Source organism: Desulfovibrio legallii, assembly GCF_004309735.1.
In the GTDB taxonomy this organism is placed as follows: Bacteria; Desulfobacterota; Desulfovibrionia; order Desulfovibrionales; family Desulfovibrionaceae; genus Desulfovibrio; species Desulfovibrio legallii.
In genome coordinates, this window is sequence record NZ_SIXC01000008.1 from 1 (window position 1) to 57,671 (window position 57,671).

41 protein-coding genes (1 of these 41 running past the window's edge) are annotated in these 57,671 nt (G+C 65.5%); 22 read left to right on the forward strand and 19 right to left on the reverse strand.

The window, feature by feature from the left end:
- Nucleotides 1-218, forward strand: a 218-nt coding sequence (locus tag EB812_RS07405) for a flagellin (RefSeq protein ID WP_278184286.1), incomplete at its 5' end; no start/stop codon positions are given.
- A gap of 102 nt (nucleotides 219-320) precedes the next feature.
- Here EB812_RS07405 and rimO read toward each other — a convergent pair.
- On the reverse strand, nucleotides 321-1,649 hold the full coding sequence (gene rimO / locus EB812_RS07410; RefSeq protein ID WP_118229697.1) for a 30S ribosomal protein S12 methylthiotransferase RimO: 1,329 nt from the start codon (nucleotides 1,647-1,649) through the stop codon (nucleotides 321-323).
- 389 nt (nucleotides 1,650-2,038) lie between these two features.
- Here rimO and EB812_RS07415 point away from each other — a divergent pair, with 389 nt between their 5' ends.
- Nucleotides 2,039-4,234: a putative bifunctional diguanylate cyclase/phosphodiesterase gene (locus tag EB812_RS07415; RefSeq protein ID WP_130957996.1), complete on the forward strand. Its 2,196-nt coding sequence runs from the start codon at nucleotides 2,039-2,041 to the stop codon at nucleotides 4,232-4,234.
- A gap of 275 nt (nucleotides 4,235-4,509) precedes the next feature.
- Here the strand turns inward: EB812_RS07415 and EB812_RS07420 are convergent, their stop codons facing one another.
- From EB812_RS07420 to EB812_RS07430, 3 genes are all read right to left on the reverse strand, one after another.
- The gene (locus EB812_RS07420) at nucleotides 4,510-6,096 is read right to left on the reverse strand and encodes an NFACT RNA binding domain-containing protein (RefSeq protein WP_118229698.1); all 1,587 of its coding nucleotides are present in this window, start codon (nucleotides 6,094-6,096) and stop codon (nucleotides 4,510-4,512) included.
- A 143-nt stretch (nucleotides 6,097-6,239) separates the two neighbouring features.
- The gene (dksA, locus tag EB812_RS07425) at nucleotides 6,240-6,602 is read right to left on the reverse strand and encodes an RNA polymerase-binding protein DksA (protein ID WP_118229699.1); all 363 of its coding nucleotides are present in this window, start codon (nucleotides 6,600-6,602) and stop codon (nucleotides 6,240-6,242) included.
- A gap of 196 nt (nucleotides 6,603-6,798) precedes the next feature.
- Nucleotides 6,799-7,866: an adenine nucleotide alpha hydrolase family protein gene (locus tag EB812_RS07430; protein ID WP_118229700.1), complete on the reverse strand. Its 1,068-nt coding sequence runs from the start codon at nucleotides 7,864-7,866 to the stop codon at nucleotides 6,799-6,801.
- Nucleotides 7,867-8,035: 169 nt separating this feature from the next.
- On the opposite strand from EB812_RS07430, the gene EB812_RS07435 reads away from it, so the two are divergent.
- The gene (locus tag EB812_RS07435; protein WP_118229701.1) at nucleotides 8,036-9,508 is read left to right on the forward strand and encodes a sigma-54-dependent transcriptional regulator; all 1,473 of its coding nucleotides are present in this window, start codon (nucleotides 8,036-8,038) and stop codon (nucleotides 9,506-9,508) included.
- A gap of 465 nt (nucleotides 9,509-9,973) precedes the next feature.
- On the opposite strand, the gene EB812_RS07440 is transcribed toward EB812_RS07435, so the two are convergent.
- The 7 genes from EB812_RS07440 to rpsB form a co-directional block, all read right to left on the reverse strand.
- Nucleotides 9,974-12,412: a penicillin-binding protein 1A gene (locus tag EB812_RS07440; RefSeq protein WP_118229703.1), complete on the reverse strand. Its 2,439-nt coding sequence runs from the start codon at nucleotides 12,410-12,412 to the stop codon at nucleotides 9,974-9,976.
- Nucleotides 12,413-12,509: 97 nt separating this feature from the next.
- A complete protein-coding gene (locus EB812_RS07445; RefSeq protein ID WP_118229704.1) occupies nucleotides 12,510-15,881 on the reverse strand; it encodes a UvrD-helicase domain-containing protein in 3,372 nt (1,123 codons plus the stop codon).
- Between the two features lie 9 nt (nucleotides 15,882-15,890).
- Nucleotides 15,891-16,967, reverse strand: coding sequence for a hypothetical protein (locus tag EB812_RS07450; protein WP_130957997.1), 1,077 nt, complete (start codon nucleotides 16,965-16,967; stop codon nucleotides 15,891-15,893).
- A 231-nt stretch (nucleotides 16,968-17,198) separates the two neighbouring features.
- The gene (locus tag EB812_RS07455) at nucleotides 17,199-18,548 is read right to left on the reverse strand and encodes a sugar transferase (RefSeq protein WP_118229706.1); all 1,350 of its coding nucleotides are present in this window, start codon (nucleotides 18,546-18,548) and stop codon (nucleotides 17,199-17,201) included.
- Nucleotides 18,545-19,708, reverse strand: a complete 1,164-nt coding sequence (locus EB812_RS07460; protein ID WP_118229707.1) for a glycosyltransferase family 4 protein — start codon at nucleotides 19,706-19,708, stop codon at nucleotides 18,545-18,547. Before EB812_RS07460 ends, EB812_RS07455 begins: the two co-directional genes overlap by 4 nt.
- Before the next feature lie 373 nt (nucleotides 19,709-20,081).
- Nucleotides 20,082-20,939: a translation elongation factor Ts gene (gene tsf / locus EB812_RS07465; RefSeq protein ID WP_118229708.1), complete on the reverse strand. Its 858-nt coding sequence runs from the start codon at nucleotides 20,937-20,939 to the stop codon at nucleotides 20,082-20,084.
- 229 nt (nucleotides 20,940-21,168) lie between these two features.
- Entirely contained in the window at nucleotides 21,169-21,963 is a 795-nt protein-coding gene (gene rpsB, locus EB812_RS07470) for a 30S ribosomal protein S2 (RefSeq protein ID WP_118229754.1), read from the reverse strand.
- A gap of 542 nt (nucleotides 21,964-22,505) precedes the next feature.
- Between rpsB and EB812_RS07475 the strand changes: the two genes are divergently transcribed.
- The 10 genes from EB812_RS07475 (at nucleotide 22,506) to tsaB (ending at nucleotide 31,297) form a co-directional block, all read left to right on the forward strand.
- Complete coding sequence (locus EB812_RS07475; protein WP_118229755.1) at nucleotides 22,506-23,255, forward strand: AzlC family ABC transporter permease; 750 nt, start codon at nucleotides 22,506-22,508, stop codon at nucleotides 23,253-23,255.
- Nucleotides 23,252-23,596: an AzlD domain-containing protein gene (locus tag EB812_RS07480; protein ID WP_118229709.1), complete on the forward strand. Its 345-nt coding sequence runs from the start codon at nucleotides 23,252-23,254 to the stop codon at nucleotides 23,594-23,596. Before EB812_RS07475 ends, EB812_RS07480 begins: the two co-directional genes overlap by 4 nt.
- Before the next feature lie 15 nt (nucleotides 23,597-23,611).
- Nucleotides 23,612-24,016, forward strand: coding sequence for a DUF4911 domain-containing protein (locus EB812_RS07485; RefSeq protein ID WP_242621234.1), 405 nt, complete (start codon nucleotides 23,612-23,614; stop codon nucleotides 24,014-24,016).
- A 98-nt stretch (nucleotides 24,017-24,114) separates the two neighbouring features.
- The gene (pyrH, locus tag EB812_RS07490) at nucleotides 24,115-24,828 is read left to right on the forward strand and encodes a UMP kinase (RefSeq protein ID WP_118229710.1); all 714 of its coding nucleotides are present in this window, start codon (nucleotides 24,115-24,117) and stop codon (nucleotides 24,826-24,828) included.
- A gap of 30 nt (nucleotides 24,829-24,858) precedes the next feature.
- A complete protein-coding gene (frr, locus tag EB812_RS07495) occupies nucleotides 24,859-25,419 on the forward strand; it encodes a ribosome recycling factor (RefSeq protein WP_118229711.1) in 561 nt (186 codons plus the stop codon).
- A 464-nt stretch (nucleotides 25,420-25,883) separates the two neighbouring features.
- The gene (locus tag EB812_RS07500) at nucleotides 25,884-26,606 is read left to right on the forward strand and encodes an isoprenyl transferase (protein WP_130957998.1); all 723 of its coding nucleotides are present in this window, start codon (nucleotides 25,884-25,886) and stop codon (nucleotides 26,604-26,606) included.
- The gene (locus EB812_RS07505) at nucleotides 26,596-27,417 is read left to right on the forward strand and encodes a phosphatidate cytidylyltransferase (protein ID WP_118229713.1); all 822 of its coding nucleotides are present in this window, start codon (nucleotides 26,596-26,598) and stop codon (nucleotides 27,415-27,417) included. Before EB812_RS07500 ends, EB812_RS07505 begins: the two co-directional genes overlap by 11 nt.
- A gap of 543 nt (nucleotides 27,418-27,960) precedes the next feature.
- Nucleotides 27,961-29,292, forward strand: coding sequence for a 1-deoxy-D-xylulose-5-phosphate reductoisomerase (gene dxr, locus EB812_RS07510; protein ID WP_118229714.1), 1,332 nt, complete (start codon nucleotides 27,961-27,963; stop codon nucleotides 29,290-29,292).
- Nucleotides 29,286-30,455 carry a M50 family metallopeptidase gene (locus tag EB812_RS07515; protein WP_118229715.1) on the forward strand — a complete coding sequence of 390 codons (1,170 nt, stop codon included), beginning with the start codon at nucleotides 29,286-29,288 and terminating at the stop codon, nucleotides 30,453-30,455. The genes dxr and EB812_RS07515 overlap by 7 nt, the downstream gene beginning before the upstream one ends.
- Nucleotides 30,452-31,297, forward strand: a complete 846-nt coding sequence (tsaB, locus tag EB812_RS07520; RefSeq protein ID WP_130957999.1) for a tRNA (adenosine(37)-N6)-threonylcarbamoyltransferase complex dimerization subunit type 1 TsaB — start codon at nucleotides 30,452-30,454, stop codon at nucleotides 31,295-31,297. The genes EB812_RS07515 and tsaB overlap by 4 nt, the downstream gene beginning before the upstream one ends.
- A 290-nt stretch (nucleotides 31,298-31,587) precedes the next feature.
- On the opposite strand, the gene EB812_RS07525 is transcribed toward tsaB, so the two are convergent.
- The 3 genes from EB812_RS07525 to EB812_RS07535 form a co-directional block, all read right to left on the reverse strand.
- Nucleotides 31,588-34,599: a DEAD/DEAH box helicase gene (locus tag EB812_RS07525; protein ID WP_130958055.1), complete on the reverse strand. Its 3,012-nt coding sequence runs from the start codon at nucleotides 34,597-34,599 to the stop codon at nucleotides 31,588-31,590.
- 20 nt (nucleotides 34,600-34,619) lie between these two features.
- A complete protein-coding gene (locus EB812_RS07530; RefSeq protein ID WP_118229717.1) occupies nucleotides 34,620-35,315 on the reverse strand; it encodes an acyltransferase in 696 nt (231 codons plus the stop codon).
- A 168-nt stretch (nucleotides 35,316-35,483) separates the two neighbouring features.
- Nucleotides 35,484-36,770, reverse strand: coding sequence for a phenylacetate--CoA ligase family protein (locus tag EB812_RS07535; RefSeq protein WP_118229718.1), 1,287 nt, complete (start codon nucleotides 36,768-36,770; stop codon nucleotides 35,484-35,486).
- Between the two features lie 192 nt (nucleotides 36,771-36,962).
- Here EB812_RS07535 and EB812_RS07540 point away from each other — a divergent pair, with 192 nt between their 5' ends.
- From EB812_RS07540 to EB812_RS07550, 3 genes are all read left to right on the forward strand, one after another.
- Nucleotides 36,963-38,627 (forward strand): FmdE family protein, encoded by a 1,665-nt coding sequence (locus EB812_RS07540; protein WP_130958000.1) that lies wholly within the window; start codon nucleotides 36,963-36,965, stop codon nucleotides 38,625-38,627.
- A 534-nt stretch (nucleotides 38,628-39,161) separates the two neighbouring features.
- Complete coding sequence (locus EB812_RS07545; RefSeq protein WP_130958001.1) at nucleotides 39,162-46,151, forward strand: VCBS domain-containing protein; 6,990 nt, start codon at nucleotides 39,162-39,164, stop codon at nucleotides 46,149-46,151.
- Nucleotides 46,152-46,242: 91 nt separating this feature from the next.
- Complete coding sequence (locus tag EB812_RS07550) at nucleotides 46,243-47,418, forward strand: glycosyltransferase (protein ID WP_130958002.1); 1,176 nt, start codon at nucleotides 46,243-46,245, stop codon at nucleotides 47,416-47,418.
- A gap of 160 nt (nucleotides 47,419-47,578) precedes the next feature.
- On the opposite strand, the gene EB812_RS07555 is transcribed toward EB812_RS07550, so the two are convergent.
- A complete protein-coding gene (locus EB812_RS07555; protein WP_118229722.1) occupies nucleotides 47,579-49,738 on the reverse strand; it encodes a peptidase U32 family protein in 2,160 nt (719 codons plus the stop codon).
- Nucleotides 49,735-50,751, reverse strand: a complete 1,017-nt coding sequence (locus EB812_RS07560) for an NAD-dependent epimerase (protein ID WP_118229723.1) — start codon at nucleotides 50,749-50,751, stop codon at nucleotides 49,735-49,737. The genes EB812_RS07555 and EB812_RS07560 overlap by 4 nt, the downstream gene beginning before the upstream one ends.
- A gap of 266 nt (nucleotides 50,752-51,017) precedes the next feature.
- On the opposite strand from EB812_RS07560, the gene EB812_RS07565 reads away from it, so the two are divergent.
- On the forward strand, nucleotides 51,018-51,947 hold the full coding sequence (locus EB812_RS07565) for a hypothetical protein (protein ID WP_207287340.1): 930 nt from the start codon (nucleotides 51,018-51,020) through the stop codon (nucleotides 51,945-51,947).
- Between the two features lie 218 nt (nucleotides 51,948-52,165).
- Here EB812_RS07565 and EB812_RS07570 read toward each other — a convergent pair whose 3' ends face one another.
- The 3 genes from EB812_RS07570 to EB812_RS07580 all read right to left on the reverse strand — a co-directional run bounded on the left by EB812_RS07570 (nucleotide 52,166) and on the right by EB812_RS07580 (nucleotide 53,995).
- The gene (locus EB812_RS07570; RefSeq protein WP_118229724.1) at nucleotides 52,166-52,366 is read right to left on the reverse strand and encodes a twin-arginine translocase TatA/TatE family subunit; all 201 of its coding nucleotides are present in this window, start codon (nucleotides 52,364-52,366) and stop codon (nucleotides 52,166-52,168) included.
- Between the two features lie 305 nt (nucleotides 52,367-52,671).
- A complete protein-coding gene (gene mbfA, locus EB812_RS07575) occupies nucleotides 52,672-53,628 on the reverse strand; it encodes an iron exporter MbfA (protein ID WP_118229725.1) in 957 nt (318 codons plus the stop codon).
- Between the two features lie 97 nt (nucleotides 53,629-53,725).
- Nucleotides 53,726-53,995 (reverse strand): hypothetical protein, encoded by a 270-nt coding sequence (locus tag EB812_RS07580; protein ID WP_242621235.1) that lies wholly within the window; start codon nucleotides 53,993-53,995, stop codon nucleotides 53,726-53,728.
- Between the two features lie 119 nt (nucleotides 53,996-54,114).
- Here EB812_RS07580 and EB812_RS07585 point away from each other — a divergent pair, with 119 nt between their 5' ends.
- The 5 genes from EB812_RS07585 to EB812_RS07605 form a co-directional block, all read left to right on the forward strand.
- A complete protein-coding gene (locus EB812_RS07585; protein ID WP_165450917.1) occupies nucleotides 54,115-54,528 on the forward strand; it encodes a NirD/YgiW/YdeI family stress tolerance protein in 414 nt (137 codons plus the stop codon).
- Between the two features lie 274 nt (nucleotides 54,529-54,802).
- The gene (locus EB812_RS07590) at nucleotides 54,803-55,252 is read left to right on the forward strand and encodes a YgiW/YdeI family stress tolerance OB fold protein (protein WP_130958003.1); all 450 of its coding nucleotides are present in this window, start codon (nucleotides 54,803-54,805) and stop codon (nucleotides 55,250-55,252) included.
- The gene (locus EB812_RS07595) at nucleotides 55,227-55,955 is read left to right on the forward strand and encodes a response regulator transcription factor (RefSeq protein ID WP_130958004.1); all 729 of its coding nucleotides are present in this window, start codon (nucleotides 55,227-55,229) and stop codon (nucleotides 55,953-55,955) included. Before EB812_RS07590 ends, EB812_RS07595 begins: the two co-directional genes overlap by 26 nt.
- Nucleotides 55,955-57,451, forward strand: a complete 1,497-nt coding sequence (locus EB812_RS07600) for a sensor histidine kinase (RefSeq protein WP_130958005.1) — start codon at nucleotides 55,955-55,957, stop codon at nucleotides 57,449-57,451. The genes EB812_RS07595 and EB812_RS07600 overlap by 1 nt, the downstream gene beginning before the upstream one ends.
- Nucleotides 57,448-57,671, forward strand: partial view of an MdtA/MuxA family multidrug efflux RND transporter periplasmic adaptor subunit gene (locus tag EB812_RS07605; RefSeq protein ID WP_118229731.1) — the 5' end (the start) only. It continues 1,084 nt past the right edge of the window; 224 of the gene's 1,308 nt are visible here — the first part of the coding sequence; the start codon lies at nucleotides 57,448-57,450; the stop codon falls past the right edge of the window. The genes EB812_RS07600 and EB812_RS07605 overlap by 4 nt, the downstream gene beginning before the upstream one ends.

The following is a 57,671-nucleotide window of genomic DNA, read 5'->3' on the forward strand; positions in this document are numbered from 1 at the left end:
ATTTGGGCGCTTTGCAGAACCGGCTGGAAAACACCATCAGCAACCTGACTACCCAGGCAGAAAACCTGCAGGCGGCGGAATCGCGCATTTCCGATGTGGACGTGGCCACGGAAATGACGAACTTCGTGCGTAATCAGATCCTCACCCAGTCCGCTGTGGCCATGCTTTCGCAGGCCAACAGCATGCCGCAGATGGCTATGCAGCTTATCGGCGGCTAGGGGCGTTTTTCCACGCCCCAGCTCCTGGCGGGCTGAGGACGCACGCCGCTCGCGACCTCACATATCCCCGAAGGCTTCCGCCCTTCGGGGATATGCCGGGGGTCAGGCCAGGGCCGTCAGGTCGTAGGCCGCACTTTCCACAATATCGCAAGGCAGCAACGCGCCCGGCCGCACGCCGGGGCCGCTCACATAGGTAATGCCGTCCGCCTCCGGAGCCTGAAACCAGACCCGGCCCCGGTGCAGGCCCGGCCATTCCGGATGGGGGGCGTCCACCAGCACGGGCAGGCGCGCGCCCACATGGGCGGCCAAAAGCTCCGCGCTGATGTCGGCCTGAATTTCCATAAGCGCCGCACGACGCTCCTCGCGCAGGGGCATGGGCACCTGCTCCGACAGTTGGGCGGCCGGGGTGCCCTCTTCTGCCTGATAGGCAAAAACCCCCACATGCTGCAGACGATTTTTTTCCACAAAACGGCACAGGGCTTCAAACTGCGCCGCGCTCTCGCCGGGGTAGCCTACGATAAAGGTCGTGCGCAGCACAGCTTCGGGCAGCTCTTCCCGCACCAGATCCAACACACGCTGCGGATCCTGGGCAAAAGGGCGGCCCATGCGCGCCAGCACCTGGGGGTGGGCGTGCTGCAGAGGAATATCCAGATAGGGCAGCAGGGGCGCGCCCCATTGCCGCAGCAGGCGCAGAAGCTCGCGGGTCACCCCGGTGGGATAGAGGTAGAGCAGCCGCAGCCAGGCCAGGCCGTCCAGCCCGGCCAGACGCTCCAGCAGCCGGGGAAGGCCGTCCTTGATACCCAGATCCAGCCCCCAAGAGGTCAGATCCTGAGCCACCAGGTCCAGCTCCCGCACGCCCTGCCCCAGCAAAACACGGGCCTCGGCCTCAATGCGTTCCGCCGGCAGGGATTTGAGCCCGCCGCGGATGGACGGAATGGTGCAGAAGGCGCAACGGTGGCGGCAGCCTTCTCCCACCTTGAGCCAGGCGTAAGAAGGCCCGGTGGAAAGCAGCCGCCCCCCGCCGGGCGGATCCGCCGGGGGCGGCGGCAGATGCAAGGCCTGCGCCAGCAGGGCGGGCCAGCGGGGCAGATCTGCCGTGGGCAGCCAAAGGTCCACCTCCGGCAGTTCCCTGGCCAGCTCGGCCGCGCCGTAGCGGCCCACCATACAGCCGCCCACGGCCAGCAGGGGCTTGCGCTTGCAGCGGCCCAAACATTGGGCGGCGTCCAGCACCGCCCGCACGGATTCGCGCACGGCCGGGGCGATAAAGCCGCAAGTGTTAATAAAAACCAGGCGCGCGCGCCCCATATGGGCGGCATGGGCAATGGGCACGCCCAGAGAACCCAGCAAGCGTTCGCTGTCCACCCTGTTTTTGGGACAGCCCAGGCTCAGGGACCAGACCTGCAACGGACGTGAAGGACGAAGAATAGTCATGGGGGCACTGTACAGAGCCCGCGCGCCCTTGTCACCCTGCCGGGACGCACTCCGGCGCGCTGCTCGCTCTTAATGAAAAAGCGCAAAGGGCAGCCCCCGTGCTCTGGTGGCGTCCGTCCGCGTTGGCGGCCGCCGGCGCACGCTTCGGACCGGGGCTCTGAACCGCAAGAGTTTGCCAAGCGGCGGGCTTGGTGATAGTAGAGTACTTTGATTCCCATAGCGGCATGTCGGAACCTCCTGCGCACCGTCGCTCCTGTGGGGCGAATACCTGCCCCCACGCCGCGCTGTTCGCCGTTTTTCGGTTCCGACGTCACAGCGCAAAAAGGTAAACCCGCAGCATGAAAACCCAGGCTGACGAATCCCTCCCTTGCGGCAGCAAGGCGCCAACCATGCCTTGTCTTACCGCCCAAAACATGACCTCGCACTGCTACGCTGGCGTGTTGCGCAGCGTATACGACGAAATCTTCGTGCTGGACTTTGCGCGCGACCAATGCCGCGAGCTCTACCGAAGCACCAATGTTTTTGAAACCCCTGCCATAAACAAAGGCCTTACCGCCCTGTTGGACGACGTCAGCGCCAACTACGTCCACCCTGACGACCGCGCCGCCTTTATCGCCCTGTTCAACCCTGAGACCTTGGACAGAATAGATGAAAAACGCGGCTTTGTGAGCGCCGATGTGCGCAAAAAATGCACAACAKGCGGCTACCGCTGGGCCCAGGTGATGCTTTTTCGCCTGCAGCCGCCCAATGAAGCGCAGCCGCTCTTTCTGGTGGGGGTGGAGGATGTGGAGGAACGCAAACGGGCCGCCGTACTGCAGCGCGAGAACGAAACTCTCCAGCAGCAAAAGCTGGACAGCCTGCGCTACAAGGCTGTAGTGGACCACACCCGCACCCTGGTCTTTGAATGGCGCGGCACGGAGCTCAACTACCTGAGCCACCGCATCCCGGAGCTGCTGGCCGGCAACTACGACGGCCGCATTCCCTTTGAGGTCTGGCGCGAAGACGGCGTGCTCTTTGCCGGCGACAACGCGGCCATGGACGCCTGTCTTTCACGGCTGGCCCTGGGCGTCAAATCCGGCGAAACCACTGTGCGCCTGCGGCGACGCGACGGCCAGTTCATCTGGTGCAAGGTGACCTACACGGCCCTGGCCGACGGCGAACCCGGCGACCGCTACATCGGCACGCTCAATGATGTGGACGCCATCACCCGTTCGGAACAGGCCCTGCGCCAGCGGGCGGAGCTGGACCCCCTTACCGGCGCCTACAACACCCAGACCTTTTTTGAAAAGGTGGAAAGCCTCCTCAAAAAAAATCCTGAAAATCCCTACGCCGTGCTGCGCTTCGACGTGGCGGGCTTCAAGGCCCTTAACGAGGCCTTTGGCCTGGAAGAAGGCAACCGGCTGCTGCGGGTTATCGCCCGCCTGGTGCGCCAACGCCTGGACCCGGAACGGGAGATCTTTGCCCGGCTCACTGCGGATGTCTTTGCCGCCTGCCTCACGGGCGACACGGACCGGCTGCTGCGCTTCATGCAGTCTTTGTCCCGTCGTCTGGAACACTATTCAGAAACGTTCCGGGTCAAGCTCTTTTTCGGCGTCTGCCAGGTAGAAAACCGCCGCACCCCGGCCCATGTGCTCTGCGACTGGGCCTACCTGGCGCAAAAAACCGTCAAGGGCAGCGACCTCAGCAGCTTTGCCTTTTACGACGACGCCCTGCGCAAACGACTGCACGACGAAACCTATATTACCGACCAGATGTACGCCGCACTGGAAAAACAGCAATTCAAGCTCTATCTCCAGCCCAAGGTGGAAATTTCCAGCGGGCGCATCATCGGGGCCGAAGCCCTGGTGCGCTGGGCCCACCCTACTGACGGCCTCATCCTGCCCGGCCGCTTCGTCCCCCTGTTTGAACGCAACGGCTTTATTGTACGGCTGGACGAATATATCTGGGACCAGACCTGCCGCACACTGCGCAGCTGGCTGGACAAGGGCTACCAGCCCATGCCCGTTTCGGTCAACGTTTCGCGCCTGCACTTTAACGACGCCGACCTGCCCAGCAAAATCATCAACCTTGTGGACTCCTACCACCTGCCCCACCACCTGCTGGAACTGGAACTGACCGAAAGCGCCTTCTTTGCCAATGAAACCGCCCTGATCCGCCTTATGTACGAACTGCAGGCCGCGGGTTTTGTCTTTTCCATGGACGATTTCGGCACAGGCTACTCCTCCCTGAGCACTATGCGCGACCTGCCCTTCAACATCGTCAAACTCGACCGCACCTTCATCAGCGACGGCACGGACAACGAACGCGGCCAGATTGTGGCCCGCAACACCATCGCCCTGGCCCGCGACCTGCAAATGCGCGTGGTGGCCGAAGGCGTGGAAACGCTGGAGCACGCCCGTTTTCTCCTCAACAGCGGTTGCAACTGCGCCCAAGGCTACTACTATTCCCGCCCCGTGGACACCCCGGAGTTTGAAGTGCTGAGCTTTGTACAGCAAAAAGCCTTCTGGGTGGACCCCAGCCTTGAAAAGGACGCCCGGCGGCTGGGTCTGCCGCTCAGTGAAGAGCGGCCGTACCGGGAGTATTAAGCAGAACTGTTCTATGCCGCCAATGCCCTGGCGACGGCGCGCCGACAACCGCCCGCTGCGGAGGCGTCAGCACACGTCATCTGCGCAGCTCTGCGCCGTAACGAGCGCGCCGTAACCTTTGAGAAGATATCTTCGCAACGGTCCTCTGCGCTAGAGCAGTTAGCGAATGAAATGAGCTAACTGCTCTGCAAGGATTTTCTTGAAAATCCTTGCCACAAAATGCGAGAAGGCAGGCTTTTGCCTGCCGTAAGCGAGCATTTCAAGTGGTAAATGCTCTAGCGGACGGCTTGCGGCAAAAGCTGGGTTTCCAGGCCAGGGTCCACGGGCACCTCGCGCGAGGCCAGCACCTTATCCACCCGCACGGTGCCCGCCGGAGCGCGGCGCAAAGGCTTGACGTGGCGCACTTCAGCGTACTGGATGCGGGCGCGGGCCGCATCCTTCTGCCAGCTTTTGCCCGCAGCCAGAGAACCGGCCTGATCCAGGGTACGCGCAGGCACCTCCTGCCCGGCGTGGGCCCGGCGGATAATGACGTGCGCGCCGGGACCGTTTTCCGCGTGCAGCCAGATGTCGTGCGGCGCGGCCAGCTTGCGGGCGGCCAGGTTGCCCTTGGCGTCGCGCCCGCGCAGCAGCACAAAGCCGTCCTCACTCACAAAGACCTGAACGTTTCTGGGAGCGGCCGCCGCCAGGCCGGCCACATCCGCACTTGCGCCCGCACTGGCGGGGGCGCTGACGGGCAGGCCCAGACCGCGCGCGGCCCGCAGGGCGGCCAATTCTGCCTCCAGGGCGGCGCGGCGTTCGCCCAGATGGACCAGGCCCCGCTTGCCCCTTGCAGCCGTATGAAAAAACCGGGTCATGGCTTCCCGTACGCTGTAGCGCGGGTCCAGGGCTATTTCTCTGGCTGGGCCGTGGGCTCCGGCGCTTACCTTTACGCTGGGCGCGCGCAGATCCGCCGGCCAGCGCCAGAGTTCGGCCTGCAGGGCCAGCGCGTCGGCCCCGGCGGCACACATGCCCGTAAGGCGCGCCTCTTCTTCCCGAAGTTTATCCAGCAGGCGGCGTAGTTTGGTTTCACGGCGGCTCAGAGGCCGGTCCGCTTCTTTGGCGGCGTCCGCGGCCAGGCGCGCCAGCACTAAGTCCGCGCCCGCGCGCTCCAGAAGGGGCAAAATATCGTCCCCGCCCTGCTCCGTCACCGCTCTGGCTTGCGCGGCCTCCGCCGCCATGCGCAGGCCCTCCCGCAAGGGCGCGGGCAGGGGCCAGGCGCTGACGGCGCGGCAAGGGCCCCCTGCCAGAGCGTAAAGAAAAATATCGCCGCCCCCCTGTCGCAGGTCTTCCAGCAAGGCCCACTGTTCCGGCGGCTCCAGCAGGGCCAGGGTGCGGCGCAGCGCCGGAGTGAGCACGGGCCAGCTGCGCCAGTCCTGCAGGGCGGCGGCAAGCTCCTGCGGTTCGGGCCAGGCGGGGCGCTCTTCCTCTGGCGTGGCGTCAGGGGCAAGAAAGCGTAGGCCGGGGCCTTCGCGCAAATCCAGCACCAGCCAGGGCAGGCTTGCACTGCCCGATCCGGCGGGCAAAAGCCAGAGCTGGCGCGCCCAGTAACACGGCACACAGGCCGCCACCCGACGGCCTGCCGCGTATTTGCGCAGGCGCATGACCGCCGCCGAAGGCGCAATGCCGGCCGTAAGGCGCTGTTCAGTAACAAAAAGAAAAGGGTCTTTGCGGCCGTGCCGCAAACAAAGAAGGCGCTTGCGCCCGCCGCCAAAAAAGGTCAGGGCCAGCAGGCCCGGCGCGGGCTCCTGCAGTTTTTCCAGACGCGCGCCCTGCAGCAGAGGCGTCAGGGCATCGCAACAACGGCGAAAAAGGTGGGCATCCATAACGCCTCCCGTAAAAAAGCCGCCGCCGTGCTCCTGAAAAGCAGCGACGGCGGTCTGAGGCTGGTGCTGGCAACAAAGGTCGGGGCCGGGATGCGCTGGTCCCAAAACGCGGCGGGCACAACGGCCCCAACCGGGAGGCCCGGCTAATCGCCGCGCAGATGCTCGTCTTCTTCCTGTTTGGCTTTACAGTTGATGCACAAGCGGGTCACGGGGCGGGCCTTGAGCCGGGCGATGCTGATATCATCGCCGCATTCTTCGCAAATACCATAGGTGCCATCGTCAATGCGGGTGATGGCGGCCTGGATTTTGCGGATCAGGCGGCGCTCCCGGTCGCGAATGCGCAGGGTAAAGGCCCTGTCGGATTCCGCCGTGGCACGGTCCGCGGGGTCGGCAAAGACCTCGTTACTGTCGGTCAGTTCTTCAAGGGTGCTGTCGCCCTTTTGCTGGGCTTCTTCCAGCATCCCGGTGAGCAGCTTGCGAAAATACTCCAAATCCTTGTGATCCATATACTCCTCCGGCGGATGCCGCTGGGGGCCGCGGAATGGTCTTCAACACAATGAAACTCTATAGCGTCATACACAAAATTTGTAAAGCGCACTGCACCATCGTCATCAAAAGATACGCAACTTGTTGCAATCTGTGACGAACCAGCAACAACGCCGTGTCGCCGCTGTACTGCAAGAAGGGCCTGCTGCGGATGGATCAGTCCGCACATGCGGTTCTGGCCCGCGCCGCTGCCTTGACGGCGGCCTTGACCGTCTCCCAGGCGGGTTCACCCCAGGCGTCCTCTTGGCGGGCGGGCGTGATTTGCAGATCCCCCCTCACGCCGTCCGGCACAAGGCGCACCGCCACCGCCCCGCCCAGGGCCATAGCCTTGGGCGCGTAAGAGGCTGCGTGGGCCGCGGCCGATTCCAGCACGGGCAAGGGCCAGATCGCGCCCTTGCGGGCCAGGGCCAACGGACCAGGCAGGTCGCGCAGCCGCAAAAGCAGATCCCCCGGCCGAGCCGCCGCGGCCAGCTTTTCATTATCCGCGCTGTTGCGCCCCACGCACAGCCAGTAGGCCGCTTCTGCCGTTCTGTGCCAGAACTGCCGCCCCAGGTTGGCCAGGGCAAAGTCCGCGCCCGTGGGCGCGTCCGTCAGCGTAAGCACCTGCCAGTAGCGGCGGGCATTTTCCCGTTCCGTCAGGCGGCAGCCGCCGCCGGGGGTAGGCACTTCCCTGATGCCCATCTCTCGCGCCAGCGCCAGCTGGTCCTGCCGGCCGCGTCCCCAGATGCCCAGCAGCCGGTCCCGGTCTACCAGGCCGCTTTCTTCCAGGGGCGTAGGCGGCAGATGCAGGGCGCTCAAAGGTCGCAGCAGCACATCCCTGACCGCCGCGTCGCGCAGAATCACGTTGAGCGTGTCCCGCCGCTGGGACATGGGCCGCTGGCCCAGCACCTCGCCCGTGGCCAGACCCTGCGCGCCCACGGCCTCCATATACTTGCGGGCCTCGCGCAGCAGCAGAATCTTGCAGTCCACACAAGGGTTGAGCACCTTGCCGAAGCCGTGCGCAGGCCAGGCCCGCAGCAGGGCCGCAAAGGCCTCGCTCACGTCCTGGACCGCAATATCCAGACCGTATTCCTGCCGCCAGTGCGGCACGGATGCGGCACTGCCGAAAAAAGGCGCCGTGAAGTGCAGGCAACGCACGGTCAGACCCTGACGTTCCAGCAGCTTGGCGGTAAGCAGACTGTCCAGCCCGCCGGAAAACAGCGTGATAATTTGGGGATTTTTCATAACGTATGGACATAAAGGATGTAGAGGAGTTTTTACAACAACGCGCCCAGCCGGAACGTATGGGCGCGGCAGAGGCTTTTTGTGCGCACGCCGCCATTGCGCCCGGCAACGGCCGGCCCCGGCGCACCCCGTGTTGCATTGTGGCGCGCGACACGATACACAGCATTGCATGGCCACGCAACGTCTGCTCTTCCTCACTCCCGCTCAGGCCGTGACCGGCATCTTCCCCGCGTTACGCGACGCGGGCTTTGAACTGGGCATTGCCGAAAATCTCAAGGGCGCGTCGGCCTTCATCAGCAAATCCGGGCCGGGCATCATCTTCGCCCGCCCCACCCTGCCGGGCTTTCGTGTGGAAGACCTGCTGGCCGTGGGCGCGGAAGACCCGCACTTTCCCCCGGTCATCGTGGTGGCCGACAAAGGCAGCCCTCAGGAGGCCGAACGCCTGCTCAACCTGGGCGCGCGCGACTACTGGCTGGAACCCCTGGATGTGGAGCGCGTCAAAATCGCCGCCGGCGCCGCACGCCGCCAGCCCGCACCGGCCCCCGCCGCCTCCACCCTGGGCGGCCGCAGGCCCGTCTGCCCCCAGGGCGCGGGCCCGCGCATCGTGGGCAACCACCCCAGCATCCGCCGCGTGCTCCAGCTGGCCCGCCAGGTGGCCCCATCCCGCGCAACGGTGCTCATTACCGGCGCTTCCGGCACAGGCAAAGAAATGTTTGCCCGCTACCTGCACGCCATGAGCCCCCGCGCCGCCCGCCCCTTCGTTGCCGTCAACTGCGCCGCCCTGCCCGAACACCTGCTGGAAAGCGAACTCTTCGGCCACGAAAAAGGCGCGTTTACCGGGGCCATTGCCCGCAAACCCGGCAAGTTTGAACTGGCCGACGGCGGCACCCTGCTGCTGGACGAAATTTCAGAAATGGACCTGGCCCTGCAGGCCAAACTCCTGCGCGTGCTCCAGGAAGGCGAGGTGGACCGCGTGGGCGGCACGGAAACCCTCAAAGTTGACGTGCGCGTGCTGGCCACCACCAACCGCAACCTCGAAGAATGGGTCGCCCAGGGCAAATTTCGCCAGGATCTCTATTTCCGCCTTAACGTCATTCCCCTGCGCCTGCCCTCCCTGCACCAGCGTGGCGACGACGTGCTGGACCTGGCCCGCTTTTTCATCAATCTCTATATCCGTGAATACGCCCTCCCGGCCACAGACCTGGCCCCCAGCGCCGTGGACTGGCTCAAAAATTACGACTTTCCCGGCAATGTGCGCGAACTGCAGAACCTCATGGAACGCGCCGTGCTCCTGGCCAACGGCCGCCCCCTGGAGCCCCGCCACTTCCTTCTCGAAGACGAAGATTGGCCCCTCTTTGAAGACGAAACCGCGCCGGACCCAGCAGCCCCGGCGCCATCCCCAACCCCCACGGCCGATGCCCCGGCAGCCTCCGCCGCAGCCGGTGGCACTGCCGCTGCAACGCTCACTGCCACCGCCGGACCGGTCATCCCCCTCCACGAAATGGAACGCATCATGATCCTCAAAGGCCTGGAAGTTACCGCCGGCAACCGTACCCAGGCCGCCGAACTCCTCGGTATCTCCGTGCGCACCCTGCGCAATAAGCTCAACGAATACCGCGCCGCCGGGCATCCGGTGGAATAAGAAAGCCTTGTGGGGGGAAGGGAACTTTTTCCCGGACAAGGCAGAATTGAAACAGGAACCCTTTGAGAATAGGCATTCTCAAAGGGTCCGGCACGCGCGTTCCGGCGCTTACCCGCGCAACTGCAGAGCGCTGCTGCCTTTGCCCCTAACTTCCTTCGTTGTAACGGGCTAAGCCCCTGCATTGCAACGGCTGGAGCTATGCTTGTGTTCCAGGCGGGCGGCTGTTTGCACAACCGCCAGGACATTGCAGCATGGCAAGGCCCTAACTCCGGGGCAGCGCCGGGGCAGAGATGAAGCCCCGCCTGTTGGGCGCGGACGGCGCGGGGCGGGGGTCGCGTCCCTAGAGCATTTAACACTTGAAATGCTCGCTTACGGCAGGCAAAAGCCTGCCTTCTCGCATTTCGTGGCAAGGATTTTCAAGAAAATCCTTGCAGAGCAGTTAGCTCATTTCATTCGCTAACTGCTCTAGAACATCTGCCGCATAAGATCTTCCCCCCCCTGAGAGGTGTCCACCACGCTGCCGTCCTCGGTGCCCGGCGCTGTAGCCGAAGCGCCCTGCATGGGTTCGTCGGCCTTGAAGGCCAGCCCGTCCGCCATGACAATGCCCTCAGGCATGGTAAAGTCATCATTGGGGTAGAGGTGTTCTATAGTGCTGCGATAATACCGAAAGATGGGCGCGGCCGTGCGGCCGCCCTGCTCCAGGCGGCCCAGACTGCGCAGCTGGTCGTAGCCCACATAGACGCCCGTGACCAGATAGGGCGAAAAGCCCACAAACCAGGCGTCGTGCTCGTCGTTGGTGGTGCCGGTCTTGCCCGCAATAATGCGGCCTTCCACCTTGGCCCGGCCGCCTGTGCCCTGGTTCACCACTTCCTTGAGCAAGGTGGCCATAATATAGGCGTTCTGCGGGCTGACGGCCTGCCAGTGCTCCACGTCCTGCCGGTAAAGTTCCCGCCCGCGGGAATCGGTGATGGAGGTGATGATGCGCGGGCGCACGCCCAGCCCCTGATTGGCAAAAGCCGCATAGGCCTGGGTCAGGTTAAGGGGCGAAACGGCCACCGCGCCCAGGCTGATGGCCAGCTCCTGCGGAAAGTGCGGTTCCAGCCCCAGGGCCTTGGCCCGCTGCACCACGTTGGCTATGCCCACCTGTTGCGCCACCCGCACGGTACAAGTATTGCGCGAAAGAGCCAGGGCCGTGTGCAAGGGCAGCTCGCCCTTGTAGTTGTGCTCGTAGTTGGAAGGCCGCCAGACTTCGTTGGTATAAGGATTGACATAGACGAAGGGCGCGTCCAGCACGGTGGAGGCGGCCGTAAAGCCATAATCCAGAGCGGTGGAGTAGACCACGGGTTTGAAGCTGGAGCCGGGCTGCCGCCGGGCCTGGGTGGCACGGTTGAAGTGGCTGTCCCCAAACTGGTAGCCGCCGATAAGGGCCACCACGTCGCCGTTGCGGGCTTCCACCGAAGCCAGCGCCCCCTGCACCACGGGTTCCTGCTGCAGACGCAGGGTCACAGGCGCGCCCTTTTGGACCTGAGAGGGATCAAAGGGCTCGGAGATCTGCGTTTTGCGGCCTTTGGCATCCTTGCCCGCCCGCGTCAGGTCCGCAGCCGAAACCCAGACCACGTCGCCGGGGGAAAGCACCTGACGGACGTCCTTGACGGCCGGGGCGTAAACGCCGGCCACCTTGGGATTGGGTTTGCGCGCCCAGGACATCTGCGCCACGGGGATGACCCCGCTATAGCCCCGCCCCAGGGTCACGCGGGCCTCGCGGGCCTCCACACCCGTGACCAGGGCCTTGACCCAGCCGTTACCAGCCAGATCCAGAGGCGTAAAGGCGCTGGCCTGGATAAAGGCCTGCTGCGCGGTCGGATCCAGCTTTTGCAGGGGGCCGCGCCAGCCCTGGCGCTTGTCCAGCTCTTCCAGTCCGCGCCGCAGGGCCGCGCCGGCGGCCTCTTGCTGCACCGGGTCCATGGCCGTGCGCACTGTAAGTCCGGCCTCATAAACGTAGTCCGCGCCGTATTTGCGCGTATCCACGCCCAGAGCCTTAAGATTCTGCTCCGTAAAAAATTCAATGAGCAGGCGCCGGGCTTCTTCCAGATACCAAAGGGCCGCGCCGCCCACGCCTTCGGGCATGCTCCAGTAGACCAGGGGCTCGGCAGCGGCCTGAGCGTATTCTTCAGGCGTAATCCATTTAAGATCGCGCAGACGGCCCAGTACATACATCTGCCGGGTTTTGGCCTCTTCGGGTCGGCGGAAGGGATTGTACGTGCTGGGGGCCTTGGGCAGACCGGCAATAACCGCGCTCTCGGCCAGGGTAATGTCCGCCGCGTGTTTGCCGAAGTAGGTGCGGGCCGCAGCCTCCACGCCGTAGGCGTGTTCACCCAGGTAGATCTGGTTGAGGTAGACAGTGAGGATCTGGTCCTTGGTGTAGTCCTGCTCCACCCTGTAGGCCAGGATGGCTTCCTTCATCTTGCGGGTGTAACTGCGCTCGGAGGTAAGCAGCAGCTGTTTGATGAGCTGCTGGGTGATGGTGCTGCCGCCCTCGCCCTGCCGACCCTTGCGGAGGTTGTTGATGGCCGCGCGCAGAATGGCCACCGGGTCCACGCCCATATGCTGGTAGAAGCTGTCGTCCTCGGCCGCCAGAAAGGCCATGGGCAGATAGCGCGACATGTCCTTGAGGCCGATGACGTAACGTTTTTCATGGTACAGGGTGCCCAAAACGGAGTTGTCCCGGGCCAGAATGACCGTGGCCTGGGGCTGCTGGTACTCGGCCAGGCGGTTGAGGTCCGGCAGATCGCGCGAAGCCCAGTAAAACAGCATGGCCACGGCGGCCGTACCGAGCACGCCGCCCACAAACAGCAGACCCACCAGCCAGAGCAGGCTCTTTTTAAGCATACGACGCATTTTCATGAGCAGGCGATACCGTTTTTTGGGCCGGAGGTAAAGAAAAAGGGCCGAAAGCGCGCCCGGCGCGGCGGTGCTGGCCCGTGCTCACACCCAACGTACGCTATTCCGGCAACAGTGAAAGGGGGCTTTGCCGCTGGCGGCGGTGCGGGGTAAGCACGCTGACGCGGCAAAAGCGGCGGATATCGGCCAAAAAGGGCGAGGGCGGCAGGCACAGAGCTTTGCCGTAGAGGGCGCGTTGTCGGCAGTGGCTCACACAGAGCATGCGGGCCGCGCGGGTCAGGCCCACATAGAGCAGGCGGCGTTCTTCCGCCAGGGCGTTGTCCTCTGCCTGGTCCGCAACCGACGCGCCCTGCGCCGTGGGGCGTGCGACTGCGTCAGGGGCGGCAAACAGGCGCTCCCGACGCAAGGGCAACAGCCCGTCCTCCAGGCCCGGCAGGAATACCGCCTGGAACTCCAAGCCCTTGGAGGCGTGCAGGGTCAGTATCTGCACCTGCTCGGCCTTGCCGCGCACCAGTTCCGCCTCCTGCAGCCAGGCCAGTTGGGCAAAAAAGGCGGGCCAGGAACCGGCCTGCGCCCACAAGCGGCACAGCTGCCGCCAGGCCCGACCCTGCAGGCAGGGCTCCCCGGCCCAGGGCTGGGCCCCAAGCCAGGCGCGCATGTCCTGCGGCGCGGGGGGCGCTGCCCCCCAGGGCAGAGCAAGGGCTTCGGGCGCGTCGGCCCCGTGCCGTTCCGCCGGCACGGGCCAGGACGCAAAACCATACTGCGTTGCCAGCAGGCCCAGCAGCCGGGCGCAGGCCGCATCCTGCCAGAAGCTGTCTTCGGCGGGGGCGGCGCAGGGCACGCCCGCCTGTTCCAGGGCCGCACGCAAGGGCGGCATCTGCGCCTTGAGGCGCACCAGCACGGCAATATCGGCAGGCGTCAGCGTGCCCGCCAGGCCCGCCATGTCGTCATTCCCCGTTTGATCCATGAGGGTGTGGGCCGTGGCCCCCAGAAGCGCGCGCACGCGCTGGGCCACCCAACGGGCCTCGGCCTTTTCGTCCGGCGCGCTGAACAAGCGCAGTTCCGCCGTCAGCTCCCGCGCGGCCAGAAGCGGCCCGCAGCGGCCCGCGCCCCCCAGCAGGCCGTGGGCCATGTCCAGCACGCGCTGGCTGGCCCGGTAGCTCCGCCCCAGCCGGCATACGGACACGTCCGGCCAGATGCGCCGCAAACTGTCCTCACTTTGCCCGGCCACGCCCCGAAAGCCATAGATGGCCTGGTCCGGATCGCCGATGCCAAAAAAACCCTTACCGTCAGCGGGCAGAAGCGCCCGCAAAAGCTCCAGCTGCATGGGGGAAAGGTCCTGCACTTCATCCACCAGCACGTGCCGGGGTTTTTCCGCCTGCGGCAGACGCCGGGCGTGCTCCAGCCACCAGTCCAGCAGGTCGGCATAGTCTATAAATCCCGGCGACGCGGCTTTTTTGCGCGCCGTATAACGGGCCAAAGCGCAGGCCAGGTCTGGCGAAGGATTCAGAACGCCGCCGTCCGCAGGGATACGGTCTGCGGGATTGTCCATGGGCCTGCCTGCGGCCCCCGCAGCAGGCGCGTGCGTTTCCCGCGCCAGCGCGCAGGCTGCCCACAAATTGCGGGCTTCGCGGGCCGTGAGCTCCGGATTGGCGGCGCGGAACAGCCCCAGGGCCGCGTCTTCGCCCAGCAGGGTGGGGGCTGCCGCGCCCAGCTCCGCGCGCATGAGGCTCCAGGCCAGACCGTGCAGGGTGTCACAGCGCGGCAAGGTGGGCAGCTCCGGCAGGGCGGCGGCAAGACGCTGGCGCAGCTCTGCGGCGGCGCGGCGGGTAAAGGTCACGGCCAGCAGATCTGCAGCGCGCGCGCCCTGCTCCAGAAGCCACTGCAAGCGGCCCACCAGCACACGGGTCTTGCCAGCGCCGGGCCCGGCCAGGACAAGCACCGGCCCTGGCCCGGCCCGCAGGGCCATGGTCTGCTCCTGAGAAAATGCCGGGCCGGGCGGCGGCAACGGCTCCGCCACGGCGGGGGAGGCTGCGACGGACCGCGCCGCAGCGGCGTCCTGTTGCGTTGCGTCCGCCTGCGCCGTTTTTTGGCTTTCACGGCCGCGCAGCGCGTCCTTGGCGTCCGTTTTGACCGCGCGCGGGCGGCCCGCAGGCCGGAAGCCGGGCAAAAGCGCGCCGCCGCGCACGTCGGCCAGTTCTTCGGGCGCGAACACGCGCACCACGCCGTACTGGCCGTCAAAGCCGCCCTGGCGGATGACCCGCCCGACGCGCATGCGGGCCACGGCTTCGCCCAAGGGTTCCCAGTGGGCGCGCAGGTCCGGGAGCGGCAGGCGGCAAAGGATATCCAGTTCCGGCCCCAAGGCCTGCAGCAGGGCGGCATAGCGCTCCCGCACCTTGCGGGAGGCGGGCCCTACGCCCAGAATTTCGCTCAGCACTTCGGGCAGGGGAATAACGGAGCGCGCTTCGGGCTCGCGCGCAAGCGCGGCCGGGGCTTCACGGTCGGCCAGGTCCAGCACGCGGTGCAGCACGCCCACCGTAAGGGGTTTGCCGCACACGGGGCAGATATCGCCCAGTTCCCGCGCCTCGCGCGGTTCCAGCACCACATGGCAGGCCCGGTGGCCGTCCAGATGGTACTTGCCCTCATCGGGATAAAATTCCACGGTGCCCAGGAAGCGGCAGTCCTGGCCGCTCTGGTCCTGACGCCGGGCGACGGCCCGCAGGGCCGCAAACAGGCCCGCATAGGAGGGCCGCCCCGCAAAGAGATTGGCCTCGCGCCCCAGGTTAGCCCCGGAATGGGCGTCGGAATTGGAAATGAGCGCATAGCCGTCCAGGGCGCTGACCATGCGGTTCATGGCCGGATCGGACGAAAGGCCCGTTTCCAGGGCGAAGATGTGTTCAGAAAGGTCGCCGTAGCAGTCTTCCAGACGGTCAAAGCCGGATTTGGAGCCAAACAGCGCAAACCAAGGCGTCCAGACGTGTGCGGGAATCATGACCCCGTTGGGCGCGCATTCCAGCAGGATTTCCAGCAAGTCGCGGGAATCCAGCCCCAGAATGGGCCGACCGTCCGAGGCCAGATTGCCGATCTGCGCCAGCCGCAGGGAGAGGCGTTCTGCGTCCTCCAGGCTGGGCACAAAGACCAGGTTGTGGATTTTGCGCACCTTGCCCAGGCGTTTGTAGATGGAACTGATTTCGGTCTGGAGCAAGAAAAGCGGCCCCTGCCCCGCGCCCATATCCTGCGGCAGGCCCTCCAGCGCTTGGGGCGCGCCCCGCAGCCGGTACAGGCCGCTTTCCGGGTCCGGCTCCAGCTGTTCCGCCAGTTCGGCCCGCCACTGGGGGTGGGTAAAATCGCCGGTGCCCAGCAGGTCAATGCCCTTGCAGCGCGCCCAGGCCGCCAGATGCCTGGGCGTGAGCGCCTTGCTGGTGGCCCGTGAAAAGCGCGAATGGATGTGCAGATCCGCAATAAATGTCATGCCCGAGCCTTATCCCAAATCCCGTTTTCGGTCCAGCCAGGGGCAGAAGCGCCGGGCCGCGGCCGTCCACTGCGGCCCCGCCTCCGTCCCCGCCGGACTCTTGCCGTCCGGCCCTTGGCCTCCGTGCGGACCAAGCATATCCGCAGCAGTTTCTTCCGGCCCGGCAAAATCCTTTTTGTCCGCCCCAGCTGTGGTCGCGCCAGTCCCGTGCTGCCTCCAGGCCTCCGCAGTAAAAAAGCCGGACCCCGTTTCGCCTGCGGCAGCCTCTTGCGGCCGCGGCGCTGTTGCTCGCACGGGGCCGCGCCCGGCGTGCAGGGTCAGCGGGGCTTCCAGGCGCAGATCGTCCGCCGCCCCTTTTTGCGCGGCCGCCAGCACCAACAGGGCCGGGTCTGCGGGATGCGCCCGCACGGGCAGCGCCAGCCGCAGGCCCAAGCCCGCAGTATGCAGGGCCCGACACAGTCGCCCCAGGGCGCGCGCGTCATAACAGCAAAAAAAATGCCCCTTGTGCCGCAAAAGCAGCCCAGCGGCCCGGCAAAAGGCTTCCAGCGCCTGCCCGTCGGCAGAGCGCAGGGCCCGTTCCCGCAGGGGATCCGGCGAAGGCCGGCCGGCCCGATCGTAGGGCGGATTGGCCAGCACTGCGTCGGCCCGGCCGCAGAGGGCCCCGCCGCCAGGGCCGGACCAATTGGCAGAATTCTGCAGACTGTCAGGGCCGGGCAGGCCGCGCAGGGCCACAGCGTCGCCCACGTCCAGGCAGCGCACGGCCAGCCGCGCCGAGAGCCCCAGCCGGACGATGTTTTCCGTCGCCGCTGCGGTCAGGGCCACTTCGCGCTCCAGCCCCAGCCCCCGCACGCGCGGACAGGCCAGGGCCGCGCCCAGCAGAGCCGCCCCGCAGCCGCAGCCCAGCTCCACGGCAAAGATATCCCGCTGCCCCGGCCAGGCCAGCAGCCGCTGTGCCGTAAAGGCCGCCAGAAGCAGGGCGTCCAGGCCGAAACGCAGGCCCCCGCTGGGCTGGACCAACCCGTGGGGGTAGAGGCCTGCCGGTTCCGTGCCCGTACCCTGCAACGTTTTTCTGCCGTTCTGCGTCACACGAAACCCGCATCGTGAAGAGAAATTGGGACATGAGAAAAGGGGGGGACCCCCTGTGGCGGCCGAAATACGCCTGTGGCGCGGCCTGAGGAAAGCATTTTGACGGGTGAGGCATGTGGCGGAAGGGGACTTTTGAGCGCTGCGGCCCTGGCCTGTCACGGCCTTCGCCGTAACGGGCCAAGTGCCCCAAAGTCCCCTTCCGACTGCAAAGATTCCTGCTTTTCCTTCCCCTTAGCGGGCGCCCTTGGGGAAGAGGACCACGCCGATGGTTTTAAGAATAATATGAATATCCAGCAGGATGGACATATTTTTAATATAATAGAGGTCGTATTCCAGTTTGCGGCGGGCGTCTTCGGCGGAGGCTCCGTAGGGGTAGCAGACCTGGGCCCAGCCGGTAAGGCCGGGTTTTACGGAGTGGCGCACGCTGTAGTAGGGGATGGTTTTTTTCAGTTCCTGCACAAAAGCCATGCGTTCGGGGCGGGGACCGATGAAGCTCATGTCGCCCTTGAGGATATTCCAAATCTGGGGCAGCTCGTCGATGCGGACCTTACGGATAAAACGGCCAAAGCGGGTGACGCGGGCGTCGTTGGCGCTGGCCCAGACCGCGCCGTTTTTTTCGGCGTCGGCACGCATGGAGCGGAACTTGTAAACGGTGAATTCCTTTTCAAACAGGCCCACGCGTTCCTGACGGTAAATAACGGGGCCGGGGGATTCCAGGCGGACAATGAGGGCAGTGAGCAGCATGACGGGCGTGGCCGGGATGAGCAGCATGAGGGAGATGAGCATATCCAGAACGCGTTTGAGTCGGCGCAGGGAACCGCGGGTATTGAGAGAGAAGCCCTCGTTCTGGAGAAGCCATTCGTCTGTAATTTGGGAGAGGGGCAGGCGCTGGACCACGTGTTCGTAGAAGCTGCGGATATCCACCACCATACTGCCGCGCAGTTTGGCTTCCAGCAGGTCGTGGGCGATGTCGTCGTCGATGGGGGCGTCGGGCAGCAGCAGGATCATGGTGGCCTTTTTTTCCTGGGCTATGTCCAGGGCCAGAAAGGGCGCGCCCAAGCAGGGACCGGCGTCGGGGCCCTGGTCGCGCTCGCCCACATACCCCAGAATCTCGGCCTTGGGCAGGCCCTCGGCCAGGAGCTGGCGCACCTTGCCCGCGCGGTCCACGCCCACCAGGAGAATGCGCAGGGGGTGCGTGATTTTGTCGGCGTTGCAGTAGTAAAGCAGCCGCCAGCCCAGGCAGAAGCAGAAGGAGAGCGCAAAGAGCAGGACTACGGTTTCGCGGTCAAAGCGCCAGTGCTGGAAGGCGTAGGAGGCCGTTGCCGAAGAAACGATGCCCAGCAGGCAGGCCACCAGCACCCGGCCCATAGTCTCGCGGAAGTCCTCGCTGCCCACGCTGTAAGCGTCGAGGATGTAAAAAAAGAGAAGATAAAAAAAGACGGTAAAGAGCGAAGCGCCCGTGTAGTCGTGAAACACGCTCAGATCCGGCGCAATGCTCAGCATGCCGGAAACGGCCAGGGCCAGCAGAATGCAGAAAAAATCCAGCGCCTGCAGCAGCGCCATACGGTAGGTACTAATCATGCTTGGCTATCCTTATGGACGGCGGGCACGCGCATGTCTTCAAGAATGCGTGCGGCCACCGTGTGGGCGTCCAGTTCGCGCAGGGCCAGCTCGCGGCCGGCGGCTCCCATGCGCAGGATATTTTGGGGCGTGGTGATGAAGGTTTCCATGGCGTCGGCCAGGGCCTGCGCATCGCGCAGGGGCGTAAGCAGACCGTTAACACCCTGGCGCACCACTTCGCGGCAGCCGGGGGCGTCGGTGACCACGGCCGGACGGCCCATGCTCATGCCCTCCATGATGGACGTGGGCGTGCCTTCCCGCCAGGAGGGCAGCACCAGCACATGGGCCGCGGCCACATAAGGGCGCACGTCGCTGGTTTCGCCCAGGTATTCGATGCTGCCCCGGGCCTCCCAGGCTTTGATCTGGTCCAGGCTCACGCTGCCCAGGCCGTGTTCGGGCGGGCCCAGCACCTGAAAGCGGGCGGCAGGGTATCGGGCCTTGAGCAGGCGCGCGGCCTCGGCGTATTCCGGCAGGCCTTTGGCCTCCAGCAGACGGGCCACCAGCAGGAATACGGGCGGGCCGGCGAGCTCGCCGGTTTCGGTAAGATCGGGAAAGGGGGCCGGGGCAAAGCGGGCCGTGTCCACGCCCGTACCGCGGGCAGTAAGCACGCGGGCGCGCGGGCCCAGAATGCCCGCCTGGCGGAACACGCGGATGTCGTCCTGATTCTGAAAAAATACGCCTTCCGCGCCGGAAAGCGCCGTACGGTAAAGCAGGCAGCTCAGCTTGTTGACGGCTTTTTTAAAAAAGCTGTCGGCCTCAAAGGCGTAGCCGAGACCGGTGATGGTGGCGTAAATGTGGGGCACGCGGGCTACCCTGGCCGCCATGCAGCCGTAGATGACCGGCTTGATGGTGGAGGCAAAGAGCAGATCGGGTTTTTCTTCTTTGAACAGGCGCACCAAGGCCCCCAGGGTGCGGATGTCGCTCAGGGGGTTGAGGCCTTTGCGGTCCAGAGGATAGGTGCGCACTTGCGCGCCCAGGGCCGTGAGCGCGGCCTCAGAGGCCGCATCCCCCGGCGGGACGCAACAGAGCACTTCGTGCCCGGCCCGGCGCATGTGGGCGATGAGCACGCTCCAGAAATTGCGCATGGACTTGGCCTGGTTGCCCAGAACGACGATCTTCATCCCGCTTTCCTCCAGAGCGTTGCCCTCTGTGCGGACGACGTTGCGGCAGACTTGCGACGACCTTTTGGACGGCAGCCCGGCTGCATCCGTTTTCCAACGACAGCCCGCGTCTTGGTCCCGCACGGCCGGGCGTGCAAAGCCCGGATTGGCACTGCCGTCAGCGCTTGTGCCGCAAGCCGCAAGGGCGCGACGTGGCGCATGGCCCCCAGCCTAGCAGTTCCGTGCCGTTCTGAAAAGGCCCGGCGCGGCCTTGGGGGCGTGGGCGCGGTGCGCCACGCCAAAGCCGCCAGCCCGCGCCGCGAACGCAGGACGGGGAAGGAATCCCTCCGCAGAGGGCGTCCTTCCCCGTGAAAAAAGGCTCTTGCAGCCCGGATTATTCCGCAGCCAGCTGGATGCGCTCGAAACCCGTGACAGTGAGGTCGTCGCCCACGGCCTTGGCCGTCTCGCGCACGAGGTCGTTGATGCTCTTTTTGTCGTCGCGGATGTAGGGCTGTTCCATAAGGCAGACTTCCTTCTGGAACTTTTTCACCGCGCCGTCAGCAATTTTGTCCACAATCTGGGCGGGCTTGCCCTCTTCCAGGGCCTTCTGGCGGTAGACTTCACGCTCACGCTCCACAGCAGCCTGGTCCAGGCTGGAGGCGTCAAGAGCCAAGGGATTGGCGGCAGCCACCTGCATGGCCAGATTTTTGACCAGGGCCAGCACATCGGGGTTGGTCGTGCTCGCAGCCTTGCCGCAGGTCAGAAAGACCAGCGTGCCGATCTTGCCGTTGGCGTGCAGGTAATGGCCCACCACGTCTTTGTCGCTGCTCTTGCTGTGGCGGGCAAAGCTGCCCAACTGCATGTTTTCGCCCACCGAGGCGATGAGCTGGGTCACGGCCGGGCCCATAACGGCCTCCAGAGCCGCGGCGTCGGCCGGAGCCTGGTCCAGCACGGCGCGGGCCACCTGAGCGGCCATATCCTGAAACTGGTCGCCGCGGGCCACAAAATCGGTTTCACAAAGCAGAGAGGCCAGGGCCACATGCTTGCCGTCTTCGCTCACGGCCAGGGTGACCAGGCCTTCGCTGGTGGCGCGACCGGACTTTTTGGCGGCCTTGGCCATACCCTTCTGGCGCAGCCAGTCCACGGCCTTTTCCACATCGCCGGCCACTTCCACCAGGGCTTTTTTGCAATCCATCATGCCCGCGCCGGTCATTTCGCGCAGTTCTTTTACCATCTGTGCGGTGATAGCCATAATATCAACTCCACATGCTGCCGGCCCGGGGCCGGGGTTGTGCTGCTGGTGCGGCCCGGAAGGGAGCGGGCAGGGCCCGCCCTCCGCAACCGGGCGGGGGCAGCGCGGCCATGTCTGCAAACAGGTTGCGCTGCCCCCGGAAACAGGGAAAATGCTGCGCGCCCAAGCGGGCGCGCCGTAACCTTTGCGGGAGCGCACAAAAATGCGCACCCCGCAACGTTACGCTGCGTTATTGGACAGGCGCGGCTTCCTGCACCGGGGCCTCCTGCACGGGGGCTTCCGGAGCCGCCTCAACGGCCTTCTGCATGGCGGCTTCGGCGTCCTCGCCCTTGCTGTCCTTGCCCATGGCCTCGCCTTCCAGGCAGGCTTCGGCAAAAGCGGTCACAAACAGCTTGATGGCGCGGATGGCGTCGTCGTTGCCGGGGATGATGTAGTCGATGACGTCGGGGTCGCAGTTGGTGTCGGTCACGGCCACGATGGGGATGCCGAGCTTGCGGCATTCCTTCACAGCGATGTCTTCACGGTGCGGGTCGATGATAAAAGCCAGCTGGGGCAGGCGGTCCATATTTTTGATGCCGCCCAGGGTTTCCTCCAGCTTGTGCATCTCGCGCTCCAGCAGGAGGATTTCCTTTTTCTGATAGCGGTTGATGGAGCCGTCGGCAAACATGCCTTCCAGCTTCTTGAGCCGGTCAATGCTTTTCTGGATGGTGACGAAGTTGGTAAGGGTGCCGCCCATCCAGCGGTTGGTCACATGAAACTGCCCGGCGCGGCCGGCTTCAGCGGCCACGGCCTCCTGAGCCTGACGCTTGGTGCCGATAAACAGCACCTTGCCGCCGCGGGCCACAGTGTCGACCATTTTGTCGTAAGCCACGCGGAACAGTTTGACGGTCTGCTGCAGGTCAATAATATGGATGCCGTTGCGCGCCCCGAAGATGTAGGGACGCATTTTGGGGTTCCAGCGGCGGGTCTGGTGCCCGAAGTGCACGCCGGTTTCCAGCATCTGCTTCATGCTGACGTATGCCATTGAAAAAGCCTCCAAAGGGTTGTGCTCTTCCACCCTGGCTCCAGGCCCTGCAACCCGGCCCCCCGGAACGCGTCATTGCGAAAGATCGTTACCTTGTGGAGCGCGGGGCTCCGGCAAAAGGTAAGGCTCTTTTTCGCAACGCGACATTCCCCGCATGGGGCAACAACGGGCGGTACACCGCCGCCGGGCACCCCGGGCCGCTGCCAGGGTGTGCTTGATAGAAAGGGAACGCATACACCATTGTGCCGCATCTGGCAAGCCTCCGCACCCTGCACAGCGCGCCTTGGGGCGGGAACCGCCCCCTGCGGCGCCGTGGAGGAAGGACGTCTTCCTGCCGCGGGGCTTGCCCGGTGCGGGGTCCGCTTCTTGCTTTGAGGCCCCAAAGAGGATAGAGCAAGGGGCACTTTGTGGCTTTCGGGCCGCTGCGGACGGCGTTGCGGCGCGTGTCCGCCCTGCCGCAGGGCCGCGCTCCGGGCGCGGTCGTCACGGTTTTTTGCGTTTTTTTTTGCGCGCGGCGTCCGTGGCCGCGTCAGAGGTGGTTCATGTCACACTCCCCCCAGCCCTCCCCCGTGGCGGAAGGCCTGCGGCGCGCCTTGCCCATAGTGCTGGGCTATGTGCCCGTGGGTTTCGCTTTCGGGGTGTTGGCCGTCAAAAACGACATCCCCCCGGCCCTGGCCGTGGGCATGTCCGTGCTCATGTTCTCCGGCTCCGGGCAGTTTGTGTTTGCAAGCATGTGGGGCGCGGGCGCGGGCGCGCTGTCCATCATCGCCGCCGTGGGCATCATCAACCTGCGCTATCTGCTCCAGTCGGCAGCGCTGGCCCCCTGGTACGCGGGGTTGACGCGCGGCGTGCGGCTGCTCCTGGGGTTCGCCGTTACGGACGAAAACTTCGCCGTGCACGTGACGGCCTTTCAGAACGGCTGGGCGCGCAGCCTGACCACGCTCTTCACCTGCAACCACCTTACCCAGCTGGCCTGGGTGGGCGGCAGCGCTTTGGGGGCCTTCTGCGGCGAACTGGTCAGCGACGTGAAGCCCCTGGGCCTGGACTACGCGCTCACGGCCATGTTTCTGGCCCTGCTGGTGCCCCAGTGCGTAGACCGGCTGCACGTGCTGGTGGCCTTGTTTACCCTGGCGCTTTCCGTTGCCCTGCGCGCCCTGGGCATGAGCCAGTGGAACATTGCCCTGGCCACGGTGGTGGGGGCCAGCCTGGGCACGGCGCTTTTGTGCCTGCGGGACGGCAAACAGCCCGCCGCCGCGCCCGTCGTTACGGAAGGAGAGGAGGCGCGGCCATGAGCGCATGGATGACGCAAAACGCCCCCCTGCTGCTCTGCCTGCTGGGCAGCGTAGCCGTGACCGTACTGCCCAAGGTGCTGCCCGTGGTGCTGCTGCGCGGCGACAGCCTGCCCCCGCTGCTGCGGCGTTGGCTTTCCTTTGTGCCTGTGGCGGTCATGGCAGCCCTGGTGGGTCCGGACGTATTTTTTTATGAAGGCCGCTTCAACGCCGGGCCTTCCAACCTCTTCCTCATGGTGGCCCTGCCTTCGGTGCTGGTGGCCTGGTGGGGCAAGAACTATTTTCTGACCATCGCCTTCGGGCTGGCCCTGGTCATCGCCGCCCGCTGGCTGGGTCTGTACTGAACGCGGAGCGCGCCCATGCCCCCCACGCTGCCCCCCCTTACGCCGCAGGAAGCGCAGCCCGCAACAGCCGCCATGCCGGACGCGGCTGTGCCGACGGCCCTTGCCCCGCAACGCCGCCCGCGTCCGGCCGGCCCCTCTGCGCCCGCGCGCAGCAGCTGTCTGCTGGTGCGCATGGCCCCGCAGGATACGGGCCTGTTTCGCCGCCTGCTGGAAGCCTACGACAACCTGGCCTACTTCACTGTGCTGGAAACGGATACGGCGCTGCTCAAGCTGGTTTTTTCTCCCCACATGGCTGCCCAGGCGCATCTGGCCCTGGCGGCCATAGCCCGCAGCGTGCCGTTCACCCTGCTGCCCTGGCCGCTGGCGGAACTGCCCGCAGCCGACGTTGCGGCTAAGGGACCTGCCGCAAAAAGACTTTGAGGCCGACGCGTTTTCTGCTATGACTGACCCGTTGCAGCGCTGCCCGGAGGCGGGCGCGCAGGCGACCCAACCTTCCAGCATTACCCCAAGGCGGTTGCATGGCCCCACTCAAGTACAAGCGCGTGCTGCTCAAACTGAGCGGCGAGGCCCTGGCGGGCGAACACAAAACCGGCATTGACCCCGAAACTGTGGACGCGGTCTGCCGCGAACTGGGCGCCGTGCTCGAAATGGGCGTGGAAATGGCCCTGGTCATCGGCGGCGGCAATATTTTTCGCGGGCTTTCCGGCTCGGCCAAGGGCATGGAACGCTCCTCGGCGGACTACATGGGCATGCTGGCCACGGTGCTCAACGCCCTGGCCGTGCAGGACATGCTTGAAAAGCACGGGCACCCCACCCGCGTGCTTTCAGCCATTACCATGCAGGAGGTCTGCGAGCCTTTTATCCGCCGCCGGGCCCTGCGCCATATGGAAAAAGGCCGCGTGGTCATCTGCGCCGCGGGCACGGGCAATCCCTACTTCACCACCGACACCACGGCGGCCCTGCGTGGCATGGAGCTCAAGTGCGACGCCATCATCAAGGCCACCAAGGTGGACGGCATCTATGACAAGGATCCGACCCAGCACGCCGACGCCGTCAAATACACCAGCCTGAGCTACGACGAAACCCTGGCCCGCCACCTGGGCGTCATGGACGCCACGGCCTTTGCTCTGGTGCGCGACAACAACGTGCCCATCATTGTCTGCCGCATGTTCGGGGGCGACATCCGCCGCGTGCTGCTGGGCGAAGGCGTGGGCACCATCGTCCACAGCTAGGCCGCACAGCCATTTTCAAGGAGACCTCTGATGGATATTGACAGCATCCTTCTGGACGCCGAAGAACGCATGGAAAAAGCCCTTGCCGCGCTGGAGCGCGATTTTGCCAAACTGCGCACCGGCCGCGCCACCACCGCCCTGGTGGACGGCATCCGCGCCGACTACTACGGCACGCCTACGCCCATCGGCCAGATGGCCTCGGTGGCCGTGCCGGACAGCCGCACCCTGACCATCCAGCCCTGGGACAAGGGCGGCCTCGCCGTGATAGAAAAGGCCATCCTCAAGTCCGACCTGGGCCTTACCCCGGTCAACGACGGCCGCACCATCCGCATCGTGCTGCCTCCCCTCACCGAAGAACGCCGCAAGGACCTGGTCAAGGTGGCCCGCAAGTACACTGAAGACGCCAAGGTGGCCGTGCGCAACGTGCGCCGCGACGCCAACGATGGCCTGAAAAAACTGGAAAAGGACAAGGCTATTACCGAGGATGCGCAAAAAAAAGCCACGGACGACGTGCAGAAGCTCACGGACAAATATGTGGCCGACGCCGACAAAAAATGCGCGACCAAAGAAAAAGAGATTATGGAAATCTAGGGCATTGCAAGGTTGCAATGCCCTGGCGGTTGCGTAAGCAGACGCCCGCCGTGGGGGCGCAAGCGCACTCTATTTACGCGGACAAACGCCGTAACCAGCATGCCGTAGCCTTTGCGAATACCTATTCGCAAAGGCGCTCTGCTCCAGAGCAATTTCACATTGAAGTTGCCCGGACAACGGGCGGATCTCCGCCACGGCGATGCGGCGCGACGTATCCGCGCGGATAAGCGCAGAAGTGGACGTCTTGATATAATGCTGAGGACACGCTTCGCAGAAGCAACATGTCCAGGGCCGGTCGCCGCGGCAACGCCGTCGAAGGAAGCCGTATCCGGCAACTCGTGCCTTTTGCGACGGGCGGCCCCGCGCCGTCCGCGTCTTTTGTGCTTTGTCCGGCAGTCGTTCCGACCGCGACACCCGGCCGGCGCGGCAGAAACGCCGGGCCCAAACGCGCAGGCTGTATGCCCATGACTGAAAAAAGCGAACATCTGCCCCGCCATCTGGCCATCATCATGGACGGCAACGGCCGCTGGGCCCAGCAGCGCGGCCTGCCCCGCGAAGCCGGGCACCGGGCCGGGGCTGAAGCCGTGCGCGCCGTAGTCACGGAATGCCGCACCCTGGGCATCGGCTACCTGACCCTGTACACCTTTTCCAGCGAAAACTGGAGCCGCCCCAAAACCGAAATCAGCGCCCTGTTTTCTCTTCTGCTGGAATTTCTGCGCAAAGAAGTGCCGCTGATGGAGGAAAAGGGCATTGCTCTCAACGTGCTGGGCGATCTGGACGGCCTGCCCGTGCCCCAGCGCACGGCCCTGCGCCACGCCATCAGGCGCACCGAGGCCGGGCAGGGCATGGTCCTCAACCTGGCCCTCAACTACGGAGGCCGGGGCGAACTGGTGCGCGCCGTGCAGGCTTTTCTGCGCGAAGGGGCCAAGCCCGAAGACGTCACCGAACAGAGCCTCGCCACCCGTCTTTACACGGCGGGGCAGCCCGACCCGGACTTGCTGATCCGCACCAGCGGCGAACAGCGTCTGAGCAACTACCTGCTCTACCAGTGCGCCTACAGCGAACTGTACTTTACCCCCGTGCTTTGGCCGGATTTTGACGCCAAAGAACTGCACGCGGCCCTGCGGGCTTACGCCGCCCGCTCGCGCCGCTTCGGCAAAACAGAGGAGCAACTCCATGCCCATTGAACCCGCCTCTCGTCATCCCATGGATTTTCGGCGCATTGTCACGGGGCTCGCCCTGGCCGCAGTGCTGCTGCTGGTGCTCTGGCACAGGGGCTGGCCTCTGCTGGCAGTCATTCTGGCGGCCTCGGCCCTGGGCCTGTGGGAATTCTATTCCCTATTCTGGGGCCACGGCGGCCGCATTTCCAGCCGCGTCTGCGCCATAGCGCTGGGCTGGGGCATGCTGGGCCTGACCTGGCTGCACCGGCCGCAAGACGCCCTGGTCTGCCTGGGCGCGGGCTTTGTGCTGGCCGCCATGAGCTTTTTGTTCCGCTGGGACGTGGTGGAGGAGGAAAACGCCTTTGCCTCCAGCGGCATCTTTATGGCCGGGCTGGCCTATGTGCCCCTGTTGCTGCTGCCCGCCACCTATCTTTCCACCACCAAGCTCATCTTCATCATCGCAGCCGTGGCCATTTCAGACACCGCTGCCTACTTTGTGGGCACGCGCTTCGGCCATCACAAGCTCTGGCCCCGTGTGAGCCCCAACAAAAGCTCCGAGGGCGCGGTGGGCAGCCTGGCGGCCTGTGTGCTTTTTTGTGCCATATACGGCCAGGTTTACGGCAAAACCGGCTGGTTCTCCTTTGCCCTGCTGGGCATTGCGGTCAATGCCTTTGCTCAGTTGGGGGATTTGTTTGAATCGGCCCTCAAGCGCTCGGTCAACGTCAAAGATTCCGGCCAGATTCTGCCCGGCCACGGCGGCATGCTGGACAGGGCGGACAGTCTGCTTTTTGCCATGCCCATGTTTGCGGTGGTGGATCAGTGGTTCTTCTTCTTCTAAAAAATTGCGTCTTTTTGCGGTTTGGACTGCGTCAAACTCGGTGGCGCGCCTTGGTCATATAGGTGGACTATACTCCCTGCGGCGCTCCACCGGTTTTCCTTGCCAAACCACAAAAATCTCGCAATTTTTCCAAAGGAAGGGGAGAAATCGGCACGGGCGTCTTTTTGCGGTTTGGACTGCGTCAAACTCGGTGGCGCGCCTTGGTCATATAGGTGGACTCTGCTCCCTGCGGCGCTCTACCGGTTTTCCTTGCCAAACCACAAAAATCTCGCAATTTTTCCAAAGGAAGGGGAGAAATCGGCACGGGCGTCTTCTTGCGGTTTGGGCTGCGTCAAACTCGGTGGCGCGCCTTTTGAGCTCTGGTTCGGTCGGGATCGGGGCGACCCTCTGGGCATTCCCGTCCGCCTATCCTGTACCCTGGTACGTCTGTGGCGTGCCCTGAGGAAGTAAAAATTTTAGGGGGTGGGGGCGTGGGGGAGGCGACCCTTTTGCAAAAAGGGGCCCTCCCCCACAAAATCCCCTCCGCCCCACTGGACGCAACCTATGACGACACTCTGGCCGGGCCGCGGCGGCCCGCAGGTTGATTACATTTCCGGCCCGCCTTCGGCGGCGTGGTGCGATGCTTGGCCGCGGCGGCTGGTCTTGCTGGGCTCCACGGGCTCCATCGGGGGCAGCGCCCTGGCGGTGGTGGAACGGCATCCGGACTTGCTGCGGGTGGTGGGGCTTTCGTGCGCGCGCAATGTGCAGAAGCTGGCAACCCAGGCCGTGCGCTGGCGGCCGGGATACCTGGCGGTGCTGGACGCGGCGGCGGCGGACGCGCTGCGAACGCTGTTGCCGACGGACTACACTCCGCACATTCTGATCGGACGCGAAGGCTACGCCGCTTTGGCGGCCCTGCCCGAGGCAGACGCCGTGCTCTCGGCCCAGGTGGGGGCCGCAGGGCTGTCGGGCACGCTGGCCGCGGCCCTGGCGGGCAAGGTCATCTGCCTGGCCAACAAGGAATCGCTGGTTTTGGCCGGGGATCTGCTGCGGCGGGTCTGCGCGGGCAGCGGCGCGGTTATCCTGCCCGTGGATTCGGAGCACAACGCCATTTTTCAGTGCCTGGCTGGGCGCGGACAGGACGTGGACCGGCTCATTCTGACGGCTTCGGGCGGTCCTTTTCGCGGCTGGACGGCCGAACGGCTGGCCCAGGTCCGGCCGGAGCAGGCCCTCAAGCACCCCAACTGGAGCATGGGGGCCAAGATCACGGTGGATTCGGCCACGCTCATGAACAAGGGGCTGGAGGTCATCGAGGCCTTTCATCTTTACGGAGCGCCGGTGGAGCGCATCGACGTGCTGGTGCACCCGCAGTCGGTGGTGCATTCGCTGGTGCAGTTCAGGGACGGCGGCCAGCTGGCCCAGCTGGGCACGCCGGACATGCGCCTGCCCATTGCCCATTGCCTGCTCTGGCCGCGCTGTGAAGCCGGAGACGTGCCGCCGCCGGACCTGACGCGCACGCCGCTGACCTTTGAGCGGCCTGATGTGGCGGCCTTTCCCTGCCTGGACCTGGCGCGGCGGGCGTTGGCCGGGCGCGGCGGGCGCTGCGTGGCGCTCAACGCGGCCAACGAGGCAGCGGTGGAGCTGTTTCTGCACGGAAACTGCGGTTTTACAGATATTCCCCGGCTCATTGCCGCCGTGCTGCAGGCCCACGAGGCCGAACACCCCGGACACGAATCTTTCTGCGCGCCAGAGGCGGTCATATCCGCTCCCGGCGCGTCCACGCCTGCCGCCCTGACGCGGGAGGCCCATACCCTGGCGGCACGGCTGGAAGAGCTGGACCGCCTGAGCCGCGAGCGGGTCCGTGCCTTGGCCCGCCCCGGAGGATGCCTGTGCTGACAACCGTTATTGCTGTGATCGTCGTTCTGGGTGGTCTGATCTTTTTTCACGAATTGGGACACTTTGCCGTGGCCAGAAGCCTGGGCATGGGGGTTTCCACCTTCTCTCTGGGTTTCGGCCCCAAAATCCTCAAATATAAGAAGGGCAAGACGGAATACGCCCTTTCGCTTGTCCCCCTGGGCGGTTATGTGGCTCTGGTGGGCGAGAGCGACGCCAACGAGATTCCCGACGGCTTTACCGAGCAGGAAAGTTTTGCCCTGCGTCCGGCCTGGCAGCGGCTGTTGGTGGTGGCGGCAGGGCCTGTGGCCAACGTGCTGCTGGCCTGGATTCTGTGCTGGATTATGGCCTGGGGCTGGGGCACGCCTGTGCTTCTGCCGCAGGTGGGCGGCGTGGTGGCGGAAAGCCCCGCCGCTCGGGCTGGTCTGGCCCCCGGCGACACCATCCTTTCCATTGACGGCCGGGCCGTGGACAGCTGGCAGGTCATGGCCGAGGCCATCAACCAGAGCGACGGCCGCACCCTGCACCTGGAAGTGCGGCGGCCGGACACAGCCCCCGACCTTGCGCCCGCAGCTCCGGAAGCCGCAACCGCGCCCGACGGCCCAGACATGGCCGCAGGCGGCATGCGTCTCAGCCTGGAACTGACGCCGGAACGCGCCACCCGCAAAACCATTTTTGGCGAAGAAGAAACCGCCTGGCTCATCGGCATCCGCAATTCCGGCGGCGTACGCCTGGTGGAGCACGGCTTTCTGGATGCGGCCAGCGCGGGCCTGAGCCAGACCGCTGAAATGGTTTCCCTGACCTGGCAAAGCCTGGTCAAACTGGTGGAGCGCGTGGTGCCCCTGGATCAGGTGGGCGGCCCCATCATGATCATGCAGATGGTGGGGCAGCAAGCGCAGCAGGGCCTGGCCGGGCTGCTGGCGCTTACGGCGCTCATCAGCATCAACCTGGGCATCCTCAACCTGCTGCCCATCCCCGTGCTGGACGGCGGGCAGATTTTCTTCTGCCTCTGGGAAATGCTCTTCCGCCGCCCCCTCAGCTCCAAGGTGCAGGAGTACGCCATGCGCGCTGGTCTGGCCCTGCTGGTGACCCTCATGCTGCTGGCCACCTACAACGACGTCTGGCGCATCCTTAAAAACACGGGCTGGTTCGGGAGCGGCTCATGACCACGGGCACCGGCCTGGAGCTCATCCTCAACGCCGCCGAAGGCGCGCTGCAGATGGTGGTGACGGAGGACGAAACCCTGCTCTGCGCCCAGGAATGGCGCCGCCCAGAACGAGCCACGGAAATTCTGGCCCCGGCCCTGCGCCATATCTGCGCCGCCCTGGATTTGCGCCTGGCGGATTTTCGCCGCCTGGCCTGCGTGCGCGGGCCAGGCTCTTTTACCGGCATCCGCCTGGTGCTGGCCACGGCCGCGGCCCTGCGCCGCACGGGGCAGGTGCGGCTGGCGGGCCTGGACTACCTGCAGGCCCTGGCCGCCACCCTGGCTGTGGATAGGGGCGTGCTTTACGGCGCGCCCATCTGGGTGCTGACCCACGCCCGCCGCAACCTGGTGCACTGCCAGCCCTACCGCAGCTACGGCCCGCTGATTCCGCCCCAGCCCCTGCGCCCTGTGGACCTCTGCACACCGGAGGCCGCCGCCCAACGCATCGCCCAGAGCCGTACCGAACCCCTGCCGCCCGGCACGGACCCCGCCCCCCGCGTCTGGGTCTGTGGCAGCGGCCTTATCCGCAACGCCCCCCTGGCCGACGCCCTGCAAACAGCCACAGACGCCCCCGGCTTGCCCGTAAGCGCGCTGCCGGACCTGACCTGTCCTTCCGTAACGGCCCTGCGCCTGCTGGCCCGCCACGGCGACTACTTTGCCAAGGACGTGGAACCCCTCTATGTGCGCCCCTGCGACGCCGTGGAAAATCTCCCCGGCCTGGCCCCGCGCCTGGGCCTCGACCCCGCCACCGCCGTAACCTCCCTGGCAGAAAAGCTGGACCGTGCCCCGCAAAGCGAAATCTGAAACTGGGGCAGTGCAACGTTGCAATGCTCTGACGGTTGCGTAAGCAGCCGCCCGCCGTGGAGGCGCAAGCGCAGCTTCAGCCGTTGCAACGCAGAAGGCTACGGATAAAGACCATACCGCTGTTTATTGGCGCGCTTAAGCGCTGGAACGCGCGTGCCGTAACCTTTGAATGCCTGTTCTCAAAGGTACTCTGCCCTGAGAAACGGCAAAAATTTTTGTGCGGAAAGGCGCTCTCGGGGACGCTTGCGCCCCCCAAGGACCCGCCCCGAAAAACCGGATAAAACCCGCCGTCAGTGACCGGTTGACTGCGCCATAAAGTCTACGGGCACCCGTACCGCTGCGCCGGCCTTGTTGCGGAAGAGCAGATAGCCCTGTTCCAGCCCGTAACGGTACAGCCGGTGGGTTATGTCCACGTCCTTGCGGCAGTAGCGGGCGATATCCTCCAGGCGGCCTTCCTTCCACCATTGCAGGGCCAGCAGACCGTTGGCGCTCTTGGGCTCCCCCAGAGTGGCCTGCCCCAGGTTATCCAGCGAAACCCGGTAATTGAGGGACTGGTTCACCCGCTGCAGCAAATCCAGACTGGGCAGGCCGCGCAGCTCAAAGGGCGCAAAAGGCCGCAGCACGGCGTAGTCAAAACGCAGGCTGTTGAAGCCGATGACCAGGTGGGCGGCGCGCAGGCGCGCAAACAGGTCCGGCAGTTCCTCCTGCCGGTAGGTAAAAAAGTCGTCGGCCGCGCTGTCATAAGCCACGGCCACGCTCACCCCCATGCGGTCGGCCCGGTTCCAGCCGCCCACCTCCGCTGCGGAGCGACGGGTTTCCACGTCAAAAACCACATAGTGCGCGGGCGGGGCGCTCCGGACCGGGCCGGAATCGGCAGGCGCATCCGTCACAGCTATGGCGGCGGAGTTTTGGGGGCCAAGGGAGTCTGCAGGAGCGGTCATGGGAACCTCCGGGGCGGCTGTCGGGGATGTGGGGGCGAAAACGTCCGGCGTAAGACGGTCCGGGGCCGGGCTTATCCGCAAGGAGGCGGCCAGCCGATCGCCCTCGTCGCCGGGGGCCAGGGCCTGGCGCAACAGCTCCAGCGCGCCCTGCTTGCTGATGGGCCGGTTGCCGGAGCCGCACTTGGGCGAATGCACGCAAGAAGGGCAGCCGTCCTCGCAAGGGCAGGCGGCCACGGTTTTGCAGGTGGCTTCCAACAATTGCCGCGCATCGGGAAAGGCCTGGCGGGTGAGACCGGCGCCGCCGGGCAGACCATCGTAAATAAACACCGCGGGCAGGCCCAACTGCGGGTGCAGGGGCGTGGATATGCCGCCGAAATCGTTGCGGTCCGCCATGATCAGCAGGGGCAGCAAACCAATAGCCGCGTGTTCCAGGGCGTGGATGGAACCCATAAAGTGCAGAAAGCGCTCTTCCAGATACGCGCGCAGCACGTCGGGAAAGACATACCAGAGGCCCTCAGTTTCAAAAACCTGCGGTGGCGCGTCCAGGGGTACGATGGTCAGCAGCCGGTTGCCTGACGTGCTGCGTTTTTCGTAGCCCGTAATGCGCTCCGTAATACGCAGCCGCCCCCGGCAGACCAGCACCCGGCCCAGGGAGCGGCGTTCTGTTTCTTCCAGGATATCCGTAGTCTTGTTCCCCCGCGTGCGGGTAAACCAAGTCACTTTCTCCGGCCTGGCCCGGACCCGGCCGCGGGCCGTATCCAGCTCGGTAATAACGTAACTGCGGCCGTGGTGCAGGTAGACCGCGCCGGGGTGGGTTTCGCGCCAGGCGCGGAAGCCGTCCACCGTGCCGATGACATTGCCTTCTTCATCCTCAATGCAGCAGGTCTGGCCCGATCCGCGCAGGTCCACCAGGCGTTGCGGGCGCTTGCGGGCCGCCAGCAGCTGGTTGCCATCCGCCGTCCGCAACAAAAGCCCCCGGCCCAGCAGGTCGCGCGCCGCCTGCCGGGCCGCCGGGCCGCGCAGCAGGTCTTCGTCAAGGGTCAGGGGCAGTTCGGCGGCGGCGCATTCCAAATGCCGGGCCAGGATGACTTCATTATCCGGGTTGACCACGGCCTTTTCCGGCGGGCGGCTGAAAAAATCCTCCGGATTGCGGGCAAAATACTGGTCCAGGGCGTCTTCGCCCGCCACCACGATGACGGCCGACTCCTGCTGCGCGCGGCCTACCCGCCCCCCGCGTTGCAGGGTGGCCATGACCGTGCCGGGGTACCCCACCAGAATGCAGACGTCCAGGCCGCCGATGTCGATGCCCAACTCCAGCGCGCTGGTGCTGACCACGGCCAGCAGGTCGCCGGAAGCCATGCGCGCCTCGATGCGACGGCGCTCCTCCGGCAGAAAACCCGCCCGGTAGGCAGAAATGCGCTTGCCAAAGGCCCCGGATTGCCCGGCCCAAAGGCTGATGAGCTCAGTCATGCGCCGGGAGCGGCAGTAGACAATGGTGCGCAGGCCGCGGGCCAGAGCAGACTTGAGCAAACCGATGGCCGCTGTGGCCGGGCTCTGCTCCGGATTGAGAAACACAAAATGGCGCGGCCCCTGGGGCGCGCCGGACTGGTCAATGACCACAGGCGGCGCACCGCCCACGCCTTGTACGCCGCCCGTGCCCGTGAGCGCGGCGGCCAGTTCGCCGGGATTGCCCACCGTAGCCGTGCAGAGCGCGTACACGGGCCGCGCCCCGTAGCGCTCGGCCAGACGGTTGAGCCGCCGAAAAACCTGGGCCATGTGCGCGCCAAACACGCCCCGGTAGGTGTGGGCCTCGTCCACCACCACAAAGCTCAGCCCGGCCAGAAAAGCCGCCCACTGCTCGTGGTGGGGCAAAATGCCCAGGTGGAGCATTTCTGGATTGCTGATGAGCACGGCGGGCGGGTCGCGCCGGATTTTGCGCCGGGCGTAGTCGCTGGTGTCGCCGTCGTACAGAGCGGCCCTGGGGCGGACTTCGGGCGGCCAGGCGGCGGCCAGGGCGTTAAAGCCGGCCAGCTGGTCCTGGGCCAGGGCCTTGAGCGGAAACAGGTACAGGGCGCGGGCGTCGGGGTCCGCCAGGCAGCGCTCCAGCACGGGCAGGTTGTAGATCAGACTTTTGCCGCTGGCCGTGGGCGTGGCCGCCACAATGGAATGCCCGGCGCGCAGATGGTCTGTAGCCAGGGCCTGATGGCTGTATAGCCCGCCAAGGCCGCGCTCCGCCAGCAGTTTGGCGATGGCTGCGGGCCAGGGCAGGCGCGTGGGCGCATAAACTGCCGGCACGGCGGGCAGCAGGCGGTGGCAGGTCACCTGTGCGCCCAGGGTGGGCGAGGCCAGCAGGGCGGCCATATAGTCGGCCACAGACACGGTCAGCTCCGCGCGGCGGCATCCCGCGCCGCAGCGTCCTCCGGCCCTAGGCGGCGCAGCACGCGGGCGGGCGCGCCCGCAGCCAGGCAATAGGGCGGCACGTCACGGCTGACCACGCTGCCCGCGCCCACCAGCGCGCCTTCGCCAATGCGCACGCCCTTGAGCACAATGCAGTTCAGGCCCAGCCAGGCGTAGTCGCCAATGAACACGGGCGCGTCGCGCTCCAGGCCAGGCTCCGTGGCGCGGGCTTCGGGCGGCCAGGGCGCGTGAAAATCCGCGTCCACAATGATGCAGTTGGGCCCCAGCAGCGCCTGCCGACCGATATGGATGGTTTGCGAGCGCGCCGTGACGGACGTGCCGCTCAGCTGCGCGCCTTCCCCTATATGGATGCGCGCGCCCGGCCCAAAGGTCCGGAGTCTGGTGGGCGCGGCCAGGGTGGCCGCCGTGGCCCGTCGCCAGGACGAAATAATGCTGACCCCGGCCCCGATGCGGATTTCGCTGCCGGGCCAGCGCATGAGGCCCACCGGGCCGTGGGCCGTCACTCCCGGCCCCAGGGTCACGCCCAGAAGCCGCGCCTTGCAGCGCAGCCGCAGGGTGCCCCAGGCCAGCCCGCCGCAGCGCAGGGCCTGCAGACTCAGGTAACTGATGATATTGGCGGGGCTGAGGCCCCGTTCCAGAGCTTTGCGCAAAAAATCCATGGCGGTCTTCCGGTTTGGCAAGGGGCGTGGAAAGACCCCACGCCCCCGAAAGGAGGATGTGCCCGCGCCCGGTGCGGTCGGGAGCGGGCTTGCACCCGGCGCAGCCCGTCAACGCCGTGTGCACGGCGGACCGGATGCGGCCGGCGCAAAGATTGCCGGTTGCGGCCTTCAGCGCTTGTCGATGACGCGCTTGGACTTGCTGAAGGTGCGCGGCAGGCTGGCGTAGTCCGTGACGCACACGCTCACCCTGGCCAGCAGGGCCTTGTGCAGACGGGTTTCCAGCGCCTGGGCCAGGGCCGCGTCATTGCCGCCGGTCTGGCCCTGGCCGCGCTCCACGGTCAGGGTCATGTGGTCCAGGGCGCGTTCATCGCGCACCAGCTCCACCTGATACTCGCCGCCCAGTTCGTGGAACTGGCTGATGACCTCCATGAGCTGGCCGGGGTAAATATTGACGCCCCGGTAGATGAGCATATCGTCCGAGCGGCCCAGAATACGGTCGTGCATGGGCATGGAAAGCCCGCAGGAGCAAGACCGGGGCAGCAGGCGGCAAAGGTCGTGAGTGCGGTAGCGCAGCAGGGGGGCGGCTTCTTTGCACAGGCTGGTGACCACCATTTCGCCCACCTGCCCTTCCGGTACGGGCTGGAGCGTGGCCGGGTCCACCACTTCAATGATAAAAAGGTCCGCCCAGTAGTGCAGGCCCTCGTGGGCGTCGCAGTCAATGGCCGTGCCCGGGCCGTACATTTCAGTCATGCCGGCGATGTCAAAACAGCCCTCCAAGCCCAGCTTGTCCACAATGGCCGTGCGCATCTTGACGCTGTGCGCCTCGGAACCGCAGACCATGCGGCGCAGACGGATATTTTTACGGATGCCCGCGCGTTCCACCTCTTCTGCCAGCAAAAGGGCCATGGAGGCCGTGGCCGTAAAGCCCGTTGCCCCCATATCCTGCAAAAGCTGCAAATGCATCTCCAGGTTGCCCGGCCCCACAGGCACGGTGAGCATGCCCAGGCGTTCGCTGCCGGCCTGAAAGCCCGCGCCTGCCGTCCACAGGCCGTAGCCCACGGCCAGCTGCATGCGGTCCTGCGGGGTAAAGCCCGCCAGCTCAAAACAGCGGGCGATCTGCAGGCTGAACATGTCCACATCTCTGGCTGTGTAGGCCAGAATTTTGCGCTTGCCCGTGGTGCCGCTGGAGGCGTGGATGCGCACCACCTCTTCGGGCGGCACACAAAGCAAGGGCAAAGGATAGCCCGCACGCAGGTCGTCCACATCCACGGTGGGCAGGCGCGGCAGGTCTTCCAGCGTCAGGGGGGTATCGGGCGCGAGGCCGCAGGCCGCAAGGCGCGTGCGGTACTGCGGGCTTTTGAAAGCCTGCCGCAGGGTATAGCGCAGCCCTTCGGTCTGCTTTTTGCGGATTTCCTCAAAGCTCAACTGGGGAATAAAGCGGTACGGCTTGCCCACCGGAACGGCCCTCCTGCTGCAAAAATGCTGGGCCGCATTGTGCGCGTTTTTGGGCCTGGAAGCAAGCAGCCGTGCCTGCCCATTCCCCCGGCTCCGCGTCCGGCGCGCGGTCAGGTACTTTTTTGCGCAAACTGGCTTTTTATCACGATTGCGCGTAACATAGGGATACTTGTCTTGAACTATGGAGAAGATATGAATATAGGCGCCTATACGTTTGAGGAATTCCGCCGTCTGGCCGAAAATTTTCACGGTTACGCGGCCCCCGGCCTGCTGGTGGGCGGCTATATGGTAGAGCTGGCCAAACGGCACCTGCCGCCGGGCACGCTGTTTGAAGCCGTAGTGGAATCGGGCAAATGCCTGCCCGACGCCGTACAGTTGCTCACCGTCTGCAGCACAGGCAACAACCGGCTGAAAATCCACAACCTTGGGCGCTATGCCGTGTCCCTGTTTGACAAGCACACCGGAGAAGGCGTGCGCGTGAGCATAGACCCCGCCACGCTGGACCAGTACCCTGAAATCCGCGGCTGGTTCCTGAAGGAGAAGCCCAAGCGCGACCAGGACGTACCCCGCCTGGAGCGTGAAATCGAAACCGCCGGCGAAAGCATCTGCAGGCTGGAGCCGGTGACAGTCAAGCGCCGCTTCGTGGGCCACAAGCACATGAGCCGCATTGTCTGCTGTCCGCTCTGCGGCGAGGCCTACCCGGCGGAGGACGGGCCCGTCTGCCGGGGCTGCCAGGGCGAAGCCCCCTATGTGCTGGCCCGGCGCGAACTGCCCCGGCCCGACGACGCCGCGCCGCAGCCCGCGCAGCGCGTCCTGCCTGTGGAGGAAGCCGTGGGACGAACCCTGGCCCACGACATGACCCGCATTGTGCCCGGCCAGTTCAAAGGGCCAGAATTCAAAGCCGGACAGCGCATCAGTGTGGGGGATATCTGCCGCCTGCAGCAGATGGGCCGCTTTAACGTGGCCGTCACCCCGGAAGAAGCCCCCCAGGGGCACAGCGCCCCGATTCATGAAAACGATGCCGCCGAAGCCTTTGCCCGCCGCATGGCCGGCGAGGGCGTGACCTATGAGCTGCCCCCGCGCGAGGGCAAGGTCGACTTTACCGCCCAGCGCGACGGTCTGTTCTGCGTGGATGTGGAGCGCCTTTACCGTTTCAATCTGGTGCCGGAAGTCATGGCCGCCTCCCGCCAGGACGCCACCGTGGTCAAGTCCGGCGGCCCTCTGGCGGGTACGCGGGCCATCCCCCTCTACATCACTCCGGAGCGGCGCGCTCAGGCCCTGGAAGCCCTGGAGGGCGGGCCGCTCTTCCGTGTGCTGCCCCTGCGCAAGGCCCGCGTGGGCATTCTGGTCACCGGCACCGAAGTCTTTCAGGGCATTATTGAGGACAAATTCATTCCCGTCATTACCGCCAAGGTAAACATGCTGGGCTGCAGTGTGGTCCGCACAGAGATTGTACCTGACGACAAAGCCGCCATGCGCGCCGCTGTAAAGGCCATGCGCGCCGCCGGGGCCGATTTGCTGGTCACCACCGGCGGCCTTTCCGTAGATCCGGACGACGTGACCCGCCAGGCCCTGCTGGAAGCGGGCCTCACCGACATGCTTCACGGCGTGCCCGTACTGCCGGGCACCATGAGCATGGTGGGGCGCATTCCCGCCGACGACGCAGGCCCCGACATGCAGGTCATGGGCGTGCCCGCCTGCGCCCTGTACTACAAAACCACCTTTCTGGACCTCATGCTGCCGCGCCTGCTGGCCGGGCGCTCCCTCACCCGCGCCGAAGCCGCGCGCCTGGGCGAAGGCGGCTACTGCCTTGCCTGTCACACCTGCACCTGGCCCAAGTGCTGGTTCGGCAAATAAACGGAATTCCCCTGGGAGCGGATGGCCGCGGGGGCTTCGGCCACCGCAGCTGTCCGCTTTTATTCCTGAAAGCAGCAATGTGCCGCCCCACACTTGACAAATATCTCCTTATACGTAATCATAATTACAGAGCTTTGGAGCAACCTTTTCACGGTTGAAGAGGAGAAGGCACAGCCAGGTCAGCAGTGCGCACAAAGAACCGCCCAGACCAGGATGGTCGGGACAACCGCACTGTGGAGCTTACTGTGTGTATGTTTAGCCTCTTGCCGGCACGCCCGGCTTCTCCGGTCACCTCGGCCCTGTTTCCGCCTCCTGGCGGCGCAGGGCTGTCTGCGTCCTTATTCCCCACTATGACGCTGTCGCCCAGTCCCCTCCCGAACAGAGGGCTTCCCGTTTTGCGCCACGCAAACGGCAGGGCTTGACTGCGCCTCCCGCTGCCTTTGCAGCCCCCCATCGCCACAGCGTAAACAATCCGGTTGCCCCTGACGCAACCGCCGTGCCGACGCCGCTTCCGGCGTCCCCATAGGAGCCCCCATGCCAGACATCATCCTTGCCCGCCCCGCGGCCGGACAGCAGGCAGCCATCCCCGCACAGGCCCAGAGCCGCATTGTTCTGGACTTCGCCCCTGACGACGCCACCCTGTTCCGCCAGGGAGACAATCTTGTCTTCGGCTTTGCGGATGGCGGCAGCGTCAGCCTTACCGATTTTTATAAGGTGGTCACCAAAGAAACCTTACCGGAGTTCAGTGTGGACGGCGCGTCCGTCCCCGGCGAGGAATTTTTTGCCGCACTCAACGACGAAGACCTCATCCCCGCCGCTGGGCCCGCAGCCAACGCCACGGGCGGAGGCCGCTACCAGGACTATGCCGACAGCGCGCTGGAAGGCGGCACCTGGCGCCTGGGCGCGCTGGACTACCGCACGGCCTTTGGCGGCGAGCCTTCCTCGGACCTCTGGACCTACGGCAGTCTGTACAACCACGAACCGGAGCTGAGCACCGGCGGCGCAACCCTGAGCCTGAGCCTGCGCGAGGCGGGTGAGCCCGCCCCCGGCGTCAGCGACCCCGGCGTGCCCAGCCAGAGCGGCAGCTTCCACATCAGCGACGCCGACGGCGACGCCCTGACCGCCGTGGTGCGCATAGCGGGCAAAACCGTGGCCATTAACGGCGTCACCACGGTTCAGGGCCAGTACGGCACCCTGGTCATCACCCCTGTGGGCGGCGGTTCAGACATTACCTACAACTTCACCTACACGCTGGACAACAGCCCTTACGGCGCTACGGATTCCCTGGCCCAAGGCCAGCGCGTCACAGACCACATTTTTATCGACGTGAACGACGGCCGGGGGCACACCATCACCCAGCCCATTGCCGTGCACGTCACCGGCACCAACGACGCGCCGGACGTGCAGCACGTGGACGACTTCAACCTCAAGGAAGGGGGCGTCTTTTCCGGCGCATACGGAACGAAGGACCGCGACCCCGCCGCCCTGCACGGCAACGAAAACGACCGCACCCTGAACGCGGGCCAGACCGACCCTAACGGCGCACTGAGCGGCGACCAGCACCGCACCTACGCCGCAGGGCAGATCCAGGCGCTGGACCCGGACCAGGGCGACGCGCTCACGTACGGGATACAATCCGTGGACATCGACGGCACGTCTTACAGCGGCGCGGCGGACAATGCCGCCGCCGACCCGGCGCACGCCGCCTACGACAAGGTCATCGACACGGCCTACGGCAAGCTCTACTTCAATACCGCCACGGGTCAGTACCGCTTTGATCTGGACAACAGCCCGGACGGCCTGGTGAACAGGCTGCCCGAAGGCGCGCGCGTGGACGTGACCATTACCCCCACAGTCACAGACAGTTACGGCGTCAGCGATACGGATACAAACCACCTGCGTCCGGACCAGGGCGGCGCGGCCGTGGACGGCAGCATCAATATCACCATCTGGGGCAGCAACGACCAGCCCCACCTGGAGCTCATCAGCGGCGACGCACTGGAAAGCACTGAAGACGCCGGCAGCGGAGGCGTCAACAGCGTTTCCGGCACAGTGGCGGGCACGGACGCGGACAGCGGCGACACAGCCCACCTGGCCTATGGCCTGGCTCTGGGCGGCGACGCCGCCGGGCTTGACGGCGCGACCCTGCACGACACGCTCTATGTGCTCAAGGACGGCGACGGCCTCAGGCTCTCGGACACCAAGGGGCCAGACTGCTACGGAGAGCTGAAAATCAGCGGCTCCGGCAGCTCCGCCGCCTACACGTTCACGTTGGACGACACGGCCGACGTGGTCCAGAAAATGGACACGGGCGACAGCAAAAGCGTGGACTTCAACGTGGCCGTGGTGGACCAGTACGGGGCTTACAGCCACGACGCCATTACCCTGACCATCCACGGGGCCAATGACGCGCCCACCTTTGACAGCATCCAGAACCTGACAGTCAAGGAAAGCGGCCTCTACTACAAGCAGACTGACAACAAACTGCACGCAGAGGAAAACACCACGACGACAACTTCGACCACAGCAGCCGATCCCAACTTTGCCGAGCACAAATTTGCGGCGGAGGGAAGCCTTGCGGCCTCGGACGTAGACGCGGGCGACACCCTCACCTACGGCATCCAGACCTCGGACGGCGTCAACCATTTTGCCGTCAATGGCGACGTGACCGTCTACCTCAAGGCCACCGGCAACGTGCTCAGCAAGGGCTACGAGATTGTAAGCGAAAAGCCCACAGACGGCAGCTTCTGCGGCACACTTACCCTACACGCGGACGGCAGCTATGCCTTTGCCCTGGAGGACACGGCCCAGGGCGTCAACGCCCTGGCCGAAGGCAAAACCGCCCCCATCGCCTTTACCCCCCTGGTTACGGACAGCAAAACCTTTGACGCCAACGGGCAGCCCGCGGAAGCCGTCCACGCCGTCACGGAGGGGCACCTCACCGTGACGGTCAAAGGCAGCAACGAGCAGCCGGAAATTACAGACAAGGGCTGGAACAACGGGCACGACCTTGTTGCCGAAGACGGCGGTTCCTATAAAATCACGGGGTCTGTTGTCGCAACGGACGCGGATACCCCCGGCGGCGACGCCGTTTCCTATGGCCTGACGCTCAAGGTGGAGGATGGTCAGAACGTTGTTACAACCCTGTATGTAAAAGACGATGGTTCGGGCAATCTGGCGCTCAGCCCTGCCCAGGGGGACTACAACGCCTGCTACGGCAAAATCAGCATCAATAGCGGCAATGGCGCGTACACTTTTACGCTGTATAACGATTCCGATCTGGTGCAGGCCCTGAGCGACAGCGACGGCATAAAAAGCATCACCATACCCGTAGTGGCGCGCGACAAGGCCGGAGCCTACGACAGCACAGAAATTACCGTGCAGATCAAGGGCGCGAACGACGCGCTTGTGGCCGACGACAAGGATATCATGGTGGCCCAGGTGACGGAAGACGGCATGCTGCTGGGCACAAACGACGCCAACAACGCCAATGCCACGGCTTCTCCGGCGGGCGTCTTCACCATCCACGCCACGGACGCCACCGGCGTGGCCGACCTGCAGTTCGGCGTCCTGCAAAACGGCGAGTTCACGTCCATCGCTGTGGGCGGCACGCTGTCCATGGCCTACGGCAAGCTGACCATCACCGCCATTACGGACAACGGCGACGGCTCCTTCTCCGCCGCCTACAGCTATAGCCTCCATAATGACAATGCCGCGGTCAACGGCCTGCAGGCCGGGCAGGGGCTGGTGGACAAAATTACCCTGGCCGCGCGCGACACGCGCCACGACGCGGCAGAAGCCCCCGCCACCCAGCCCCTGGAGGTCCACATCCACGGAGCCAACGACCGCCCGTATTTTGTGGACGGCACGGGCGCCAAGGTCACGGAATTCACCAGTGAGGCCACCCTTACCGAAGACAGCGCCAAAGGTACGGTCAGCGGCACACTCGCGGGCGCGGATGCGGACGACGCTGCAAGCAGCCTGACCTACGGCTTGGTGAACGGCAGCACCGTGGTGCAGGTCATGCAGGGCAACTACGGTATCCTTACTCTGACCAAGGACGGCCACTACACCTATACCCTTACGGATACGGCGGCCCTGCAGGCCCTGCGCGCAGGCGACAGCCTGGCGGCGCAGGACTACCTGAACAAGGAAGCCTTCCCTATCCGCATCATGGACCAGCACAACGCCTACACAGACGGCACGCTGCACATCAATATCACGGGCGTGGCAGACGCCCCGGTCATCACCACGGGCAAGACCACCGTACAGGAAGACAACGGCGCAATGGTCAGGCCGGAGCCAAACCCGACCGACGACCCCATGGTTACGGGCAGCTTCGGTCTGGACACCACAGACTACGGCGATGCGGAAAACTACGGCGCAAAGGGCACTTGGTCCGGCGGCGGCACGGGAACCTACGGCACGCTCACAGTCAATGCCGACGGCAGCTATACCTATACCCTCACGGCTAACGACAAGGATGCCGTGCAGTCGCTGGCCGTGGGCCAGAGCGTGACCGACACCTTTACCGTGACAGTCACGGGCGCGGACGGCACAACAATCAGCAAGGATGTGGCCTTTACCGTCACCGGCGCCAACGACAAGCCGGTCATTGCTGTGGACGCCAGTACCCTGACCGGCGCAGTCAAGCAGAACGCCTTTGAAACCGACCCGGCCCAATGGACGGACACGGACGCCCCCGGCGTGGTCTTCACCGGCACGGTGGCGGGTACGGACGTGGATACGGGCGACACGCGCACCTACGCCTTTCTGGACAGCAGCGGCAATCAGGTCCAGCAGCTCAGTACCCAGTACGGCACCATTGCCATAAACCCCAAAACCGGCCACTACACCTATTACCTCAACAACGAGGCAGACATCCCCGACAACGCGCAGGACACGGTGCCAGTAATAACCGTGGACCAGCACGGCGCACAGTCCGACCCCCAGATCATCACTATCAACATCACGCCCAACCCCGGCAGCGGCGGCACGGACGTGCGGGTCATGGACCCTGACAGCGACCTGGCCCCTTCCGTACAGGAAGACAACGGCACGGACTGGAACCCCCACCTGGGCACTGCAGGCCCGTCAGTCACGGCGTCGGGCCAACTGCAGGCCGAGAAACCCGACGGCTCCGCGGCCGGCAATACGGAATTCGGCGTTCAGGGGGCTGGCGGCAGCCAGGTGCAAGGCCTGCAGGGCCAGTACGGTTACATTGCCGTCAACCCGGCCACGGGCCAGTATGTTTATACTCTGAACAACGCCAGCGACGCCGTCCAGGCCCTCAACGCAGGCGATACCCTCACCGAGGAATTTACGGTCATGCTCAACGGCGTGCCGCAGAACGTGCCCATCACCGTCACCATCCAAGGCACCAACGACAGCCCGGTCATTACCCAAGCCGACGGCTTCACCCTGCAAGAGGTGGCGGCCGCCGCATCCATCAAGAATCTCAGCCATGCGGGCACCGTCAAAGCCACGGATGTGGATGCGGGCGACAGCGTGACCTACAGCCTGAAGGGCGATACGGACGGCGACGGAACAATCAATACCGCTCACGGTACGGTAACCCTCAATCCGGATGGTTCCTACTCCTATACGGTCACAGACGGCAGGCATATTACCGCAGGGGACGCCCTGCATGATGCCTTCACCGTAGTGGTGACGGACGAGCACGGCGCGTCCTCGCAAAAAGAAATTCCCATTAGCATCAAAGGCACCAACCACGGGCCGGAAATCCTCACCGGCGCGCCCACCAGCGAGGACGTGACCGAAGACGGCCTTACCCAATGGTCCCACAGCCTCAGCGAGCTGTTCAGCGATGACCAGGGGCTGGACAACCTCAGCTACAAGGTCGTGGCGGGCGACGGCGACTTCAACGGCGCGGGCATTGTGGCCCAGGGGCAGTACGGCACGCTCTATATCGATCCGGTCAGCGGCAAGTACGTCTATGACCTCAACAACAACGACCCGACCGTGCAGGGCCTGAAGGAAGGGGAAACCGCCACGGACGCCTTCCACATCCAGGCCACGGACGCCCACGGCCAACACATTGACGTGCCCGTCAGCGTTACCGTCACCGGCGCCAACGACGCCCCGGAGCTCAGCGTCAACACCGTGCTTACCGTGCGGGAAGACCAGGATGGACAGAAGGCCGAAGGCAGCCTCACGACCTACGACAAGGATGGCGATACCCTTATCTTTACCGTGAGCAACGCTGAAAGCGGTGAAAGCAGGGAGGTGGCGCAGAAAGACGCCGCCCCGGCTGAGGTGGCGGGCCTGTACGGAACGCTGACCCTCAATGCGGACGGCACCTACAGCTATACCCTGACCAGCGACGCCCTGGGCGCGGGCGAAATCGCCACGGAAACCTTCACGGTCACAGCCAACGACGGTTCGGGCTCGGCCACGGCCACTTCCCCCGCGCGGGAAATCACCGTCAACCTGGTGGGCGCCAACGACGCCCCCACGGCCCTTGACCCCACCAGCACCCTGGCGCTCAACGGCCTTATCCCTGGCCAGACGGCCAGCGTGTCCGTCGCCTATACGGACCTCGCCACTGACCCGGACCAGAATGATACGCTGACCTGCACGATTACCAGCAGCCTCAATGGTCACTATGGCAGCCTCTATTATGACGCCACTGCCGGCGCGTATGTCTATGCCCTGGATACCAGCCCCGCAGGTCTTCTCAAGCTGGCCCAGGCCCACGCCGCCGGCAATGACCTGACGGAAACCTTCAACTATACCGCCGGCGACAGCCACGGGGCCAGCGCCAACGGCACCTACACGGTGCATCTGGACCCTGCTCTGCCCAGCGCGCCAGACCTGAACGACGGGCAACCGCATTTGCTCTTCGGCGGGTCGGGCAACGACAGCATCGCCGGCGGCAGCGGCGACGACATTATCTCCGGCGGCGGCGGCGATGACCTCATCTACGGCGGCGGCGGCGATGACCTCATCTACGGCGGCGGCGGCGATGATTATCTGGACGGCGGCGCGGGCAACGACAGCCTCTACGGCGGCGCGGGCAACGACAGCCTCTATGGCGGCGACGGCAACGACTACCTGGACGGCGGCGCGGGTGCGGATGCGCTCCACGGCGGCGCGGGCAACGATATCCTGCGCTACGATCCTGACGACGCCCTGGCGGACGGCGGCAAAGGCATAGACTTTCTGGTGGGCAAAAGCGCCCCGGGCGATCTGGACAGCCTGTTTGCTGCGGGCAAGATCAAAAACATCGACGCCCTGATCACCGACCACGGCGGCACCGCCACGGACGACACCGCCAGCCTCACCAGCATGACGGCTTTGGAACATGTGGGCATCACCGTGCAGGACACGGACGGCAAGGCGACAATAGTTCTTGACAGCAGCTGGAAGGCTGTGGAAGGTGAAGGACATACCTTTGTCAATATCGCCGCCGACCTGCACATCAGTGTGGCGCATTCCGCCAGCGTGAGCGAGGACACGGTAAACCACGCCATCCAGATCATCACCTCGGATTCCGGCGGATAAGCCCTCACCTTGAGCAACAAGAAGAGGACGGCCGGAGGAGGCTGGCTCCCCGGCCTACTGCTGTTCAGGCCCCAGCCGCAGAGGAGTTTACATGCGCATTCTGGTTGTGAGTCACGTCTTCCCCGGCGAGTTTGGTCAACTGGCCGCAGCCCTGGCTGCCGCCGGCCACGAGGTCGTCTTTGCCGCGGCCCACGGCCGACGCGAAGCGCGCATCCCCGGCGTGCGCCACCTGGACCTGCGCGATGCCCCCCTGCGCCGCCTCCAGGAGGCGGAAGAAGACCCCTACGGCGTGGCCCTGGCCGGCCGTCTGCTGGACCGGGCCGCTGCCCGCGCCCGCGATGCCGCCCGTCGTCTGGCCCGGCTGCGCGCCGCAGGCTGGGAGCCGCAAATCCTCTGTTGCTCCGCCGCCCACGGCAACGGCATGCTGGCGCGGGGCCTGTTTCCTCAGGCTTTTTTTGTGGTCTATGGCGAATGGTACACCACGCCGCACGCGGCAGCCTTCGCCCCCCAGGCCGTGGGCAACCTTCTGCAGGCAGCGGCCCTGGGCGAAAGCCACCTGGCCTTTACCTCCACAGACTGGCAGCGCACCCGCTACCCCGATTTTCTGGCCCAGCGGCTGGAAGTCTGGCCCCGCTGCGTGGACACGGGTTTTTTTTCTCCCCGGCCCGCCGGCACCCCCACCCCGACGGAAGAGCTGATCACGTTTTCCGGCCGGGGCATGGAATCGCCCCAGGCCTTCCTGCAGATGCTCACAGGCCTGCCGGACCTGCTGGAGCGGCGGCCCGCCTGCCGCGTGGCCCTGCTGGCTTCCCTGAGCGAACCCCTGCCCGAAGGCTGCCCGGCCCCGCTCACGGCCGCCCTGCGCTCCCCCAGGGTACGGCTGCTCCCCTACGTCCCCCGCACGGAATACCGCGACCTGCTGCGAGCCTCCACCTTCTACGTCTACTGCAACTCCTCCCAGACCCTCTCCTCCGGCCTGTTTGAAGCCATGGCCTGCGGCCTGCCCGTACTGGCCACGGATACCGGCGCCGTACGCGAAGTGCTGCGCCACGGCCAGAACGGCTTTCTCTTCCAAAACGCTGCACCGGACAAACTGGCCGCCTGGGTGGGCGACCTGCTCGAAGCCCTGCCCGGCATGACCACCCTTCGCCGCCAGGCCCGCCGCAGTATTGAAGGCTACTGCGCCCTGCGCACCGAGCTGCCCCGCCAGCTCAACCGCCTGCAAGAGGCCTATGCCCGCTGGGCGCGGGAACAAAAGCCGCAATAAAAAGTGCGGGAGACAGCACGCCGCAGTCCCCCGCACTCAAGCCGACATTTTTCAGAAAAAGAACCTGGCATGCCAGGGCATTGCAACATGGCCATGTCCTGGTGGTCGCGTCAGCGGCCACCAAAGCAATTTACCAATGGAATTGCTCTGCCGCCGTGCGTTACAGCAAACTCCCCTCCCAATTGAACAGCCCCGGACGACGCAAAGCCGGAAGGGACGCGGGCGGATTTTCTTCCATATGGGCGTAAAAGCTGTAGCCCGCGGCGGCAAGGGTGGAGCGCTGGGCTGTCAGATCCAGAGGCCAGCCGGGATAGATCCAGAGCGTGCCGCCGTACTGCCGGGCCCAGAAAGGTTCGCCCTTGGGACTCAAAAAGGGCTCGTTGGCCTTGACCCCCGTGAGGGGAAAACGGCTCAGCCCCACGGGCCAAAAGCCCGCAAGCACCACGCCCAGGGGCAGGGGGCTTTGGGCGGGCAGGGCCAACATCTCTTCGCGGGGCAGTTCCGGGCTTGCAAAGGCGGCGGTAAAGCCCATGCGGGCCAGCAGGCCCAGGGCCGGAGCATTGGCGCAGTTGCAGAAGGGCCCGGCCATGAGGTCCGCCTCCGGCGGCAGATCCTGGGGGAAAAGACCACGCTGCCAGGGGGCGTTGCAGACAAACTGGCGTGCGCCGTCGCGCCAGAGGCGCTGGATGGCGCGCAGCAGCGGGGCCTCCTCTTCGGGCCAGATGACCGGCGGCAGCCACCAGCAGGTGCGGGAAATGAGCGTGCGGGAAATTTCCGCGCTGCGGGGGGAAAGCCAGAGGGCGTTGCGGCCGCGGCCGCGCTCCCTGCCCTGAGGCTGGCTGGCGTGGACAAACATATCCGGCCGGGGTGCGGGTTTTACGGGTCGCGGCAGAACGGGCAGGGCCTCCACAGGGGCGCTGGGGCGTCCTGGCAGGGCCTCCAGGCGGGCCTGCCAGGTTTTGAGTATGGCCATGAGCTCCGCTTCGCGCCGGTCGATCAGAAAGACCGGCGTGCCCGCCCTGGGGGTCTTGTGCTTGGCTAGCCGCAACGTGAGGTTGCCGGCCTTGGGCACGCGGCGGGTCACGGGCAGGGTGGCGTGCCAGCGCTCGTCCTCCACGCCCACCCGCAGATAGTCCTGGGGCAGCAGTTCAAAATAGGGTTTGAGCAGCACGCTGCCGTCGGGCTCTATGCGCACCTTGCCGGCCAGCAGGCCGGAACTGGTCTGGCCGTCGGGGGCTGTGGGGGCGTTGTCCTTCTGGGGCAAAAAACGCGCGCGGGTGACGGGGCGGCCCAGGGCCCACTGGAGGATCTCCTCTGCTGTCTTGCGGGCCTGCGGGTCGCCGGGGTTGTCGCGCAGCAGCCGGTAGGCCGTAACCGCATGGTAGACGTAATGGGGGCCTTTTTTGCGGCCCTCAATCTTCCACGAAACCAAGTGGGGCACGTCACGCAGGGTTTTGACCAGCACGTCCAGCGAAAGATCCTGACAGGAAAACCAACGGCCTTCGTGTTCTTTGCCGGGCCGGGAAGCGGCGCGGGGAGAACGGCGGGGGGCCTCGCGCCGGGACCGGACATCCTCACGCTCAGGACGTCCGTCCGGGCGGCGGCCGCGCGCAAGGGCATCGGGCGCGGCCTGGCGGATCAGGGCCTGGGCCGCGCCCTGCCCGCCCTGACGGTAGACCCGGCGGCAGGGCTGCACGCAGCGACCGCGCAGGCCGCTTTTGCCGCCCATATAACTGGACCAGTAGCAGCGCCCGGAAACGCAGTAGCACAACGCGCCGTGAACAAAACACTCCAGGTCCAGCCCTTCGGGGCAGGCCGCGCCCATAAGGCGGATTTCGTCAATGGAGAGTTCACGCGGCAGGATAACCCGGCTGGCCCCCAGAGCGCGAGCCTCCAGCAGACTTTGCGGATGGGTGAGGTTGGCCAGGGTAGAGAGAAAAAGCCCGCCCTCAAAGCCCGCCTGACGGGCCAGATCCAGCAGGGCCAGATCCTGGATGATCAGGCCGTCGGGCCGCACCTGACGGGCCAGCCGGGCCGCCAGCCGGAAGGCCTGGGCGGGCTCGTCCGGCTTAAGCAAGGTGTTCATGGCCACATAAACGCGCGCGCCCGAAGCGTGGGCCAGATCCGTCAGGCGCGAAAGTTCGGTGAGGCCGAAATTTTCGGCCTGCATGCGGGCAGAAAAATTTTTGAGCCCCAGATAGATGGCGTCCGCCCCGGCGGCCAGCCCGGCCAGAAAGGAAGGAACATCCCCCGCCGGGGCGAGGATTTCGGGGCGCTCCGGCGTGGGAACGGGCAGGAGGGGCGCGCTTTGGAGGGTCATGATCTGTAGTACTCCCGGTACCAGGCCACAAAGCGGGCAATGCCCTCGCGCAGAGGCGTATGGGGGGCAAAGCCCGTGGCGGCGGTTAGGTCGTCAATGTCGGCCCAGGTGGCGGCCACGTCGCCGGGCTGCATGGGCAGCAGCTCTTTGACGGCTTTGCGGCCCAGGGCGTCTTCCAGGGTGGCGATGAAGTCGTTGAGCTCCACCGTGTGGTTGTTGCCGATATTGTAGATGCGCCAGGGCGCGGAGCTGCTGGCCGGGTTGGGGGCCGCAGGGTCAAAATCCGGGTCCGGACCGGGGGCCTGGGGCAGGATGCGCGCCACGCCTTCAATAATGTCGTCGATATAAGTAAAATCGCGGCGCATGCGGCCCGCATTGAAAACTTTGATGGGTTCGCCGCGCAAAATGGCCGTGGTAAACAGGTGCAGGGCCATATCCGGTCGGCCCCAGGGGCCGTAAACCGTAAAAAAGCGTAGCCCCGTGCAGGGAATGCGGAACAGATGGCTGTAGGCGTGGGCCATGAGTTCGTTGCTTTTTTTGCTGGCCGCATACAGGCTTACGGGATGGTCCACATTGTGGCGCACAGAATAGGGCTGGGCCGCGTTGAGCCCGTAGACCGAGGACGAGGAGGCAAAAACCAGGTGCTCCACCTTGTGACGGCGGCAGCCCTCCAGAATGTGACCAAAACCCAGCAGGTTGGCATTGAGATAGGCCTCAGGATTCTGCAGGCTGTAGCGTACTCCGGCCTGAGCGGCCAGGTTGACCACATGGCTGAAGCCTTCCTGTTCAAAAAGCGCGGCCAGGGCCGGGCCATCGGCCAAATCTCCCCGCACGCAGCGGAAACCGGCGGCCTGCGGCAGTGCCGCCAGCTGCGCCAGGCGGTCGTTTTTAAGCTGCACGTCATAGTAGTCGTTGCAGTTGTCCAGCCCCACCACCGTATGCCCGTCGGCCAGCAGCCGCCGGCAGAGATGGTAGCCGATAAAACCCGCCGCGCCCGTCACAAGTACATGCATGCTGTGTCCTCCATTCCATTGGCCCCGCTTGCCGTTGCGGAAGTATATCTGCAAGGACAAGACCCCACTCCGACGCTTATCCGCCGGGCAAACCGCGCTACGGCTGCACGGCGGACGTCAGCTCACGCAGCCGTCCGCTCGGCTCAAGGCTGCAACGCCCCACGTCTGCGCGCACGGTAAGCCAGATGCGCCTTGCGGGCAAGGGGCGGTCCGGGGCTTGCGGGACGGCGCGCGGCAACGTATGCTGCCTATTCGTGAGGGAACGCATGCGCAAATCTGACCATAACGGGCGGCCAGCCGCCCAGTTTGCCGACCGGTCCGGAGCAGGCCCCCGCGCCGGCCGTGGGCCGCTGGCCTGGTACGCCGGGCCGTACAAAGACGCCCTGCTCTATCTGATGGTGGCCATTTTTCTGGTGGAACTGGCCGTGGGCGGCGTGTCTTTTTTTTACGGGGTCATGCACGCCGCGCCGGAAACTCCGGGCGGCCCGCCCCTGGCCCGCTTTCCCTGGCTGGGCTGGGCCGTGGCGGCCGTGCTGGCCCCGGTGGGGCTCATGCTGCTGGTGCACCTTTCCGGCACCTGGGTGGCGCGCTTTCTGGGCCGGGAAGACGCCGCGCCAGCCGCAAAAGAAGCCGGGAGCGATGCGGACGAGGCGCAGGTGCCCGAACGCCTACGACGGTTTTACGCCATTATCCGCAATGCGCCTACGGTGGTGCTCTTGCTGGGCATCCTGCTGCTGGGTGCGGGGCTGTTTTTTGTGGACGGGGCCTTTACGGCTTTGGTGCGCATGGGCGGCGCGCTGACGCCGTATATCCCCTGGATAGCTGGCAGCGCCGCGGCCCTGCTGGCCGTCTGTTACCTGGTGCACCGCTGGTTTGTCTACCGGCACCATAAGATGCAGGAAGAATACGCCTACCGCCGCCAGGTGCTGGAACGCACGGGCATTGTGCTGGTGGACAAAGGCTGCGTGCCCCTGCCGCAAAACCAGGAACAGCGCCTGGCCCTGGACGCGCAGGTACTGGACGCCCACGCCCTGCCCCAGGGCGCGGACGCCGCCGACCCGGACACAGGGCCAGGCTCCGAACCGGACGGCAAGCCGGATTCGGGACCGGAAGGCGGGCCGCAAAACGCCACCGCGTCCCCCGACAGCGATGAAGACATCGTGGATGCGGAAGTGGCCCCGCCGCGCAAGGACTGAACAATTTCACCGTGAGCCCGCGTGGGCCATGGCGTGTAAAGAACCCGCCGCGCGGGTTGCAGCCCTGTTGGCCTGCGCGGGCACGCCGACAGGGCCAGCGTCCTTTTTACCACAAGCGACAAACCACGCGGGAAACGCCATAAAAACACGGCGGCCATGCCTCTGAGGACGTAGCCGCCGTGTTTTTATGGCGTTCTGTTTCCGGCAGGTCACCGGGCTCAGCTGTCGCGGCCCACGTCCTCGGCCTTGCTTTCCCGGCGGGGCAGGTCCACCGTGTCAGGCTCACTGGCCGCCCGGCGGAAGTCCCGGATGGCCCGGCCAAGACCGGCGCCGATTTCCGGCAATTTTTTGGTGCCGAACAGAATCATGGCTATAACCATTACCAACAGCAAATGTGGTACGCTGAAAAAATCTAACATGATACGCCCCCCTTCCGAGCGTTTTCGCGGTATGTCGGTCCCAAGACATCCCCTGAAGCAATTCCACAGTGAAATTGCCCTGGCAGCTGCCGAAGCAGACGTCCTCCGCAAAGGCATACGCGCAATGTAGTTACAGTTACGCGCTGAAGCGGACGCATCTTTTACTTTGAACTTTGAATGGATACGCTCAAAGCTGATCTGCTCTCAAATCGGCCAGCGGCAAAGCTGCGGGCCGCCAGGGACACCTTAGGGTTAGTGTTAGGCCAAAACGACCACCAGTGCAAAGGCTTTTTTCTTGTGCGCCCTCAGGCGTTGCCGATAAGCAGTCCGGTCAGAAAGACCAGCACCCCGCCCAGCACCACCTGCAGGGCCGCGGAAACAATGGGCGTGTTCATGAAGCGGGAACGCACCCAGGTAATGGCGGCCAGCTCCAGCGCCACCACCACCAGCGCCGCCATGAGCGCCGCCCGGTAGTTGCCGATAAGAAACGGCAGGGTGTGGCCTATGCCGCCCAGCGTGGTCATAAGGCCGCAGACCAGGCCGCGCACCCAGGGGTGGCCGCGGCCGGTAACACTGCCGTCGTCCGAAAGGGCCTCGGCAAAGCCCATGCTGATGCCCGCCCCCAGGGAGGCGGCCAGGCCCACCAGAAAGGCTTGCCAGGAATCGTGCGTGGCCGCGGCCGCCGCAAAAACCGGCGCCAGGGTGGAAACGCTGCCGTCCATGAGCCCGGCCAGCCCGGGCTGGATGATCTGCAGGGCGTACAGGCGGCGTTGGGCCGCGGCTTCCACGGCTCTGGCGTCCTTGTTCAGGTATTTGTCGGAAAGGCGCTCGGCGTTGATTTCGTGTCGCCTCTCCACCTGCGCCAGGTCGTCCAGCAGGCGGCGGATATCCGGGTCTGCGGTTCTGGATGCGGCCTTTTCATAAAACTGACGGGTTTCCAGCTCCATGGAGGCCGTGAAGCGCCGCACCGCCTCCAGGCCCAACGGACGCACCAGCCACAAGGGCTTGCGCTGCACAAAGCCTTTGACGTCCTGCCGACGGATCAGCGGGATGTGCCCGCCGAATTTTTTCTGGAACAGCTCGGTGAGTTTTTGCCGGTGCACGGTTTCTTCCGCGCCCATGCCCGCCAGCACGGCCTCGGTGGCCGGGAAGTCCTCCCGCAGGGCGGCGGCGAAGTCCGCATAGATACGCTCGTCCTCTTCTTCCAGGCTGATGGCCAGGGCAAGGATTTCCGCCTCGCTCAGTTCTGAAAATTTTTTCATGGCGCGCAGCTCCGCCGCAGGGCTTCAGGGTCGGGGGATGGCTGTTCCCGCAGGGGGCAACAGTCCCAAGAGCTCACCCCGCCGGGGCCGGGGTTGGTCAGGCTTTTTCGGGCGTGTGCAGACTGCCCGCATCGTGCCCGCTGGCCAGGTTGCGGTTCCAGGCGCGGATGGCCGCCCCCTGCGAAACCGACCACTGCTGCGAGGTCTGCCCGCAAGAACAGACCACGCGCCACACTTCCTGCCGGCGTCCCGGCGGCAACATGGACTCCAGGTGCACGTCGGTGCCGCCGCAGGCCAGGCAAGGACGGATGGTATGGGGATCGAGCTCTTTCATGGCCGCAAGATAGCAGTGTTGCGATCTTTTCACAAGAACGTCGGCGTGAGGAGCGCCTTAACGCTTTGCTGACACGGGGGGGCGCATGGTGGCCCCCACAGTGCTTTTGCCCGCACTGCCTAAACTCTATGCCTGTTCCAGGAGGACACACCATGCGTTATTTGTGGATTCTGCTTCTGACCCTGGCCTTGGCCGCTCCCGCCGCCTATGCCGTCGCTGCCGACAGCACGGGCGCTCCCGCCGCCGCCGCGCCCCACAAAACCAAAGCCGCCAAAACCAAAGGGGTGACAAAAAAAGCCCCGGTGGATACAGTGGCCAAGGCCCTTGCTTCCGGCGACAGAACCCCCATGCGCGTTACCGGACGCCTGGTGGAAAAAGTGCCCGGCAAAAAAGTGCAGTATGTTTTTGAGGACGCCACCGGCCGCGTAACCGTGGCGCTGGGCAAAAAAGCCCTCAAAGGCGCGGCCGTGCCGGCCCTGCAGAGCGAAGTGCGCCTGGCGGGCGTGCTGCGCGTCAAAAACAAAACTACCCCTGTGATGGTGGCGCACAGCGTGCAGCCCCTGTAAAACCGCCGCCCTTCGCGCCCTCCGGGTCTCTGCAGGCCCGGAGGGGCCCGATCCGCCGTTATTCCCTGGGCGGGCGGGCAAACCCGCCCGCCCAGCGCTGCGCCGCATCTGCCGGGGCCTGTTCATCATAACCTCGCTCCGGCAACGACGTGCGCCAGTCCCCGCGGCACAGAGGCCGACGCCGCGCATTCAGGTCGGCGCGCGCCGCAATGAACATGACGCAAACTTTGCCTATGTCTGTTTTCAAAGGCAAACTGTTTTACAAGGAGGCCCCATGCCCAGAACAGCCCTTGCCGCCCTGCTGGCCCTGCTGGCGCTGACAATCTGCTCCCCGCCCGCCCAAGCCGCAGGCTTTGAAGGGCCAGGCGTGGCCCCGGCGGTGACCCGCGCCGTGGACGTGCTCAATGCGCAGGACGATGCCCCCTGCGTGCTGGAAGGCCGCCTGGTGGAAAAGCTGCCCCGGCGTAAGCACCGTTATCTGTTTGAAGACCGCAGCGGCCAGGTGGTAGTGGAAATCGAAAACGCGGTTTTCGGCCAGTCTACTGTGACGCCCAAGGACAAAATCCGCCTGCAGGGCCATGTGGACTGGAACCGCAAACGCCCCAATACGGTGGAGGTGGACAGCCTCACCATTCTGGGCCCGGTGACGGACGCGGACCTGCCCCCCGTCCAGCCCCGACAGGAAAACGCCCCCGGCCATGCCCGACACCCTGCTGCTCGTTGAGGACAACGAGGATATCCTCGCCAACCTCTATGCCTACCTGGAGCCCCTGGGCTATGAGCTGGACTGCGCCCGCAACGGCCGCGCGGGCCTGGCCATGGCCCTGGAACGGCGCTTTGACTGCCTGATTCTGGACGTCATGCTGCCGGGCATGGACGGTCTGGCCCTCTGCCGCGCCCTGCGGGAAGAGCATGGGCAGACCCTGCCCGTGCTCATGCTCACGGCCCGCGATACCGTGGCCGACCGCGTACTGGGCCTGGAGGCCGGAGCAGACGACTATCTGGTCAAACCCTTTGCCCTCAAAGAGCTGGCGGCCCGCGTGCGCGCCCTGCTCCGACGCAGTCGGCTGCAGGCGGGCAAGGTTGCCGGCGCAGTCTGGACCTATGCCGACGTGCAGCTCAACACGGCCGAACATTGGGCCCAACGCGCGGGCCGCCCCCTGCGCCTGAGCCCCACGGGCTTCCGCATCCTGACGGAACTGCTGCGCGCAGCTCCGGCCCTGGTGCGCCGCCAGGAGTTGGAAAACCTCCTCTGGGGTGATGCGCCGCCCGAAGGCAGCGCCCTGCGCACCCACATCCACGAACTCCGGCGCGAACTGGACAAACCTTTTGCCGCCGCCCTGCTGCACACCCTGCCCCATATGGGCTACCGTCTGTGCCTGGATGCCGATGACGAAGCAACAGAGGACACGGAGGGGACAGCCTGATGTCTGTCGCTTTCCGCCCACGCCGCGCCAGCATCCGCCGTCGCCTGCTGGCGGCCTTTGTCTTTCTGGCCCTGAGCATGGGCGCGGCGCTGGGCCTGGCCGGACGCCTTTCCTTTGATTCTCTGGGCGCGGCGCTGCTGGCCTGGCATACCCGGCCGGTCATGGACGCCCTCATGGAGGCGGAACGCCGCGCCTGGGAAGCCGAAGATCGCGGCGGCGAAAAACTCTACTACGGCGAAGATCTGGCCGCCGTCATGCACTGGCGTTTTCTGGTAGGCAAAGAAGTGCCCGACCCCTGGCGCGCCTTGCCCGACGGTCTGCACCTGACTGAAAACAGCCGCGACTTCGTGCTGGTGGCGCGGCGCGACAACGTCATCTACGCCCTCAGCGGCGAGGTGGGCGTGTTTGCGGCACTCAATCAAAAGCTCACCGGCGCGCTGCTGCTCTGCGCGCTGGCGGGTCTGGGCCTGGCCGTGGCGCTGGCCGTGGTGCTGAGCCGCCGCCTCACCGCGCCCCTGCGCGAACTTACCGCCGCCGTGGAGGCCCGCCCGCCGGAAGCCTTGCTGCACGACGGAGCAACACAGACACCCGCCGTGCCCTGCACGGAGCTGCATGACGAGGTGGGCGTGCTGGCCAGGGCCGTGGCCGCGCGCGAGGCGGCCCTGCGCAGCTATGTGCGGCGGGAAAGCAATTTTACCGGTGACGTAAGCCACGAGCTGCGCACGCCCCTCACCGTGCTGCAGGGCGGCCTGGAAATTCTGGAACCGCGTCTGGCGGCCCTGCCCCAGAGCGCCGCACTTATGCCCACCCTGCGACGGCTGACGCGCACCACCGAAGGCATGGCCCACACTGTGCGCACCCTGCTGCTGCTGGCCCGGCGGCCGGAAGAGCTGGAGTGCCGGGAACTGGACGCCACAGCCCTGCTGTGCGGACTGCTGCACCGCATGGAAAAAGACGGACTGCTGCGCCTGGAATCTATTCCGGCACCCCCCGACGTTGACGGGAGTGTGCCGGTCCGCGACGCTGCAGATTCCGCCGCCCACGGGCTGCCGGGCGGGCTTTCGCCGTCGCGGCCGCCGCTTTCGCCCAATGCGCTTGCCCGCAGCGCACAGCGCGCGCCCGTACAGGTCTGCGCAGCCCTGGCCCCGGCGGTACGGGTCTGGGGGCACAGAGATCTGACAACCATTATCTTTAAAAATCTACTGGACAACGCCTGCAAGTACACAGAAGATAATCGCGCCGCCGTCAGCCTTACGGCTACAACGCTGCTGGTGCGCAACCGCGGCCGCATCCCGGCGGATGTGGATGTTTTTGCGCGCGGCGCACGACACGGCCACACAGGGCGGGATACTGYCGGCCACGGCCTGGGGCTTTCTCTTGCCCTGCGCGCCTGTGAACGTCTGCACTGGCGGCTGGAACTGCTGCCCGCCGGGCCGGAAGAAGCCGTCTTTTGCGTCAGCTTCGGGCCCCTGCCTCAAGGAGAACCTCTCGCATGAGTCCTGTTTTACCGTCCTGTTTCCCCCGTTCACGTCGTCGGCTGGCCGTCCTGCTTCTGGTCGTTCTGGCCCTGGCGGGCTGGCGGCTGCTCTCCAGCGGCGGCCGTCAGGGCGCACCCATAGCCGCGGCTCCGGTGCGCGTAGCCGTGGCCCTGGCGCAGGACGTGCCCCAGTTCTGCAACGGGCTGGGCACGGTGCTGCCTTCCAGCGACGTGCTGGT

What these genes read in the sequence shown, in the direction of transcription:
- EB812_RS07430 (WP_118229700.1), bottom strand. Translation starts at nt 7,866, where the DNA reads ATGAAAAATCCCCAAATTATCACGCTGTTTTCCGGCGGGCTGGACAGT.
- EB812_RS07540 (WP_130958000.1), top strand. Translation starts at nt 36,963, where the DNA reads ATGAATATAGGCGCCTATACGTTTGAGGAATTCCGCCGTCTGGCCGAA.
- EB812_RS07545 (WP_130958001.1), top strand. Translation starts at nt 39,162, where the DNA reads ATGCCAGACATCATCCTTGCCCGCCCCGCGGCCGGACAGCAGGCAGCC.
- EB812_RS07480 (WP_118229709.1), top strand. Translation starts at nt 23,252, where the DNA reads ATGAGCGCATGGATGACGCAAAACGCCCCCCTGCTGCTCTGCCTGCTG.
- EB812_RS07570 (WP_118229724.1), bottom strand. Translation starts at nt 52,366, where the DNA reads ATGTTAGATTTTTTCAGCGTACCACATTTGCTGTTGGTAATGGTTATA.
- EB812_RS07525 (WP_130958055.1), bottom strand. Translation starts at nt 34,599, where the DNA reads ATGGCCGCCCTGCTGGCCTCGCCCACCCTGGGCGCACAGGTGACCTGC.
- EB812_RS07565 (WP_207287340.1), top strand. Translation starts at nt 51,018, where the DNA reads ATGCGCAAATCTGACCATAACGGGCGGCCAGCCGCCCAGTTTGCCGAC.
- EB812_RS07585 (WP_165450917.1), top strand. Translation starts at nt 54,115, where the DNA reads ATGCGTTATTTGTGGATTCTGCTTCTGACCCTGGCCTTGGCCGCTCCC.
- EB812_RS07500 (WP_130957998.1), top strand. Translation starts at nt 25,884, where the DNA reads ATGACTGAAAAAAGCGAACATCTGCCCCGCCATCTGGCCATCATCATG.
- dksA (WP_118229699.1), bottom strand. Translation starts at nt 6,602, where the DNA reads ATGGATCACAAGGATTTGGAGTATTTTCGCAAGCTGCTCACCGGGATG.
- tsf (WP_118229708.1), bottom strand. Translation starts at nt 20,939, where the DNA reads ATGGCTATCACCGCACAGATGGTAAAAGAACTGCGCGAAATGACCGGC.
- EB812_RS07560 (WP_118229723.1), bottom strand. Translation starts at nt 50,751, where the DNA reads ATGCATGTACTTGTGACGGGCGCGGCGGGTTTTATCGGCTACCATCTC.
- EB812_RS07475 (WP_118229755.1), top strand. Translation starts at nt 22,506, where the DNA reads ATGTCACACTCCCCCCAGCCCTCCCCCGTGGCGGAAGGCCTGCGGCGC.
- EB812_RS07505 (WP_118229713.1), top strand. Translation starts at nt 26,596, where the DNA reads ATGCCCATTGAACCCGCCTCTCGTCATCCCATGGATTTTCGGCGCATT.
- EB812_RS07460 (WP_118229707.1), bottom strand. Translation starts at nt 19,708, where the DNA reads ATGAAGATCGTCGTTCTGGGCAACCAGGCCAAGTCCATGCGCAATTTC.
- EB812_RS07455 (WP_118229706.1), bottom strand. Translation starts at nt 18,548, where the DNA reads ATGATTAGTACCTACCGTATGGCGCTGCTGCAGGCGCTGGATTTTTTC.
- rpsB (WP_118229754.1), bottom strand. Translation starts at nt 21,963, where the DNA reads ATGGCATACGTCAGCATGAAGCAGATGCTGGAAACCGGCGTGCACTTC.
- EB812_RS07420 (WP_118229698.1), bottom strand. Translation starts at nt 6,096, where the DNA reads ATGGATGCCCACCTTTTTCGCCGTTGTTGCGATGCCCTGACGCCTCTG.
- EB812_RS07435 (WP_118229701.1), top strand. Translation starts at nt 8,036, where the DNA reads ATGGCCACGCAACGTCTGCTCTTCCTCACTCCCGCTCAGGCCGTGACC.
- EB812_RS07445 (WP_118229704.1), bottom strand. Translation starts at nt 15,881, where the DNA reads ATGACATTTATTGCGGATCTGCACATCCATTCGCGCTTTTCACGGGCC.
- EB812_RS07550 (WP_130958002.1), top strand. Translation starts at nt 46,243, where the DNA reads ATGCGCATTCTGGTTGTGAGTCACGTCTTCCCCGGCGAGTTTGGTCAA.
- EB812_RS07595 (WP_130958004.1), top strand. Translation starts at nt 55,227, where the DNA reads ATGCCCGACACCCTGCTGCTCGTTGAGGACAACGAGGATATCCTCGCC.
- frr (WP_118229711.1), top strand. Translation starts at nt 24,859, where the DNA reads ATGGATATTGACAGCATCCTTCTGGACGCCGAAGAACGCATGGAAAAA.
- pyrH (WP_118229710.1), top strand. Translation starts at nt 24,115, where the DNA reads ATGGCCCCACTCAAGTACAAGCGCGTGCTGCTCAAACTGAGCGGCGAG.
- dxr (WP_118229714.1), top strand. Translation starts at nt 27,961, where the DNA reads ATGACGACACTCTGGCCGGGCCGCGGCGGCCCGCAGGTTGATTACATT.
- EB812_RS07555 (WP_118229722.1), bottom strand. Translation starts at nt 49,738, where the DNA reads ATGACCCTCCAAAGCGCGCCCCTCCTGCCCGTTCCCACGCCGGAGCGC.
- EB812_RS07530 (WP_118229717.1), bottom strand. Translation starts at nt 35,315, where the DNA reads ATGGATTTTTTGCGCAAAGCTCTGGAACGGGGCCTCAGCCCCGCCAAT.
- mbfA (WP_118229725.1), bottom strand. Translation starts at nt 53,628, where the DNA reads ATGAAAAAATTTTCAGAACTGAGCGAGGCGGAAATCCTTGCCCTGGCC.
- EB812_RS07440 (WP_118229703.1), bottom strand. Translation starts at nt 12,412, where the DNA reads ATGAAAATGCGTCGTATGCTTAAAAAGAGCCTGCTCTGGCTGGTGGGT.
- EB812_RS07485 (WP_242621234.1), top strand. Translation starts at nt 23,612, where the DNA reads ATGCCCCCCACGCTGCCCCCCCTTACGCCGCAGGAAGCGCAGCCCGCA.
- tsaB (WP_130957999.1), top strand. Translation starts at nt 30,452, where the DNA reads ATGACCACGGGCACCGGCCTGGAGCTCATCCTCAACGCCGCCGAAGGC.
- rimO (WP_118229697.1), bottom strand. Translation starts at nt 1,649, where the DNA reads ATGACTATTCTTCGTCCTTCACGTCCGTTGCAGGTCTGGTCCCTGAGC.
- EB812_RS07590 (WP_130958003.1), top strand. Translation starts at nt 54,803, where the DNA reads ATGCCCAGAACAGCCCTTGCCGCCCTGCTGGCCCTGCTGGCGCTGACA.